Origin of the sequence: Xanthobacter sp. (assembly GCF_041911315.1) — a bacterium.
GTDB classification, from domain to species: domain Bacteria; phylum Pseudomonadota; class Alphaproteobacteria; order Rhizobiales; family Xanthobacteraceae; genus Xanthobacter; species Xanthobacter aminoxidans.
The window spans coordinates 1-55,813 of record NZ_JAYRPE010000010.1 but is presented as its reverse complement, the minus strand read 5'-3'; the positions used below and the strand labels follow the sequence as shown (position 1 = coordinate 55,813).

52 protein-coding genes are annotated in these 55,813 nt (G+C 67.9%); 34 read left to right on the top strand and 18 right to left on the bottom strand.

Annotated elements, in window-relative coordinates; genetic code table 11:
* Nucleotides 1–35 precede the first annotated feature (35 nt).
* Nucleotides 36–815: a 3-oxoacyl-ACP reductase FabG gene (fabG, locus tag ACE3QW_RS04040; RefSeq protein ID WP_374250542.1), complete on the bottom strand. Its 780-nt coding sequence runs from the start codon at nt 813–815 to the stop codon at nt 36–38.
* A 180-nt stretch (nt 816–995) separates the two neighbouring features.
* Nucleotides 996–2,642, bottom strand: a complete 1,647-nt coding sequence (locus ACE3QW_RS04035) for a class I adenylate-forming enzyme family protein (RefSeq protein WP_374250541.1) — start codon at nt 2,640–2,642, stop codon at nt 996–998.
* A 260-nt stretch (nt 2,643–2,902) separates the two neighbouring features.
* Between ACE3QW_RS04035 and ACE3QW_RS04030 the strand changes: the two genes are divergently transcribed.
* A complete protein-coding gene (locus tag ACE3QW_RS04030) occupies nt 2,903–4,306 on the top strand; it encodes a PLP-dependent aminotransferase family protein (protein ID WP_374250540.1) in 1,404 nt (467 codons plus the stop codon).
* Nucleotides 4,307–4,356: 50 nt separating this feature from the next.
* Here ACE3QW_RS04030 and ACE3QW_RS04025 read toward each other — a convergent pair whose 3' ends face one another.
* Genes ACE3QW_RS04025 through ACE3QW_RS04015 form a run of 3 tightly spaced genes read right to left on the bottom strand, consistent with a single transcriptional unit; the run spans nt 4,357 to nt 7,604 of the window.
* Nucleotides 4,357–5,979 (bottom strand): rhodanese-like domain-containing protein, encoded by a 1,623-nt coding sequence (locus ACE3QW_RS04025; protein ID WP_374250539.1) that lies wholly within the window; start codon nt 5,977–5,979, stop codon nt 4,357–4,359.
* Nucleotides 5,980–5,982: 3 nt separating this feature from the next.
* The gene (locus ACE3QW_RS04020) at nt 5,983–6,438 is read right to left on the bottom strand and encodes a MaoC family dehydratase N-terminal domain-containing protein (RefSeq protein WP_250166858.1); all 456 of its coding nucleotides are present in this window, start codon (nt 6,436–6,438) and stop codon (nt 5,983–5,985) included.
* Nucleotides 6,439–6,449: 11 nt separating this feature from the next.
* Nucleotides 6,450–7,604, bottom strand: coding sequence for an acyl-CoA dehydrogenase family protein (locus tag ACE3QW_RS04015; RefSeq protein ID WP_374250538.1), 1,155 nt, complete (start codon nt 7,602–7,604; stop codon nt 6,450–6,452).
* A gap of 165 nt (nt 7,605–7,769) precedes the next feature.
* On the opposite strand from ACE3QW_RS04015, the gene ACE3QW_RS04010 reads away from it, so the two are divergent.
* On the top strand, nt 7,770–8,273 hold the full coding sequence (locus tag ACE3QW_RS04010) for a flavin reductase (protein ID WP_374250536.1): 504 nt from the start codon (nt 7,770–7,772) through the stop codon (nt 8,271–8,273).
* Between the two features lie 6 nt (nt 8,274–8,279).
* Here ACE3QW_RS04010 and ACE3QW_RS04005 read toward each other — a convergent pair whose 3' ends face one another.
* The gene (locus ACE3QW_RS04005) at nt 8,280–8,501 is read right to left on the bottom strand and encodes an acetyl-CoA carboxylase biotin carboxyl carrier protein subunit (RefSeq protein ID WP_374250535.1); all 222 of its coding nucleotides are present in this window, start codon (nt 8,499–8,501) and stop codon (nt 8,280–8,282) included.
* A 173-nt stretch (nt 8,502–8,674) separates the two neighbouring features.
* Between ACE3QW_RS04005 and ACE3QW_RS04000 the strand changes: the two genes are divergently transcribed.
* From ACE3QW_RS04000 to ACE3QW_RS03970, 7 genes are all read left to right on the top strand, one after another.
* Nucleotides 8,675–10,213 carry an acyl-CoA carboxylase subunit beta gene (locus ACE3QW_RS04000; protein WP_374250534.1) on the top strand — a complete coding sequence of 513 codons (1,539 nt, stop codon included), beginning with the start codon at nt 8,675–8,677 and terminating at the stop codon, nt 10,211–10,213.
* 11 nt (nt 10,214–10,224) lie between these two features.
* Nucleotides 10,225–11,832, top strand: a complete 1,608-nt coding sequence (locus ACE3QW_RS03995; protein WP_374250533.1) for an FAD-dependent oxidoreductase — start codon at nt 10,225–10,227, stop codon at nt 11,830–11,832.
* A gap of 449 nt (nt 11,833–12,281) precedes the next feature.
* On the top strand, nt 12,282–13,586 hold the full coding sequence (locus tag ACE3QW_RS03990; RefSeq protein WP_374250532.1) for an MFS transporter: 1,305 nt from the start codon (nt 12,282–12,284) through the stop codon (nt 13,584–13,586).
* 50 nt (nt 13,587–13,636) lie between these two features.
* Nucleotides 13,637–14,605 carry a VOC family protein gene (locus ACE3QW_RS03985; RefSeq protein ID WP_374250566.1) on the top strand — a complete coding sequence of 323 codons (969 nt, stop codon included), beginning with the start codon at nt 13,637–13,639 and terminating at the stop codon, nt 14,603–14,605.
* A gap of 158 nt (nt 14,606–14,763) precedes the next feature.
* Complete coding sequence (locus ACE3QW_RS03980; protein ID WP_374250531.1) at nt 14,764–16,293, top strand: bifunctional 3-(3-hydroxy-phenyl)propionate/3-hydroxycinnamic acid hydroxylase; 1,530 nt, start codon at nt 14,764–14,766, stop codon at nt 16,291–16,293.
* A 44-nt stretch (nt 16,294–16,337) separates the two neighbouring features.
* A complete protein-coding gene (locus tag ACE3QW_RS03975; protein WP_374250530.1) occupies nt 16,338–17,183 on the top strand; it encodes a fumarylacetoacetate hydrolase family protein in 846 nt (281 codons plus the stop codon).
* A gap of 118 nt (nt 17,184–17,301) precedes the next feature.
* The gene (locus ACE3QW_RS03970) at nt 17,302–18,126 is read left to right on the top strand and encodes a DNA-binding transcriptional regulator (protein ID WP_374250529.1); all 825 of its coding nucleotides are present in this window, start codon (nt 17,302–17,304) and stop codon (nt 18,124–18,126) included.
* 257 nt (nt 18,127–18,383) lie between these two features.
* On the opposite strand, the gene ACE3QW_RS03965 is transcribed toward ACE3QW_RS03970, so the two are convergent.
* Complete coding sequence (locus ACE3QW_RS03965; protein ID WP_374250528.1) at nt 18,384–18,779, bottom strand: Rid family hydrolase; 396 nt, start codon at nt 18,777–18,779, stop codon at nt 18,384–18,386.
* Between the two features lie 10 nt (nt 18,780–18,789).
* Nucleotides 18,790–20,139, bottom strand: coding sequence for an NAD(P)/FAD-dependent oxidoreductase (locus ACE3QW_RS03960; protein ID WP_374250527.1), 1,350 nt, complete (start codon nt 20,137–20,139; stop codon nt 18,790–18,792).
* Between the two features lie 201 nt (nt 20,140–20,340).
* On the opposite strand from ACE3QW_RS03960, the gene glnT reads away from it, so the two are divergent.
* Genes glnT through ACE3QW_RS03940 form a run of 4 tightly spaced genes read left to right on the top strand, consistent with a single transcriptional unit; the run spans nt 20,341 to nt 24,679 of the window.
* Nucleotides 20,341–21,726, top strand: a complete 1,386-nt coding sequence (glnT, locus tag ACE3QW_RS03955) for a type III glutamate--ammonia ligase (protein WP_374250526.1) — start codon at nt 20,341–20,343, stop codon at nt 21,724–21,726.
* 37 nt (nt 21,727–21,763) lie between these two features.
* On the top strand, nt 21,764–22,660 hold the full coding sequence (locus ACE3QW_RS03950; protein WP_374250525.1) for a glutamine amidotransferase family protein: 897 nt from the start codon (nt 21,764–21,766) through the stop codon (nt 22,658–22,660).
* Nucleotide 22,661: 1 nt separating this feature from the next.
* Nucleotides 22,662–23,351, top strand: coding sequence for a protein glxC (locus tag ACE3QW_RS03945; RefSeq protein WP_029557484.1), 690 nt, complete (start codon nt 22,662–22,664; stop codon nt 23,349–23,351).
* The gene (locus ACE3QW_RS03940; protein ID WP_374250523.1) at nt 23,351–24,679 is read left to right on the top strand and encodes an FMN-binding glutamate synthase family protein; all 1,329 of its coding nucleotides are present in this window, start codon (nt 23,351–23,353) and stop codon (nt 24,677–24,679) included. Before ACE3QW_RS03945 ends, ACE3QW_RS03940 begins: the two co-directional genes overlap by 1 nt.
* A 53-nt stretch (nt 24,680–24,732) precedes the next feature.
* Here ACE3QW_RS03940 and ACE3QW_RS03935 read toward each other — a convergent pair whose 3' ends face one another.
* Nucleotides 24,733–25,476 carry a helix-turn-helix domain-containing protein gene (locus ACE3QW_RS03935; protein WP_374250522.1) on the bottom strand — a complete coding sequence of 248 codons (744 nt, stop codon included), beginning with the start codon at nt 25,474–25,476 and terminating at the stop codon, nt 24,733–24,735.
* Nucleotides 25,477–25,687: 211 nt separating this feature from the next.
* Between ACE3QW_RS03935 and ACE3QW_RS03930 the strand changes: the two genes are divergently transcribed.
* The 16 genes from ACE3QW_RS03930 (at nt 25,688) to ACE3QW_RS03855 (ending at nt 42,573) form a co-directional block, all read left to right on the top strand.
* The gene (locus ACE3QW_RS03930; protein WP_374250520.1) at nt 25,688–27,436 is read left to right on the top strand and encodes an APC family permease; all 1,749 of its coding nucleotides are present in this window, start codon (nt 25,688–25,690) and stop codon (nt 27,434–27,436) included.
* A gap of 375 nt (nt 27,437–27,811) precedes the next feature.
* Nucleotides 27,812–28,300, top strand: coding sequence for a fluoride efflux transporter CrcB (gene crcB / locus ACE3QW_RS03925; RefSeq protein WP_374250519.1), 489 nt, complete (start codon nt 27,812–27,814; stop codon nt 28,298–28,300).
* 186 nt (nt 28,301–28,486) lie between these two features.
* The gene (locus ACE3QW_RS03920) at nt 28,487–29,680 is read left to right on the top strand and encodes a cupin domain-containing protein (RefSeq protein WP_374250518.1); all 1,194 of its coding nucleotides are present in this window, start codon (nt 28,487–28,489) and stop codon (nt 29,678–29,680) included.
* Nucleotides 29,681–29,891: 211 nt separating this feature from the next.
* On the top strand, nt 29,892–30,542 hold the full coding sequence (locus ACE3QW_RS03915) for a DUF1275 family protein (RefSeq protein ID WP_374250517.1): 651 nt from the start codon (nt 29,892–29,894) through the stop codon (nt 30,540–30,542).
* Between the two features lie 156 nt (nt 30,543–30,698).
* Nucleotides 30,699–31,925: an ABC transporter substrate-binding protein gene (locus ACE3QW_RS03910; protein WP_374250516.1), complete on the top strand. Its 1,227-nt coding sequence runs from the start codon at nt 30,699–30,701 to the stop codon at nt 31,923–31,925.
* 50 nt (nt 31,926–31,975) lie between these two features.
* Nucleotides 31,976–32,959 (top strand): amidohydrolase family protein, encoded by a 984-nt coding sequence (locus ACE3QW_RS03905; RefSeq protein ID WP_374250515.1) that lies wholly within the window; start codon nt 31,976–31,978, stop codon nt 32,957–32,959.
* A gap of 30 nt (nt 32,960–32,989) precedes the next feature.
* The gene (locus tag ACE3QW_RS03900; RefSeq protein ID WP_250166880.1) at nt 32,990–34,531 is read left to right on the top strand and encodes an aldehyde dehydrogenase; all 1,542 of its coding nucleotides are present in this window, start codon (nt 32,990–32,992) and stop codon (nt 34,529–34,531) included.
* Nucleotides 34,532–34,570: 39 nt separating this feature from the next.
* The gene (locus tag ACE3QW_RS03895; RefSeq protein WP_250166881.1) at nt 34,571–35,422 is read left to right on the top strand and encodes a branched-chain amino acid ABC transporter permease; all 852 of its coding nucleotides are present in this window, start codon (nt 34,571–34,573) and stop codon (nt 35,420–35,422) included.
* Nucleotides 35,419–36,408 carry a branched-chain amino acid ABC transporter permease gene (locus ACE3QW_RS03890; protein WP_374250514.1) on the top strand — a complete coding sequence of 330 codons (990 nt, stop codon included), beginning with the start codon at nt 35,419–35,421 and terminating at the stop codon, nt 36,406–36,408. The genes ACE3QW_RS03895 and ACE3QW_RS03890 overlap by 4 nt, the downstream gene beginning before the upstream one ends.
* Nucleotides 36,405–37,142 carry an ABC transporter ATP-binding protein gene (locus tag ACE3QW_RS03885; protein WP_374250513.1) on the top strand — a complete coding sequence of 246 codons (738 nt, stop codon included), beginning with the start codon at nt 36,405–36,407 and terminating at the stop codon, nt 37,140–37,142. Before ACE3QW_RS03890 ends, ACE3QW_RS03885 begins: the two co-directional genes overlap by 4 nt.
* On the top strand, nt 37,132–37,854 hold the full coding sequence (locus tag ACE3QW_RS03880; RefSeq protein ID WP_374250512.1) for an ABC transporter ATP-binding protein: 723 nt from the start codon (nt 37,132–37,134) through the stop codon (nt 37,852–37,854). Before ACE3QW_RS03885 ends, ACE3QW_RS03880 begins: the two co-directional genes overlap by 11 nt.
* Before the next feature lie 177 nt (nt 37,855–38,031).
* Entirely contained in the window at nt 38,032–38,649 is a 618-nt protein-coding gene (locus ACE3QW_RS03875) for a TetR/AcrR family transcriptional regulator (protein ID WP_348550882.1), read from the top strand.
* Nucleotides 38,650–38,888: 239 nt separating this feature from the next.
* Complete coding sequence (locus tag ACE3QW_RS03870) at nt 38,889–40,121, top strand: FAD binding domain-containing protein (protein WP_029557469.1); 1,233 nt, start codon at nt 38,889–38,891, stop codon at nt 40,119–40,121.
* Nucleotides 40,118–40,474, top strand: a complete 357-nt coding sequence (locus ACE3QW_RS03865) for a DUF485 domain-containing protein (protein ID WP_374250511.1) — start codon at nt 40,118–40,120, stop codon at nt 40,472–40,474. Before ACE3QW_RS03870 ends, ACE3QW_RS03865 begins: the two co-directional genes overlap by 4 nt.
* Nucleotides 40,471–42,129: a cation/acetate symporter ActP gene (gene actP / locus ACE3QW_RS03860; protein WP_374250510.1), complete on the top strand. Its 1,659-nt coding sequence runs from the start codon at nt 40,471–40,473 to the stop codon at nt 42,127–42,129. The genes ACE3QW_RS03865 and actP overlap by 4 nt, the downstream gene beginning before the upstream one ends.
* Nucleotides 42,130–42,156: 27 nt before the next feature.
* On the top strand, nt 42,157–42,573 hold the full coding sequence (locus tag ACE3QW_RS03855) for a hypothetical protein (RefSeq protein WP_374250508.1): 417 nt from the start codon (nt 42,157–42,159) through the stop codon (nt 42,571–42,573).
* 98 nt (nt 42,574–42,671) lie between these two features.
* Here the strand turns inward: ACE3QW_RS03855 and ACE3QW_RS03850 are convergent, their stop codons facing one another.
* Nucleotides 42,672–42,959, bottom strand: a complete 288-nt coding sequence (locus ACE3QW_RS03850) for a hypothetical protein (protein WP_250166888.1) — start codon at nt 42,957–42,959, stop codon at nt 42,672–42,674.
* Between the two features lie 254 nt (nt 42,960–43,213).
* A complete protein-coding gene (locus tag ACE3QW_RS03845) occupies nt 43,214–43,945 on the bottom strand; it encodes a helix-turn-helix domain-containing protein (protein ID WP_374250507.1) in 732 nt (243 codons plus the stop codon).
* 272 nt (nt 43,946–44,217) lie between these two features.
* On the opposite strand from ACE3QW_RS03845, the gene ACE3QW_RS03840 reads away from it, so the two are divergent.
* The 4 genes from ACE3QW_RS03840 to ACE3QW_RS03825 all read left to right on the top strand — a co-directional run bounded on the left by ACE3QW_RS03840 (nt 44,218) and on the right by ACE3QW_RS03825 (nt 47,633).
* Nucleotides 44,218–45,696 (top strand): sensor histidine kinase, encoded by a 1,479-nt coding sequence (locus ACE3QW_RS03840; protein ID WP_374250506.1) that lies wholly within the window; start codon nt 44,218–44,220, stop codon nt 45,694–45,696.
* A gap of 11 nt (nt 45,697–45,707) precedes the next feature.
* The gene (locus ACE3QW_RS03835; protein WP_374250565.1) at nt 45,708–46,346 is read left to right on the top strand and encodes a response regulator transcription factor; all 639 of its coding nucleotides are present in this window, start codon (nt 45,708–45,710) and stop codon (nt 46,344–46,346) included.
* Between the two features lie 84 nt (nt 46,347–46,430).
* A complete protein-coding gene (locus tag ACE3QW_RS03830) occupies nt 46,431–46,832 on the top strand; it encodes a response regulator transcription factor (protein ID WP_210257914.1) in 402 nt (133 codons plus the stop codon).
* 285 nt (nt 46,833–47,117) lie between these two features.
* Nucleotides 47,118–47,633 carry a Dps family protein gene (locus tag ACE3QW_RS03825; RefSeq protein ID WP_374250505.1) on the top strand — a complete coding sequence of 172 codons (516 nt, stop codon included), beginning with the start codon at nt 47,118–47,120 and terminating at the stop codon, nt 47,631–47,633.
* A 178-nt stretch (nt 47,634–47,811) separates the two neighbouring features.
* On the opposite strand, the gene ACE3QW_RS03820 is transcribed toward ACE3QW_RS03825, so the two are convergent.
* The 7 genes from ACE3QW_RS03820 to ACE3QW_RS03790 form a co-directional block, all read right to left on the bottom strand.
* A complete protein-coding gene (locus ACE3QW_RS03820) occupies nt 47,812–48,099 on the bottom strand; it encodes a hypothetical protein (protein WP_374250503.1) in 288 nt (95 codons plus the stop codon).
* 133 nt (nt 48,100–48,232) lie between these two features.
* Nucleotides 48,233–49,873 (bottom strand): Na+/H+ antiporter, encoded by a 1,641-nt coding sequence (locus ACE3QW_RS03815; protein ID WP_374250502.1) that lies wholly within the window; start codon nt 49,871–49,873, stop codon nt 48,233–48,235.
* Between the two features lie 153 nt (nt 49,874–50,026).
* The gene (locus tag ACE3QW_RS03810; RefSeq protein ID WP_374250501.1) at nt 50,027–50,863 is read right to left on the bottom strand and encodes an alpha/beta fold hydrolase; all 837 of its coding nucleotides are present in this window, start codon (nt 50,861–50,863) and stop codon (nt 50,027–50,029) included.
* A 189-nt stretch (nt 50,864–51,052) separates the two neighbouring features.
* The gene (locus ACE3QW_RS03805) at nt 51,053–52,225 is read right to left on the bottom strand and encodes a lipase family protein (RefSeq protein ID WP_374250500.1); all 1,173 of its coding nucleotides are present in this window, start codon (nt 52,223–52,225) and stop codon (nt 51,053–51,055) included.
* Nucleotides 52,226–52,264: 39 nt separating this feature from the next.
* Nucleotides 52,265–53,500 (bottom strand): MFS transporter, encoded by a 1,236-nt coding sequence (locus tag ACE3QW_RS03800; protein WP_374250499.1) that lies wholly within the window; start codon nt 53,498–53,500, stop codon nt 52,265–52,267.
* 30 nt (nt 53,501–53,530) lie between these two features.
* On the bottom strand, nt 53,531–54,076 hold the full coding sequence (locus ACE3QW_RS03795) for a DsbA family protein (RefSeq protein WP_374250498.1): 546 nt from the start codon (nt 54,074–54,076) through the stop codon (nt 53,531–53,533).
* Nucleotides 54,073–54,636, bottom strand: coding sequence for a peroxiredoxin (locus ACE3QW_RS03790; RefSeq protein WP_374250497.1), 564 nt, complete (start codon nt 54,634–54,636; stop codon nt 54,073–54,075). Before ACE3QW_RS03790 ends, ACE3QW_RS03795 begins: the two co-directional genes overlap by 4 nt.
* A gap of 191 nt (nt 54,637–54,827) precedes the next feature.
* On the opposite strand from ACE3QW_RS03790, the gene ACE3QW_RS03785 reads away from it, so the two are divergent.
* Nucleotides 54,828–55,813 (top strand): cytochrome c (locus ACE3QW_RS03785; RefSeq protein WP_374250496.1); only part of this gene is annotated, 986 nt, incomplete at its 3' end.

The window sequence follows — 55,813 nt, the reverse complement described above, 5'->3', positions numbered from 1 at the left end:
CCGATTATTCTTGAGAGAGTGGCACCGCCCGGCGATCAGCCGCGCCGCGTCTCCGGGCCGCCGCTCGCATAGACGACTTGCCCATTCACGAATCCTGCCTCGTCGGAGCACAGGAAGCAGACGAGGTTCGCCACGTCGCGCGGTACGCCAACCCGGCCAATGGCGATGGTCTTCGCACGCATCTGGCGGTAGGCCTCAGGCTCGTGGCCAAGCCGGCGGGCCGTGAGCTGCGTCATCTCGGTATCGATGAAGCCGGGCGCCACTGCGTTCACATTGATGTTGAAGCGCCCCAATTCGAGCGCGAGGCTGCGGGTGAAACCTTGCAGCCCGGCCTTGGCGGTCGAATAGTTGACCTGCCCGCGATTTCCGAGCGCGGAGGTGGAAGAGATGTTGCAGATCTTGCCGTAGTTCTGGCGCACCATGTGCCGTTGGGCGGCGCGCGTACACAGGAATGCGCCACGCAGATGGACCCCCATCACGAGATCCCAATCCTCATCTTCCATCTTGTGAATGAGGTTGTCTCTGGTGACGCCGGCATTGTTGACGAGCACATCGATCCCGCCGAGCCGCTGCGCCACCTCTTCGGCCATCGCTTCGACGCTCTCACGCACGGAGACGTCGCAGGCGATGCCCACCGCCTGGGTTTCGTAGGTCGCAGCGATTTCCTCTGCCGTAGCCGCGGCGGTGGCGGCATCGAGATCGACCACCGCCACTGCGGCGCCGTCCTCCGCAAACCTCTCCGCCGTTGCCCGGCCGATACCTCGGGCAGAGCCAGTGACGACCACCCGCCGGCCGGAAAAGCGCTTCTCCTCCATCGCGTCTCTCTCCCATCGGGTCCCTCGCCGCATCTGCCGATACCGGGCGGGACTCCTATTGTTGGATCATTCTGAGCACGTCCAAATCAGATTGTCACCATTTATATGGTAATAATACATGCCATTGATGCGATGAAATGATCACAATCTGCAGCTTCAGCGGCTGCGGGGCCGTCTTGATCACGGAGAAGCCGGGCGCCCCGGCTCCGGAGGCACGAGACCGAGGCGTTGCAGCGCCTCGGCGCGAAGCTTGAATTTCTGGACCTTCCCAGTGCCTGAGGTCAGCGGCAGCGCTTCGATGAAAAACACGCGGGCCGGCATCTTGTAGGCGGCGATCTTCGGCTTCAGGTAGCCGAGCAATTCCGCCTCCTGCGCCCCCTCCCCCGTAGCGGGAACCACGAAGGCGATGCCCACCTCGCCATACCGATCGTCGGGCACACCGACGACGGCGCACACCTCCACGCGCGGGTGGCGATCCAGCACCGCTTCCACCTCCGCCGGAGAGACGTTGAAGCCGCGCGACTTATAGGTGTCGCCAAGGCGGCCGAGCAGCGTGACACGGCCGGTCTCGTCCTGCCGTCCCCAGTCACCGGTGCGCAGCCAGCCGTCAGGGTTGATGGCGCGGGCCGTCTCCTCCGGCTTCTTGTAGTAGCCAAGCATGATGGAATAGCCGCGCACCCAGATCTCGCCCGGCTCGCCGGCGGGCATGGGCGCGAGCGTCGCGGGGTCGATGATCGACACTTCGAGGTCCGGCAGCGGCCAGCCCTGGGTGGCGTGGCGCACCTCGCGCGGGTCATCCCAGCGGTTGCGGGTCACCACGGTGGTGGTCTCGGTCATGCCGTAGCCGGTGATGGTGCCGGGCACGCCCAGTTCATCCTCCACCTGGGCGAGGATTTCGGGGTCAATGCTCAGCGTATAGGCGAGGCGCAGGGACGACGTGTCGGTCCTGCGGAAGTCCGCGTGGGCGAGGAGCTGGCGCAGGATCGGCGGCAGCACGTGCATGCCCGTGACGTTCTCGCGCGCGATCGCCGCAAGGCAGGCACCGGCATCGAACTGCTCGCCCAGCACGACCTTGGCCCCACGCACCCAATAGGGTGCGATGCCGTTCATCGTGGCCATGGAGCCGAACATGGGAATGGCGAGATACAGGCAATCGTCCGCGGTCAGATCCACGCGGATGCCGATGTCCCACGCCTTGCGCCACAGGCAATGGGAAATCATCGCCCCCTTCGGCAGGGCCGTGGTGCCGGAGCTGTATGAGATAATGGCCGGGGACGCGGGATCGTCCGCCATGTCCGGCATCGCACCCGAGGGACTGTCGAGCCCGGCCCAGGTGAGAGCCCCGGAATAGCCGCGGTTCGTGTCCTCGCAGATAATCACAAAATCGAGCTGCGGCAAGGCCTCGCCAGCTATTGCGCCCGGCGCGCCGTCGCGGAGGCCGGGACACAGCTCCGCGAGCGCGACGAGGAAATCGGGACCCTCGCCGGAATCGGTCACGATCACCGCCCGGCAGTCGGACTGGCCGAGCTGGTAGGCAATTTCGTCGCGCCGGAGACGGGTGTTCAGCATCACGCAGACCAGTCCCATCTGCGCGGCGCCGAGCCACGACCAGATGAATTCCGGCCGGTTCGGCATCAGAATTCCGACCTTGTCGCCGGGCTTCAGCCCCAGCGCCGCGAACCGCCGGGACGCGGCGTCGGCCTCGCGGCGGAGATCGGCGAAGGAGAAGCGCTGATCGCGGAACACCAGGGCGTCTCGCTCCCCATGACGCGCGGCAAGCATCGCCAGGGCCTGCGCGTAGGTCGCATTGCGGAACGGATTGCTCATTGTTGTTTCCCTTCCCTCCCGGCGCTCGCCCCGCCCTAGGCGAAGGCGCGCCAGTTGATCGTTTCCGGAGAACGCGCCGCGGCGTGGGGCTGGCGACCCGAAGGTCCGACATGCGACGGCTCAGTCCGCCGGGACGCGGGAGGAATTGTCCGGCGGCCTCGGCGAGGCCGGCCGCCTCCGTAACATCCCTGTATCAATGTAGCCGTCAGATAAGTTACATTATGCCGGACATTGATCTTCGGCCGGAGAACCCGAACGCCATGACTGACGCCGCCGGCGCGGGGGTATGGACACCCGACATTTCGAAGTTTGAAGGCCCGCGTTACCTCGCGCTCGCGGGCGCCATCGCGGAGGCCATCGACAGCGGCGAGCTGCCGCTCGGCGCGCAATTGCCCCCGCAGCGCGATCTGGCCGAACAGCTCGGCGTCACCGTCGGGACTGTCGGACGCGCGTACAACATCATGAAGAAGCGCCAGCTGGTCTCCGGCGAGGTCGGGCGTGGCACCTTCGTCTGTCGTGGGATCGAGGCGACCATCCCGAACTACCTGCCCGAGCGCATGCCCGGCACCATCGATTTCGCCTGCTACCGTTCGCCCGTGGCCGGCCTTTCCGAGGAACTCGGGAAGGCCATGACGCTCGCCGCGGCACGCGCCGCCCTCATGCCGGTGCACAAGTATCCGCCCGCCGAAGGCCTGCTGAGCCACCGCACCGCCGGTGCCCAGTGGATCCGCCGCTCCGGCCTCCAGGTGACGCCCGACCGGGTGATCGCCTGCGGAGGCGGCCAACAGGCGCTGCTGGTGGCCATCAGCGGCACCGTCGGCCCCGGCGAAACCCTCTTGTCCGAAGCGCTCACCTATTCCGGCGTCAATTCCCTCGGCGCGCTGCTCGGGCGCCGTCTGGCGCCTGTGGCCATCGACAGCGAAGGCATCATTCCCGAGGCCCTGGAGGAGGCGGTTGCCACCACCGGCGGGCGCTGCCTCTATCTTCAGCCCACGGTTCACAATCCCACCGCGGCAATGATGTCCGAGAAGCGTCGCCAGCGCATCGCCGACCTTGCGCGCCGCCATGATCTGATCCTCATCGAGGACGACGCGGCCATCAGCGGCATGACGGAGCGCCCTCTGCCCATCGCGCACTTCGCGCCGGAGCGGACGATCTATCTCAGCTCGTTCGGCAAGAGCGTCACCCCGGCTCTGCGCGTCGCCTACATGGCGAGCCCTCCGACGCTCTGCGAACGCCTCGTCCACACGCTCCATGCGCTGATGCTTGCCAACGCGCCGCTGCCGCTGGAGATCGCCGGGACGATGATCGCCGACGGTTCCGCCGACGCCATCGCCCGCCACAATCTGGCCGAGCTGCGTGCCCGCCACGAAGCGGCTCTCAAGCTGCTGGTGGGCTGGAAGGTCTCCAGTCACCCGGCCGCATTCTTCCAGTGGCTGCATCTCCCGGATCACTGGAACGCGGCGGAGTTCTGCGAGGCAGCCTATCGGGAGGGTGTCTCGGTCGTGCCGTCGGACAATTTCACCATCGGCGGGTCGAGGCCGCCGCGCGCGTTCCGCATCTCGGTCAATCCGGCGCAGAAGGCGAGTGTTCTCGCCAAAGGCATCGACATCCTCACCCGACTTGCCCGCGAGCGCCCGCAGCCGCGCATGACTGTGGTGTAGGGCTAGAGCGCGGCCCCCCGGCCGGAACGCCGGCCCTCGGAGCTGGCGGCTCATGCGCCGCCCTCCGGCGTCGGCGACTGGCCGTGCAGCGCGATCTCCCACTCGAGATAAGACCGCATTCCGGTCAGCCCACGCCGATAGGGCGGATCCACGATGTCGTCGGCGCCCGCTCCATCAGGCAGGCCTTCCGCGAGCGAAAATCCCGCGGCGCGCCAGGCGGCGATGCCGCCCTCAAGGACATAGACCTCCTCGCGGCCGAGGCGTGCCAGCGCGCGCGCGGCGAGAATGGATTGAGCCTCCTCCGCCGATGCGAGCACCACCGTCCGGCCCGGCGGGAGCTCCGCCGCCCGAAGCTCCAGCGCGCCGCGCGGCAGCCAGAGCGCACCCGGTATGTGGCCCGACGCAAGATCGCGGCTCGAACCCACGTCGACCACCAGCGGCCGCGTCTCAGACGGCGCGTCCAGGCGGCGGGAGAGGTTCGCCGCGTCCAGGAAGGCGCAAGCGGAGGTCGCGGCGGCAAGGCCCAGCGGCGTGGCGCGGGCGTGGCCCTGCACGACCCTGCGGCCCGAGTCGCGCCAGGCCGGCACGCCCCCTGCGAGCACATGGACACGCTGGAAACCCATGCGCCGATACCAATAGGCGGCAAGCAAGGCGCGCGCGTCTCCTTCGTCCACAAACACCACGTCGGCACCGGGTACGGCGATGAAATCGTCGGCCCGCTGCACAGCCTGTCCGCCCGGAGCGAATACGGCGCCAGCGATGTGCCCGGCGTCGAAGGCATCTTTCGTCCGAACGTCTATGAGGCGCACATCGGCGGATGGGCGGGCTAGGAGCGCTGAGAGGTCTCGGGGAGAAAGGAAACCAACCCCGTGGGTTCGCGCCAAGCTTTCGGCGCGGGCAACGGCGTGCGCCCAGCTGCCGGACGAAGGAGGCGGCGAGCCTGCCTCCCCGCGCTCCAGCGCGCGGCCATCCAGCTGCCAGCCCATGGTGCCATTCTCGAGCGCAAAGACCGATCGCACGCCGAGCAGCGCCAGAGTGGCGGTACCGATGATAGAGCGCGTGCGGCCGGCGCAATTCACCACCACCGTGTCGCACTCCGCCTCCAGATCCATGAGCCGAAGCGCCAGCTCGAAGCCGGGTGCAGATCGGGCCGTCGGAATGTGCGCGTCAGCGAACTCCTCCGCGGTGCGGACATCCCGGATCGCGACGCGTACGCCGGCAGCACGGAGGGCGTCGAGCCCCGCCGCATCGATATGGCTCACCCGGTCCTCGGCGAGAACCCGCTCGCCAAAGGTCTTGCACGGCACGTTCACGCCCGTCGCCGGCCGGCCACCACGCGCGCGCCAGCCGGCGAGGCCGTGGGCGAGCACGCTGACACGACTATAGCCGTACCCGCGAAGATCGTCCGCCGCGAGCACGGCGCGACGATCGTCCCCGCCGTCGTCGTACAGCACCACCGGGGTCGCGCGAGCGGGCACCAGTTCCTCCACGCGATACTCGAGCCGGCGACGCGGCAGCGATGTGGCGCCGGGGATATGGCCTCGCTCGTAAGCGCCGTGCTCGCGGACATCGAGCAGCGCCCATTCACGGCTCGGCCAGGCGTGCCGTGGGTCGGCAAGCGCCGCAGCAAAGGCGTCCGCCGTCATCAGGGGGGTGGCGGCGATGGCATCCATCGCTCAGATCGCCGGGGCGGCGCGATAGACCATGACGCGCCGGTGGCGGTAGACCGGCGCGCCGGCCGCATCTCGGCCCTCGATCTCCTGAACCAAAAGCTCCATGGCGCCGGAGCGCGCCTGCTTCTCCTCCACCCCGACAAAGGTGATGCAGCAGGTGAGGATGTCTCCCACCACGATCGGCCTCGCATAGTGAAAGCCCTGCTCGCCGGCGAGCACGCGCCGCCGGTCGAGGTTGCGGGTCCACTCGGGCTCTTCGGGGCAGTGAAAGGAAACCGGGAAGGTGGGCGGCGCAATGATGCCGGCATAGCCCTGCGCCCGCGCCGCCTCCATGTCGCGGTACACGGGATTGGGGTCGCCGATGGCGTCGGCGAAGCGCCGCACGGCCCCCTTCTCCACCTCGACGATGTAGGGGGCGCTGCGTCTGCCGATCAGCGAGCGGTCGATCTCGACGGTCACGGCGGCCTCCCTCAGGCCTTCTTCCACTGGCTGTTCTCACGCTCGAGGATGGCAGCCGCGATCATGTTCTTGTGGATCTGCATGGTGCCGCCATAGATCGAGCCGCCACGCACCTCGGCATAGCGGTGAACGAGGGGATATTCCTTGGTGTAGCCGTTGGCGCCGAGCACCTGGATGGCGTCGTCACAGATCTCCTTCGCCGCTTTGGCGGTGAACACCTTGGCAATGGAGGTCTCAAGCGGCGCGGGCAGGCCCGTGACCTGGGCCGTCGATGCCGCGCGCATGACGAGCAGGTGGGCCGCATCGAGCTTCACGCGCATGTCGGCCAGCATCCACTGGATGCCTTGAAAATCGCAGATCTCGCGACCGAACTGCCGCCTCTCCTTGGAATAAGCGAGCGCGAATTCATAGGCCGCGCGCGCGGAACCCAACATTCGCGCCATGCTTCCGAGGCGCTCGGCATTGTAGACGCTGATGAGCTTTCCGAATGCCCCTCCATCAAGGAGAATATTCTCCTTCGGCACCCGGCAATCGTCGAAATAAAGCTCGAACAGAAGCTCGTCGGCCATATTGAGCGTGCCGTTCGAATGGCGAAAGCCCGGCGCATCATGCGGGACGATGACGGCACCGATGTCCGACGCCTTCCCCGACGTGCCAAACCGGCAATAGACCAGCGTGAACTCGTTGATGTTCACGAAGCTGACGAACTGCTTGGAACCGTTGAGCACCACGTGGTCGCCATCGATCCGGGCGCGGGTCTTCAATGCGGTGGCGGCCGAGCCGGCGTCAGGCTCGGTAATGCCGATGGAGATGCCGATCTCTCCGCGGCACAGGGGCTCGACGAAGCGGGCGCGCTGCTCGGGCGTGCCGTATTCCACAACGGCACCAACGGCGCCCGTGGAGGTGCGGTGGCTCAAGCCACCGACGATGGGCGCGCAGGCCTGGAGGGTCTGGATCACCAGCAGCGTATCGAGAAGCGGAAGACCGAGGCCGCCGTGCTCGGGAGGCAGATTGAGCCCAAGACGCCCCTGCTCCGCCATGGCGCGGCGCACGCGGCGCACGCCGGCGACGCTGGAATCGGCCACCAGCGGAGCAAGCTTGCGCTCGTACGCACCCTTCGCCGCCTCGATCAGCTCCTTCTGACGATCGGTCAGTTGAAAATCCATCCGGATGTCTTCCTGCCCTGCAGGTGCAGCCGTGGGAGCGGCACCACAATGTATCTATTTTTATAGCTACATTGTGTCTTGAACGTTACCCTATATCAAGGCAATTTTGTACGGATTGCGGGATTGTACCCGCCGCATCCGGTCCACAAACAGAGGAAATGCCCCATGCCGCGCTTTGACGCCGTGTCGGAGGATGACTTCAAGCGCGGCATGCGCCGTCTGGCGGCCGCCGTGAACGTGGTCTCGACCCTTGATCAGGGACGCCCGGCCGGGCTCATCGCCACCGCGGTGTGTTCGGTCAGCGCCGGGCCGCCCAGCATTCTGGTGTGCGTCAACCGCGGCACGCGCACCCACGGCCTCATCATCGAGGCGGGCGTGTTCTGCGTGAATGTGCTCGCTGCGGACCAGATGCCCTTCGCCCGCCAGTTCCTCTCGCGCGACCCGGCCGAACGGTTCTCCAGCTGTCGCTGGTCGACCCTGGCTACAGGCTCGCCCGCGCTCGACGAGGCGATGACCAATTTCGACTGCGAGGTGTCGTCCCAGTTCAGCTCGGGAACCCACGACATCCTGGTGGGCCAAGTGGTGGCGATGCGGCAGCGCGAGAGCACCAATCCCCTGCTCTATTTCGAGGGAGACTACAGGCACATCGCCCATGGCGAGACGGCCTGAGCGCAGTCACTCCTCAATGATCGCCACCGGCTGGCCTTCGTCCACGCCGTCGCCAGCGGCGACCAGGATGCGCGCGATGCGGCCGGCGCTCGGGGCGGCAACCGGAATCTCCATCTTCATCGATTCGACCACCAGAAGGGTGTCGCCGGCTGCCACCAGGCCGCCTTCCGCCACCGCCACCTCGAACACCACGCCGGTGACGCTCGACACCACCTCATGCTGCGCCATGAACATTATCCCCCTGCCTGTGTGGATTGCGCCTGCCCGATGAATATCGACGTGCAATGGTGACAATATGCTGCAAATGCATTTACATGGGAAGAAACAATCTACAACGTCCTCACAAGAGACGACGCGGCCGTGATGGACCGCCGAGCGATACGGGAGCGAAGCCGGGCCCTATGGACGAGGACACGCTGAAGGAACTCGAATCGCGTCGCACATCCGCTCGCGCCATGGGGGGCGCGGCCGCGCTCGCCAAGCTCAAGGCCGCGGGCAAACTCGACGCACGGGAGCGGATCGAGCGGCTGCTCGATCCCGGCTCATTCCGGGAAATCGGGCTTCTCGCCCGCAGCCAGCACGGTGCGCTCAAGGCACGCACGCCGGCCGACGGCCTCGTCGCAGGATGGGGCACCATTGACGGGCGGGAGGTCTATGTGGCCTCCGAGGATGCCTCGGTGATCGCCGGAACGCGCGGCCGCGTGGCTGAAGCGAAGAGCCAGCGTGTGCGCGACCTTGCCTTGCGCCATCGCCGTCCCTTCATCGCGCTGATGGAGGCGGGTGCCGGCCGATTTCAGGAGAATAACGGCGCCATCGCCGCCGGTCTCGGGGCCCGCTTCAAGGAGCATTTCATGCTCTCCGGCCGGGTTCCGCAGGTGGCGGCGGTCATGGGCGCATGCTTCGGCGGCCCCTCCTTCACCGCGCTTCAATCCGACTTTGTCACCATCGTCGCCGGCTCCGGATACATGGGCATGTCCGGGCCGCCCGTTGTGAAGGTGGGTATCGGCAAGGTGGTCTCCGCCGAGGACATCGGCGGGGCCGAGAAGAGCGCCACAATCACCGGCCAGGCGGATATGCTGACCCGGAGTGATGTGGAGGCGCTTGCGGCGATCCGCGCGTTTCTCTCCTTCCTGCCCTCAAATTGCGATGAACTTCCACCGACCGTGGCGCCGCGCCCGGCCGCCTGCGACACCCCGGAGGGCGCGCTGCGGCTCACGCAGATCGTCTCCGACAACCATCGCCGCGCCTACGACATGGAGGAGCTGATCCGGCTGATCGTCGACGGCGGCGAGCTGTTCCATTACCGGCAGACCTACGGGCCGAGCCTCATCACCGCCTTTGCCCGCATGGACGGCCAGTCGGTGGGCATTCTCGCGAATAACCCCATGAAGATGGCCGGGGCGATCGACGAGAAGGGCATCCAGAAGGCGCGAAAGTTCGTCGACACCTGCAACGCCTTTCATATCCCCCTGGTGTTCCTTGTGGATTGCCCCGGCTTCATGGTGGGTCCGGAGATCGAGAACCAGCGGATGGTCTCGCTCGCCTCGCGCTTCCTGAACAGCGTCATCGGCGCGAGCGTGCCGAAGGCGACCATCGTCCTGCGCAAGGCGGTGGGCCTCGCCTATCTCGCCATGGGTGGGCGCGTGATGGCGCCGGACGCCATCGTCGCCTGGCCGACCGCGCAGTTCGACGTGATGGGCCCCGCAGCCGGGGTCGAACTCACCTACGGCAAGGAGATCGCCAAGGCAGCAGACCCGGCCGCCCGGCGCCGCGAGCTGCTGGCGAGCGCGGAGGCGCAGGCCTCCGCCTATCTCGCCGCCGAGATGGCCCTGATCGACGACGTCATCGCGCCGGCCGAGACCCGCGCCGTGATCCTTGACGTGCTCGCCCGCACCCGCCCGGGGCGCGAGCCCTCATTCAAGCACCGCATCGATCCATGAAAGCGCACGCGATGAGGCCGCAAACCCCGAGGCAGCCGCTGCCTACATCCTGGGACATTGAAACCGACGTGCTGGTCGTGGGCTTTGGCGCGGCCGGCGCCGTCGCCGCCATCGAGGCGTCTGATTGCGGGGCCCGCACGCTACTGATCGAGAAGATGGACTTCCCCGGCGGGCTGTCCGTGGTGTCGGCCGGCGGGATCCGCGTGAGCAGCGACCGCGCGGCGGCGCTCTCCTATCTCGAAGCCACCTGCGGAGGGCGGACGCCGCAGATCCTGCTGGAGGCGCTGGCCGACGGGATGGTGGAGGTGGAAGGCTATATGCGCGGCCTCGCCCGTCTCAGCGACGCCAAGGTTCGCGTTACGTCGGCGCTCGGCAACTATCCCCTGCCGGGATACGAGGCGCTCGGCTATTGCGAAGTCGAATCGGTGCCGGCGCTGGAGGACGGCACCTGCTTTCCCCAGGCGGGGCCGGTGAAGAACGGCACGCGCCTCTTCAAGGTACTTGCCGACAATGTCGCGGCACGCGCGGTCAAAGTTCTTATGTCGACCCCGGCGCGTCGGCTCCTGACGGACGCGGACGGTGCGGTGATTGGCCTTCTGGCCGAGCACGACGGGCGTCCGCTGGCGATCCGGGCGCATGGCGGCGTGGTCCTCGCCTGCGGTGGGTTCGAGGCAGACGCGGAGATGCAGCGTCAGTACTTCCAGAAGGGGGCCGTGCTGACAGGATCCTTCCGCGGCAACACCGGTGACGGCATCCGCATGGCCCAGGCTGTGGGCGCCGACCTCTGGCACATGTGGCACTATCACGGCCCCTACGGCCTCGTGCATCCCGACCCGGACTACCCGTTCGGCCTCTATCTCAAGGCAGTGCCCATGTGGACGCCGGCCCCCAGCGGGACGCAGACACTGGGCGCCGCGACCCTCGGCACCGATCCCGCGCCGGGAAGAGCCTCCGAGAAGGTCCTGCCTCGCCTCGCCTGGATCCTTGTCGACCAGGCCGGCCGGCGTTTCATGGACGAGTATCCGCCCTATCCCGGCGATACCGGCGTGCGCCCGTTCGATGCCTTCGACCCGAAGCGCCAGGGGTTCCCGCGCGATCCGGCGTTCCTCGTGTTCGACGATGCCGGCCGGCGCATGTATCCGCTGGGGCGCTCGGTTCACAACGACCCGCAGCCGCACCTCGGTTGGAGCGCAGACAATGCGCGCGAGATCGAGGCTGGCATCTTCCACCGCGCCGATACCCTTGAAGAGCTTGCGGCGCTGATGGACGTACCGGGGCCTGAGCTGCGTGCCACGGTCGAGGCCTGGAACGCCGCCGTCGCGGCGGGTCGCGACGCGGCCTTCGGCCGGCTGCCGGAGACCATGGCGCCGATCAGCGAGCCCCCCTTCTATTTCGGGCGGGTTCGCCCTGTCGTCATCAACACCCAGGGTGGTCCGCGCCACGATGTGCACCAGCGCGTGCTGGACCCCTTCGGTGCGCCGATCCCCGGCCTTTATGCGGCAGGCGAGCTCGGCAGCCTGTTCGGCCACATCTATATGAGCGGCGGCAACCTCGCCGAATGCGTCATCGGAGGTCGCACCGCCGGCCGGCAGGCGGCCGAGGCGCGATTTCCCGCCTGACCTCGTCCAGCGGAGACCAAGGAAGGCGCCCGCCACGTTCGATCGACGGTGCTTCCCCGTCTCGCATGTGGTCCGCCGGCACGGCGGCTCTTGTCCCGCCGCAAGAAGAATACGCTACGGACGGCACCGCAATGCAGCATGTCCACCACGTGGACAGCCACGACAATTCGCTGTCGGAAGGCCCTCGCTCATCCTACCCCTCAGGCAAGAATAATATCCGGGAGGATGACATGACTGACGGCGCCCCTGCCCCACCGCGTGCCGAGCATTCCTTTGCGCTTTCCATCTCGGAACGGCCCAGGACAATCAACCTTCATCAGTAAATCAAGACGCTGGCATCTTGGCGTCGCCGCGACTTTGCCCGCTTGCGCGCGCGTCGCGGGCGGCCCCGGCACGCCTGTATCTGCTTTCAAGAACACAGCCAATAAACAGAGAGGCCCCGAGGATCCATGACACACGCCACTTATCCCCTTTCAGGACAAGCCGCGCCGAGTCTCAACAAGGGACAGTGGCGGATCATCTTTCTCGCGAGCCTCGGCGGGTCGCTCGAATTCTACGATTTCATCATCTACGGTATCTTCGTCCAGTATATCTCCGCGCAGTTCTTCCCGACAGATGATCCCTACGTCTCGCTGATCCTCTCCTTCTCGGTCCTGGCCCTCGGCTTCCTGGCCCGGCCGTTCGGTGGGGCAGTGCTGGGCATTCTGGGCGACCGCTATGGCCGCCGGCCGGTCTTCATCGGCTCGCTGGGCCTCACCACGCTCGCCACCATCGCCATCGGCCTTTTGCCGAACTACCAGTCCTGGGGCATTGCGGCGCCGCTGCTGCTGGTGGCCTTCCGCCTCGTGCAGGGCATCTGCCTCGGCGGCGAGCTGCCGGGCGCGGTGACCTATGCGGTGGAGGCGGCCCCCGCCCGCGCGGGTCTCGCCTGTGGCTTCATCATCTTCTGCGTCAATGTGGGCGTCCTCATCGCGACCCTGGTCAATCTCGGCATCCAGTACACGCTGCCGCCGCAGGATGTGGCGGACTACGGCTGGCGCATCGCCTTCCTCCTCGGTGGTGTCATCGGTCTCGTCAGCTTCGCGCTGCGCCGCAAGCTCGAAGAGTCGCCGGAGTTCGTGAACCTCCACGGCAAGGCCACGCGGCATCCCCTGCGCGAACTGATGCGCCATCACGGCCGCTCGGTGCTGGTGGCGGCCGGCGTCGCCTCCATCATCGCCGGCTTCAACGGCATGCTCTACGGCTTCGTGCCCGCCTTCCTGGTGAAGACGCTGCATTATCCCGCCCCCGACGTGGCGCTGGCCATGACGGTGGCGTTGGTGGTCAGCTCCATCGGCCTGATCCTCGCCGGCTGGGCCGGGGACTTCGTGCCCGGGCGCCTCATCCTGCGGGCTGGCGCGCTGGGCATGGTGGTCGTGGTGGTCCCGCTGTTCGCGCTGATGGCGAACCACGGCGCCAGCATCGTCCTGATACTGAGCCTGCTGTCGCTGGTGTTCTCGCTGGCGAGCGGCATCTGGCCGAGCATCCTCGCCGGGCTTTTCCCGACGCAGGTGCGCTTCACCGGCATCGCCTTGTCCTACAATGTGAGCGTCACGCTGCTGTCCGGCTTCGCGCCGCTGGCCGCCACCGCGCTCATCGCACAGACCGGGATGAATGCGGCCCCCGCGCTCTACATCGCGGCGTCCGCGGCGCTGACCTTCTGGTGCAGCTTCCTCATCCCCGCCCGTTCGGCCTCGGCGCTGCCGCCGGCCTGAGGCTGGCCCCCACCGCCACCAAGACCCACCCCACCCGGAGGACCACCGTCATGGGCGTCATCGCGCTCGGTTATCTCGGCATCCGCTCGGACAGGATGGACGACTGGAACGCCTTCGCCTCGGGCCTCCTCGCCATGCAGGCGGTGGATGCGACGCGCGCCCAGACGACCTTCCGCATGGACGACCAGCGCCAGCGCCTGTTCGTGGTGAACGAGCCGGGCGCGGTGATCGCCGCCATCGGCTGGGAGGTGGAGGAGAAGGCGGACCTCGACCTTTTTGCCGCGCGCCTCGAGGCCGCCGGCGTCGCGGTGGCGCGGGGCACGCGGTCGCTCGCCGACCGGCGCTTCGTCGAGGACCTCATCACCTTCGCCGATCCCGACGGCAACAGTGTCGAACTGTTCTTCAACCCCATGCGGGCGAGCGACCCGTTCGTGCCCGGCCGCCCCATCTCGGGCTTTCGCACCGGCCCGTTCGGCATGGGGCACGCCGTGCTGCACGCGGTGCGGATCGACGCGCTCCTGCCCTTCTATCGCGACCTGCTCGACTTCCACATCAGCGACTACGGGCTCACCCCCTATCCGCTCTATTTCTTCCATGTGAACGGGCGCCACCACAGCCTCGCCATGGTGGGCTCGGGGCAGACCGGCTTTCATCACTTCATGATCGAGTTCAACAATCTCGACGACGTGGGCCAGGGCTACGACCTCGCCGAGCTGGACGAGGGGCGCCTCGCCTACACGCTGGGGCGCCACACCAACGATTTCATGACCTCCTTCTACGCCAACTCGCCCTCCGGCTTCTTCGTGGAGAACGGCTGGGGCGGGCGGGTGATCGATCCCGCCACATGGGAGCCGCACGAGACCTTCGCCGGGCCGAGCTTCTGGGGCCACGAGCGCCTCTATCTGCCCGAGGAGCCGCGCGCACGCCTGCGCAACATGCGCCTCGCGGCAGCCGCGAACGGCCTCAGGTCACCGGACGTGGTGGACTGCCCCTGGCTCTACAGCCGGCTGGCGGGCTGACCGCCGCCCTCCCGTTCCAAGCCCCCGCGGGACCGCGCTGCCGCCCGCCCGCAGACCCTCTTCATCGCGCCGATGTCCGCCAGGCGGACGCCGGGACCGGCATCATTGCCGGCTGAGACCCGCTCTGGGATCAGTCCGGCCCAAACACGGGGAAAACCATGCCCGAGGCAAACGGCAGCACGCCGGATCCTTTCGACGTCGTCATCATCGGCCTCGGCCCCGTTGGCGCGACCCTCGCCAACCTGCTGGGCCTTCAGGGCGTCTCCACCCTCGTGCTGGAACGCGAGACAGAGGCCTATCACCTGCCGCGCGCGGTACACTTCGATGACGAGGTGATGCGCGTGTTCCAGACCATCGGCCTCGCGGACGAGATCGTCCCGTCTCTGCGGGTCAATCCGGGCATGCGCTTCGTCGACGTGAACGGCGCGCTGCTGATGGACTGGCCACGCCCACCGGAGGTGAGCGAATTCGGCTGGCACGCCAGCTACCGCTTCCACCAGCCGGACCTGGAGCGGACCCTGCGTGACGGCCTCAGGCGCTTCGCCAGCGTCCGGGTGCGCACGCGCTGTGACGCCTTCGCCTTCGTTGAGGACGCCGAGGGGGTGACGGTCCGTTATGAAGACCTCTCCACCGGCCGCCTGCAGCAGGCCCGCGCCCGCTATGTGGTGGGCTGCGACGGCGCCCGCTCGCTGGTGCGCCGCTTCATCGGCTCCTCCATGGACGACCTCGGCTTCCACGAGCGCTGGCTGGTGGTGGACGCGGTGCTCCGGCGGCCAAAGCCCGAGCTGGGCGATCACACCATCCAGTATTGCGACCCCGCGCGCCCCGCCACCTATGTGCGCGGCCCCGGCGACCGCCGCCGCTGGGAGATCACCGTCCTGCCCGAGGAGGACGGCCGCGCCGTGGTGCATCCCGAGACCGTCTGGTCGCTGCTGGCGCCGTGGCTCCGGCCCGATGAGGCGGAGCTAGAGCGCGCGGCGGTCTATACCTTCCATTCGGCGGTTGCGCAGCGCTGGCGCGCCGGCCGGCTGCTGATGGCGGGCGACGCCGCGCACCAGACCCCGCCCTTCATGGGCCAGGGCATGTGCTCCGGCATCCGCGACGTGGCGAACCTCGCCTGGAAGCTCAAGGCGGTGGTGAAGGGGCAGGCGCAGGACAGCCTGCTCGACACCTACCAGAGCGAGCGGGCGCCCGACGCCCATGCCTATATCGAGACGGCGGTGCGGCTCGGCGGCCTCATCAACACCTGCGGCACCGAGGCGGCCCTCAACGCCGCCTTCCGCGACGCGGACGGCGTGGTGCGCCTGCGCAGCCGCGTGCCCCAGCTGGGACCGGGCGTCGCCATCGGCCGCGTGGACATCGCCGGCAGCCGCTTCGCCCAGCCCCGCCTCGCCGACGGGCGCCGGCTGGACGATGCCGTGGGCTTCGGCTTCGCCCTCCTGTGCCGCGATGCGCTTTGGCGCAGCGCCTCCGAGCGGGTGCGCCAGCGCTTCGAGGCGGCCGGCATCGCCGTCGTCACCGTGGCCGACTGCCCCAACCTCGGCCCGCTGCTGGACGCGGCCGGCGCGGCGGCGGTGCTCGTCCGCCCCGACCGCTACGTGGCCGGAAGCGCGGTCGACGAGACGGACCTAGCCGCCATGGCCGATGCGCTGGCCCCCGCCGCCCCCGCACAGGCCTCCGCCGCCTGATCTCGCTCACCCCCCCGAAACGCTCAAGGAAAAGGTTTGCCCCCATGAAGTTCGCGTCCTTCACCCATGCCGGCAAGGCCGGCTACGGCCTCGTGACCGATGGCGGGATCGTCGATCTCGCCCGCCGCTTTCCCGAGGCGCCGACGCTGCGCGCCTTCATCGCCGGCGGGCTTGACCGTGCCGCCGCTCTGGTCGGCGCGCCGGCGGATTTCGCCTTCGCCGACGTGACGCTGGCGCCGGTCATTCCCGACCCGGACAAGATCGTCTGCGTCGGCCTCAACTACCACGACCATGTGGTGGAGACGGGCCGCACCGTCACCCCCAATCCCATGCTGTTCGCGCGCTATGCGGGCAGCCAGGTGGGAGACGGCGAAGCGCTGGTGAAGCCGCTGGAATCCGACGAGTTCGACTATGAGGGCGAGCTTGCCGTCATCATCGGCAAGGGCGGCCGGCGCATCTCGGAGGCCGACGCGCTGTCCCATGTGGCGGGCTATGCCTGCTACAACGACGCAAGCGTGCGCGACTGGCAGCGCCACACCTCGCAGTTCATGCCTGGCAAGACGTTTGCCGCCACCGGCGGCTTCGGCCCATGGATGGTGAGCGCCGACGAGATCGGCGATCCGACCCGCCTCACCCTCGCCACCCGTCTCAACGGCACTGAGGTGCAGCGCACCACCGTGGACCTGATGATCACGCCCATACCCACGCTGATCGCCTACACCTCCGCCATCCTGCCCCTGTTGCCCGGCGACGTGATCGTCTCCGGCACGCCCGGCGGGGTCGGGGCGCGGCGCACCCCCAAGCTTTTCATGAAGGACGGCGACGTGGTGGAGGTGGAAGTGAGCGGCATCGGCGTGCTGCGCAACCCGGTCGTCGCCGAGAAGGCCTGAGGCCAGACCCGGCCAGCCCGGCGCCAACCGGGCCGGCCGGGCTGGGCACCGCCCTCCCATCGCGTGTAGCATGGCGGGAAGACCGGTTCGCCCGGCCGAGGGGGAGCGCCGCCGGACCATGGGACAACGACCGGCTGACGATGGCGCGGGGACGCAGGACCGCACCGACAGCGTGCGCGCGCTGCGCCGCGGGCTCGCCGTGCTGCGCCACATCAATGCGGTGGGCAGCACCAGTGCCGCCGCCATCGCCCGCGCCCTCGACATCCCGCGCCCAACCGTCTACCGCCTGCTGCAGACGCTGGAGGAGGAGGGCTATGTGGCCTTCTCGGCCTCCTCGTCGCAGGTGCGTGTCACGCGCCTCTCCGCCAGCCTCGGCGACGGCTATGCATCGCATTCCCGCGTGTGCCAGGCGGCAGGGCCGGTGTTCGGCGAGCATGGGCCGCGCCTCGTCTGGCCACTCGACCTGACGGTGTATGAGAACGCCGCCATGGTGATCCACGAGACCACCCACACGCGCAGCCCGCTTTCCATCGACAGGGGCATGATCGGCTATCGCCTGCCCATGCTGCGCACCTCCGCGGGCCGCGCCTATCTCGCCTTCTGCCGGGACGAGGAGCGGGCGATGATCCTCGATCATCTGCGTCGCATCCCCGACCCGGAGGATCGCCCCTTCCTCGAGGAGGCGTGGCTGAAGCGCATGATCGAGGAGACGCGCCGCCGCGCCATCGGAGTGCGCGATGGGGGCGAGTTCCGGCCGAAGACCTCCAGCATCGCCGCACCCGTTATGGTGGATGATCGGGTGGAGGCGGTGGTCTCGATGATCTGGATTCGCACCGCCCTGTCACTGGACGAGGCGATTTCTGCGCATTCGGACGCATTGCTGGGCATAGCGCGGGCCATCGCGCGAACGATCTCCGCGCAGCCGAACGGGGCAACTCCATAGATAGCCCCCGGGACGGAAGGAGCCCGGTCGCGCGACGCCATCGCGTGGCCTGGTGTTTTCCTCGGATCAGGGAGATCTGCCAGACCCGCGTTCTGACCACGGTTGTGAATCGGCGTGGAACAAGGCCCCTGTTTGAGGGGGGATCGGGTCCGAACGGGGCCCCTCTGACGGAGGGGGTCACAGATCGGCCATCGAATGCGGTCCCCTCCCCGGGGAACAACCTTGCGAAAGTGCCCCGCTCAGGGGCCGCGCGACCCCTATGCCACCACCTTGGCATAGGTCTCGATTTCCACCTTCTGCCAGGGCCGCAGCATCGAGGAGACCTGCACCAGGGTGCTGGCGGGACGGATGGCGTCGAAGCGCTCCAGATGGCCGCGGGCGACCCCGTCCGCGTCTGCCATGTCGCGCACATAGACCACCGTGCGCACCACGTCCGACATGCGGCCGCCCGCCTCGGCAATCGCCTTCTCGACAATGGCGAGGATGGCCCGGGTCTGGGTCTCGGCGTCGCTGTCCTCATGCCCCACGGGGGCGCAGGTGCCGGACACATGGATGTCGTCACCCACCCGCACCGCGCGGGAATAGCCGAACACGCTTTCATAGGCACCGCCCGATGAAATATTGCGGCGGGCGCTGGTCACACTTTGGCTCATCTTCGCTCCACTAGAAGTTATAGGTATCGCGCAGCCGGTACCAGGTTTCGAAGACCGACACGGCCCGCTTCGCCACGGGATGGACGGGAAAGGCGGGGAAGGCGAGGTCGTCGAAGGCGGTCTGTCCCTCCGGCGCCTCCAGAAGCTGCATGGCCACCTTGTGGCCGAAATAGGTGGCGCGGGAAACGCCGGTGCCGCAATAACCGAGGGCATAATGCACCCCCGCCCGCGTGCGCCCGAGATGGGGCACCTCGTCATAGGTATAGCCGATGAGGCCGTCCCACCCATGGGTCACGGGCACCTCGGACAGCGCAGGAAAAGTCTGGAGCAGATCCCGTGCGAGATGGGCATAGGCGGCCGGCGCGCGGGCGGAGGCCAGCCGGCCGACCCGTCCCCCCCAGACGATCCGCCGCGCGCCCGGCGCCGCGCGGAAATAGGAAAAGACGCGGTTCGTGTTGCCATAGACGCGGCCCCTCGGCATCAGCGCGTCGAACAGAGCGGACGGAATATCTCCCGTGGCGATGAGCCCTGAGCCCACCGGCACGATGCGCCGCCCCAGCTCCGGCAGCATGCCGTCTGTATAGCCGTTGGTGGCCACGATCACCGCCCGGCAGCGCACCTGTCCGCGCGCGGTGGCGAGGCTGAAACCGCCGGGCTCCGCGCGGATGCCCGTCACCCCCGCCCCGCCGATGACGGACCCGCCGGCGGCGGTGATCCGCGCCATCAGGCCCGCATGATACCGGCCGGGATGAAGGCTCGCGTCGCCCGGCAGAACCGAGCCGCCATGGAACAGGTCCGAGCCGATTTCCTGTTGCTGCTCGGCACGCGGCACCATGTAGCTTTCCACGCCCGCGAACGCGCGAAGGTCCTCCATATCGCGGGCCATCGCCTCGTAATGGGCGGGGCGAATGGCGCCGCGGAAGCGGCCGCAGCGAACGAAGTCGCAGGCGATCGCCTCGCGCTCCACCAGCTCCGCGATGTAATCGAGCATGGCCACGCCCTCACGCAGCATCGCCCGCGCCTTCTCCTCGCCGCGCAAGGCGATGAGATGCCTGACGCGGAACTTCTGGTTGCCGCTGCCGATCTGCCCGCCATTGCGCGTGGACGCGCCAAAACCCGGCACCTCCCGCTCCAGCACCAGCGGCACACGGCCATTGCGCATCAACGTCAGAGCGGCGGACAGGCCCGTGAAGCCGGAGCCGATGATGACCACGTCGGCCACCTCTGGCAGCGCCACCGCGTCGAGGTTCGGCCGCGGCGCGGCCTCCCACCAATAGGGCGCGAAGGACAGGCCCGCTCCCTCCGGCACATGGCCGCGTGACAGCTCCAGAAGCGTGGGATGCCGCCCCGTCCCGCTCATGCCAATGGCTCCCCTTCCTTGGACCGCACCCGAAGCGCTCCGGTCGATGCTTCATACAAATATGTTGCATCACATGCAAGTTCATTGTAGCCAGATTGAGCGCGGCATCGGCCGGTGCCAGCGCGCCACGGCCCGCAGGCGGGCCGCAAAAGCATAGATCCCGCATAAACTTACGACCTTCCAAGCAGGGAATGACGGCTCATGACCGAGCAATGGAGCTTTATGCCCGATGCCCTCGCCACGCCGGCGGGGCTGGACCTGGAGGCCGCGCGCGCCTTCCTCAAGGCGCACAAGGTGCGCTACGTGCTGGCCCAGTTCGTGGACATCTACGGAACCGCCAAGAGCAAGGCGGTGCCGGTGGATCACCTGGACGAACTGGTGGCCGAGGGCGTCGGCTTTGCCGGGGGCGGCGTGAACGGCCTGCGCCTCGCTCCGCACGAGGCCGAGTACATCGTGCGCGGCGACCTCGACACCCTGAAGCTCCTGCCCTGGGCGCCCGGGTATGCGCGCATGATGGGCACTGGAATCGTGGGCGGGCGCGAGCATCCCATCGACACCCGCAACATGCTGAAAGCGCAGGTGGCGCGGCTGGCGGAGCGGGGCTGGACCCTCAATACAGGCATCGAGCCGGAATTCTCGCTGCTGGAACGCACCGCCGACGGCTCCGTGCGGCCGTTCGACGGCACGGATACCTTGCGAAAACCCGCCTATGACTATCGCGGCCTGTCCCGCGTGCGGGTGTTCCTGGAGCGGGTGACGGAAAGTCTCAAGGCGCTGGGCATCGACGTCTACCAGATCGACCATGAGGACGCGAACGGCCAGTACGAGATCAATTTCCGCTACGCCGACGCGCTGACCTCGGCCGACACCGTGACCCTTTTCAAGATGGCAGCGGCGGAAGTGGCGCACGAACTGGGCGCGATCTGTTCCTTCATGCCGAAGCCGAAAAGCTCGTTCACCGGCAATGGCATGCACATCCATTGCTCGCTGGCGGACGCCTCCGGCCGGAACGTCTTCCACGATGCTGGCGATGCCAACGGGCTGGGGCTGTCCCCCCTCGCCTACGCCTTCACCGCCGGCATTCTGCGCCATGCGAAGGCGCTGACGGCGCTGCTGGCCCCCTCGGTGAACTCCTACAAGCGCCTGGTGGTGGGGCGCACGGCCTCCGGCACGACCTGGGCGCCGGTCTTCATCGCCTATGGCGACAACAACCGCACCGCCATGGTGCGCGTGCCCTATGGGCGGATCGAGATCCGGGTGGGGGATTCCGGCATGAACCCTTATCTGGCCCAGGCGGCCCTCATTGCCGCCGGGCTCGACGGGGTGGACCGCGCGCTCGATCCCGGCGCGCCGCACAACGTGAATTTCTACGCCCTCACCCCGGCGGAGGTGCGCGCCCGCGGCATCGAGACCTTGCCGCGCACCTTGTGCGAGGCCGTGGAGGAGCTGGAGGCGAGCGACCTCTTCCGCTCCGCGCTCGGTGCCGACTTCATCGACGAGTTCGTGACGCTGAAGCGCGAGGAATGGGGCGAATACCACCGCCACGTCTCCGACTGGGAGACCCAGCAATACCTCACCTTCTTCTGATCTTTCTCTCGACCTCTCCAGCAACAGGAACCCTTCCATGTGTGGAATAGCTGGTCTGTTCATCAAGGACCCGACGCTCCAACCTGACCTTGGGCGCCTCCTGGCGCGCATGACCTCCACCCTGCGCGGACGCGGGCCGGATTCGGCGGGCTTCGCCATCTATGCCGACGCCACGCCCGGCCTCGTGAAGCTCACCTTCGCCGCCCCGGAGGGCACAGACGCGGAGGCCCTCGCCACCCGTCTCCTGGCGGCGCTGGGCGTGGGCGGCATCGCCGCCGTGCGCCATACCCACGCCGTGGTGACGCTGCCCGCCGAGGACGTCGCCCGCGCGGAGGCCTGGCTTTCGGAGAATGCGCCGGAGGCCAGCGTCATGAGCACCGGCAACCGGCTTGAAATCTACAAGGACGTGGGCGATCCCGACGATGTGGCAGCCGCCTTCGCCATCTCCCGGATGGCTGGCAGCCATGGCATTTCCCACACCCGCATGGCCACCGAATCGGCGGTGACCACCAATGGCGCCCATCCCTTCTCCACCGGCGCGGACCAATGCCTGGTCCACAACGGCTCGCTCTCCAACCACGCCTCGCTGCGCCGGGCGCTGCGCCAGGATGGCATCCGCATCCGCACCGAAAACGACAGCGAGGTGGCCGCCGGCTATCTCACTCGCAAGATGCGCGACGGCGAGAGCCTGGACGAGGCGCTGACCTCCAGCCTGAAGGATCTGGATGGCTTCTTCACCTTCGTAGTGGGCACGGAGAACGGCTTCTCGGTGCTGCGCGATCCCATCGCCTGCAAGCCGGCGGTGATGGCCGAGACCGACCGCTACGTCGCCTTCGCCTCCGAGTTCAAGAGCCTCACCGTCCTGCCGGACATCGCGAGCGCCAAGGTGTGGGAGCCCAAGCCCGCGACCGTCTATTTCTGGGAGCATTCCTGACATGCCTGTCGTCGATCTCGCGAAATCCTCCCTCCGGGAGCTGAACGCGGCCCTGCAACAGCTCGGCCCCACCACAAACGAAACCGACTGGACGGTGCTGAACCCCTCCGGCGAGCACGCCATCGCAGCGGGGGTGGATGCCCCCGTCACCGTCACCATTGCCGGCCCTGTGGGCTATTTCTGCGGCGGCATGAACAAGCAGGCCACCCTGGTGGTGGAAGGCAGCGCCGGCCAGGGCGTCGGCGAGAACATGATGAGCGGCCTCATCCATGTGAAGGGCGATGCCAGCCAGTCGGCGGGCGCCACCGGTCGCGGCGGCCTGCTCATCGTGGAGGGCAACGCCTCCGCCCGCTGCGGCATCTCCATGAAGGGCATCGACATCGTGGTGAAGGGCGGCATCGGCCACCTCTCCGCCTTCATGGGCCAGAGCGGTCGCCTCGTGGTGTTCGGCGAGGCCGGGGAAGCGCTAGGCGACAGCCTCTATGAGGCCCGCCTCTATGTGCGCGGGCCCGTGGCAGGGCTCGGAGCGGACTGCATCGAAAAGGAGATGCGCGACGAGCACCGGCAGGAATTGTTCGATCTCATCAAGGCCGCCGGCGAAGCCGGAAAGGTGGATGTGGGCGAGTTCCGCCGCTACGGCTCGGCCCGCAAGCTCTACAACTTCAACATCGACAATGTGGATGCCTACTGATGAGCGAGCGAGACTGGCTTCCGACCACGCCGCGCAAGTCCGCGACTTTCGACGACTATGCGCTCTCCGAGATCCGCCGCGCGGCGGCCACCGGCATCTATGACATTCGCGGCGGCGGCAGCAAACGCCGCCTGCCCAATTTCGACGATCTCCTGCTGCTCGGCGCATCCATGACGCGCTATCCGCTGGAGGGCTATCGGGAGAAATGCGGCACCGAGGTCACGCTCGGCACGCGCTTCGCCAAGAAGCCCCTGAAGCTATCCATCCCCATCACCATTGCCGGCATGAGCTTCGGCTCGCTGTCGGCGCAGGCGAAGGAAGCGCTGGGGCGCGGGGCGAGCCTGGCGGGCACGTCCACCACGACAGGCGATGGCGGCATGACGCCGGAGGAGCGCGGCCAGTCCAGGCACCTGGTCTACCAGTACCTGCCGTCGCGCTATGGCATGAACCCCGACGATTTGCGGCGGGCGGACGCGATCGAGATCGTCATCGGCCAGGGCGCCAAGCCCGGCGGCGGCGGGATGCTGCTGGGCCAGAAGATCTCCGACCGGGTGGCGCAGATGCGCAACCTGCCCAAGGGCATCGACCAGCGCTCCGCCTGCCGCCATCCCGACTGGACCGGGGCCGACGATCTGGAGATCAAGATCCACGAATTGCGGGAGATCACCAATTGGGAGAAGCCCATCTACCTGAAGGTGGGCGCCTCGCGGCCCTATTACGACACGGCACTGGCGGTGAAGTCCGGTGCTGACGTGGTGGTGCTGGACGGCATGCAGGGCGGCACCGCGGCCACCCAGGAAGTGTTCATCGAGCATGTGGGCATCCCCCTGCTCTCGGCCATCCGCCCCGCCGTTCAGGCGCTCCAGGACCTCGGGATGCACCGCAAGGTGCAGCTCATCGTCTCCGGCGGCATTCGCAATGGTGCGGACGTGGCAAAAGCCCTGGCGCTCGGGGCGGACGCGGTGGCCATCGGCCCGGCGGCGTTGACGGCGCTGGGCGACAATGATCCCCAGTGGGAAGCCGAATACGAACGGCTCGGCACCACCGCCGGGGCCTATGACGACTGGCACGAGGGCAAGGATCCCGCCGGCATCACCACCCAGACGCCGGAACTGGCGGCGCGCCTCGATCCGGTGAAGGCGGGGCGCCGCCTTGCCAACTACCTGAAGGTGATGACGCTGGAGGCGCAGACGCTGGCGCGCGCCTGCGGCAAGAACCACCTGCACAATCTGGAGCCGGAGGACCTCGTCGCCCTCACCATCGAGGCTGCCGCCATGGCCCGCGTGCCGCTCGCCGGCACCGAGTGGATTCCCGGGCAGCGGTTCTGAGCACCCCGGATCGCGCGGCACCCGCCGGGCCGCCGCGCGATCCGCCTTGAGGTTCATTCATTGTAGATGATGATGGACAGGAACTTCGCCCGCTCATCCAGCAGCCGCTCGGGGCCATGAACCACATTGCCGGAGAAGGTGAAGGCGTCGCCCGGCTCCAGGATATAGGTCCGCTCACCGAAGCGGTACTCCATCCGCCCCTGCAACATGTAGATGAATTCCGTTCCGGGATGGGAGAAGCGCGGCCAGGACAGGCTCTTCTTGTCCATCTCGATGAAGAAGGGTTCAAAGATCTTGCGCGGCCCCCGGTCATAGGAGAGCAGCCTGTAGGTGTGGCCGTGCTTGGTGCCCACCCGGACCACTTCCATCTGGTCCGCTCGCTTGATGAGCTGGGCCATGCCGTTCTGCTGGTCGGTCTCCTGAAACAGCTCGGCCATGCCGATGCCCAGCGCCTCGCACACCCGTTCCAGGGAATCGAGGCTGGCGGCGGCCGCGCCGTTCTCGATGCGGCTGAGCATGGCGCTGGAGATGCCGGCGCCCGCGCTCACTTCCGCCAGCGTCAGATTGGCGGATGCGCGGCGGTTGCGCAGCACGTTGCCGATGCGCTTTTCCAGCGGCACGCGGGCGGCGGACTGCTCGGAAGGGCCGAGGGCAGCCTCGGCGGATCTGGCGCGGCCGGGGGATTTCGCCTTCGTCGCGGACTTCGTCGCCTCACCGGCCGCTGGCAACGCTGGGACCTTTTCCGTCGATCCGGCCTGCGCGGATGCGCGCGCCGGCGCCTTCGCCTTCATGGCCATCACCAAACTCCCAAGGCCGTTACGTCAAGGGGAAAGCATAGCCGCGTGACGGTCCATTTGTAAGACCTTCCGCTAAGGAAAGAACTTGCGAATGCTGAATTTGCCTGTTGTCAGGCTGCAAAAATTATGCATCAAATGCATGAAATATAATTGCATATAATGCAATCACAGACGGCTCCAACGTAGCCGAACCTTCCAACGGGGATTAGTCATGACACTTGTGTCCAATGCCGAGCGGAGCGGCCACGCCTCCGTCGAGGACGCGACTGGCCTGCATCGGGCCATCGACTGGAAAGGGGCGTTCTGGATCGCCAGCGGCGTTCCGGCCCTGGTGCTTATCTCCATTGGCGGCATGGGCGCCACGGCGGGCAAGCTCGCCTTCCTGGTCTGGGCGCTCTCCGTGCTGATGGGCTTTGTCCAGGCCTATAGCTATGCGGAGATTGCCGGCCTGTTCGCCAACAAGTCGGGCGGCGCGGCCGTCTACGGGGCGGCGGCGTGGCTGCGCTATTCCAAGCTCACGGCCCCCCTGTCGGTGTGGTGCAACTGGTATGCCTGGTCGCCGGTGCTCTCGCTGGGCTGCGCGGTGGCGGCCGGCTATATCCTGAACGCGGTCGCGCCCCTTCCCGTCTTCACGTCCGAATCGCCCGAGGTGATCGCCTGGCTGAAGATGGCGGCGCATGCGGCGGCCATTGACGGCAAGAGCGCAGAGGAGGCCGCCAAGGTGGCCATCGCCGCCCTCACCGAGGCCGGCACCCCGGCGCTGCGCGCGTTCAAGCTGGTCAGCTTCTCCTTCTTCGGCCTCGCCAATATCGAGATCGGCGCCACCTTCTTCATCGGCGCGGTACTCATGCTGGTGGCCTTCGCCATCCAGCATCGCGGCATTCTGGGCACCGCGCGGGTGCAGATGTGGATCGGGCTCCTGGTGGTGGTGCCCATGCTGATCGTGGGCGTGGTGCCCTTCCTCAACGGCTCGGTCCACGCCGCGAACTTTTCGCCTTTGCTGCCGCCCGCCGGCAGCTGGAGCAACGGTGGCTGGACGCAATTCTTCGGCGCCCTCTTCATCGCCGGCTGGTCCACCTACGCCTTCGAAACCGCGGTCTGCTACACGCGGGAGTTCAAGAACCCCGGCAGCGACACCAAGAAATCCATCATCTCCGCCGGCCTGCTGTGCGTGGTGCTCTACGCGTTGGTGGCCGCCACGTTCCAGGGCTATCTCGGGCTCGACGGCATGACCGCCCCCGACATCGTGGACGGCACCGGCGTTGCCGCCGCCATGGGCAACATGGTCGGCTCCGGCTCGCCCATCATCACCCACCTGCTGGAGATGATGATGATCCTGGCGCTGATCCTCGCCATCATGATGGCCATGGCCGGCTCCTCCCGCACCCTTTACCAGGGCGGCGTCGACGGCTGGCTGCCCAAGTTCCTCGCCCACACCAACGCGCATGGCGCCCCGACCCGCGCCATGTGGACCGACCTCGTCTTCAACCTGGGCCTGCTCACCTTCGCGGCGTCGGATGCGACCGCGTATTACCTCATCCTGTCCATTTCCAACGTCGGCTACATGCTGTTCATCTTCCTGAACCTGCAGGCCACCTGGATTCATCGCATCGACAGCCCGGACATTCCCCGCCCCTACCGGGCGCCCAACTGGCTGGTGGCCTTCAATGCGCTGCTCGGCTTCTTCAACCTGCTGCTCATGGGGGCGGGCGCCAAGGTGTGGGGCAATCCCAACGCGCTCTGGTACGGGCTCGCCTTCGCCCTGGTGATCATTCCGGTCTTCCTCTTCCGACACTATGTGCAGGACAAGGGGCGCTTCCCCGACCACATGCTGGTCGATCTCGACCTGAAGGGACAGGACCTCGGCGCCCGGCGGGCGGGCCTCCTGCCCTATCTCACCTTGGCGGCCGGTGCGGCGGTGGTGCTGTTCGGGCACTTCTACTTCCAGCTGCCCGGCTGAAGGCCCAAAAGGCCCACAGGCTCCCGCGCCTACCGCGCGGGAGCCTTCCGACCTCGTAGAACGCAAGAGAACCGTGGGAGCAGAGACCTGTGGGAGCCAAGGGCGCCAAGCCGCCCATCTCATCCCCGGTCGAATGTTGGATAAGACGGCATTCGTGTGCAGGTTGGAACCGCTTACGAAGCTGACGGGCGGGTCCGAACGCCGCCCAGGATTTGACGGCCATCTCCCGCGCCCAGCACCACCCTCCGATCCTCGCTCACGTGCTCAGCGTCGCCAGCCAGGCCCTCTCCCACGCGACCTCATAGTCCGCCCCAGTACGCATACACTTGGGTTGTCCCACCAGTCGATGGTTCAGGCGCCGGACACGGATGTAGAATGTCCGCCTTCGCCCGCCCGTGGAATGCTTTCCACATCGATCGCGCCGGCAACGCGCAGATCAGCTTCCCGGCGAGGTGGACGATGCGTCTTTATACTTACGTTGCACTTGGCGGCGCGATCGGGTCCATCCTGCGCTTCGGGTTGAACCGCTGGTTCACCCTCCTGTTCGGCAGCGCCCTGCCGTGGGGGACCATTCTCATCAACATCGCCGGCTCATTCATCATCGGCGCACTCGCGGCGACCTTCCAGGGCGCCGGGTCGTCCGCGCCGATCGAAGTCCGCCAGTTCCTGCTGGCCGGCCTATGCGGCGGCTTCACCACGTTCTCGTCCTTCAGCCTCCAGACGCTCGACCTGCTCCAGGCAGGCGAGCCCGGGCGCGCGGCGCTCAATGTGGGCCTATCGGTGACGCTCGGCCTGACCGCGGTGGCACTGGGCTTCATGCTTCCGGGCGCCGTCGCCACAGTCTCGCGAAGCGTCGGTGCGTGAAGATCCCGGTGGCGGGCTCCCATACCAGCATATCACCTCGCCATACCAAGTCCGCACCGCAACTTCCCCACGTCTTATGGCGAACTCAGCGCATCAGACGACAGTCTACAGCGACATTCGACGGCACGCTTCGAGGTGCGAAGCAACGCCGCGCGTTTTTCTCAGGCAAACCATAAAGGAGCAGTCATGACCGCGTCCGACAACTCGCCCACCGGGTTCTACAGTGCCCTCGCCCAGGAAACCGCCACTGCCGAGCGCAATGTCTCGGCGAGCAATCCCGGGCCGAAGAACCACGCCCTGATGGCGATCAACCCCAATTCGGATACGCCCCCGCCCACCGATCATGGCGTGGTCGAGCCCTTCTGGTACTCCTTCGATCTCACCCATCGCCGCATCCAGGACGGCGGCTGGACCCATCAGGTCACTTCCCGCGAGCTTCCGGTCTCCAAGGACATCGCGGGCGTCAACATGCGGCTGACCCGTGGCAGCTTCCGCGAGCTTCACTGGCACCTCGCGGACGAGTGGGCGATCATGCTCTCCGGCCGGGCGCGCGTGACGGTGTTCACGCCGGACGGCGCCATGTTCGTGGACGACGTGGGCGAAGGCGACCTCTGGCTCTTCCCTGCCGGCGCGCCGCATTCGATCCAGGCGCTGGGCGACGACGGCTGCGAATTCCTGCTCGTCTTCAACCAGGGTGATTTTTCCGAAGAAAGCACCCTGCTTCTGTCCGACTGGCTCAAGCACACTCCGCCGGAGATACTGCAGAAAAACTTCGGCCTTGATGCCGAGGCGATCGCCCGCCTGCCCAAGGGCGAGCCCCTCTATATCTTCTCCGCCAAGGAACCGACCAACACGCTCGCGCAGGACATTGCCGAAGTGGCGCGCCACGCCGAAACGCCGAAGGTGTCCTACACCTTCAAGGCGAGCACCATGACGCCCACGCGGGAGAGCGCTTCGGGCACCGTGAAGGTGATCGATTCCCGCAACTTCCCGGCCTCGCAGAAGATCGCATCCGCCATCGTCACTGTGAAACCGGGCTGCATGCGCGAGCTGCACTGGCACCCCAACGGCAGCGAATGGCAATACTGGATCAAGGGGCGCGGCCGCATGACGGTGTTCCCCGGACAGGAGGCCGCCCGCACGATGGATTTCAGCTCCAACGACGTGGGCTTTGTCCAGAACATGGCCGGCCATTACATCGAGAATACGGGTGACGAGGATCTCGTGTTCCTGGAACTGTTCGTGGCCCCGGAGTTCCGCGACATCTCGCTGAACCGATGGCTGCGCGCGCTGCCGGAGCAGGTGGTGATGGACCACACCCACCTCACGGCCGAGGACATCCGCAAGATTCCCACCGGCCACCACCCCCTCCTTCCGTGACCCGAAAGGATGACCGGCGGTCTTCGGACCGCCGGCCGCCCCGTGCCTTGGGGCCGCCGTGCACAGACGGGCGGCAGTAACGGCTCGATCCCACCAGATCTTCGGCCACCCGTCCGAATAAATCCGCGAGGACGCAATGACGCTTCCTGCTCATCCGCCATCCCCGTCAGTCAGGCCGTTTCCGGCGACTCCTGCGCTGCCGACGTCCGCAATGGCCGCTGCCGTGCCGCTCGATCTCGCCCATCCGGCGGCTTTCGGGGCGGCCCTCACGGCTATCGCCGGATTTCTCGACGTTGTCGCCTATGTGACATTCAGCCATCTCTACGTTTCTTTCATGAGCGGGAACAGCATTCATCTTGGAATGTCTCTCGCGACATTGCGCGTTTCTGATATCGCGGCCATCAGCGGGGTCGTCGCGGCATTCGTCTTTGGCGCGGCGGCCGGGACACGGCTTCAGGATCACGCGGGCCCGCGCCTCCTGCCGCTCGCACTGGGCATCGAAGCCGGCCTTCTCCTCATCGCCGCCGCCGCGTCCAGCGTCACGCACTCCACGCTCTGCCTTCTGCCGGTCGCGATGGCCATGGGCCTGCAGAACGTGCTGCACCAGATGTCGGGCAAGACTTCAGTCGGCAAGGGCTTCGTCAGCGGCGCGCTGGTGCACCTCGGCCAATCCATCGCCCGGTTGCGTTCGCGAGAGCCGGATCCGTCCGGCACGGCGACCCTTTTTGTGGGCTGGATGGCCTTCGTCGCCGGCGCGGCCGGCGGGGCGCTCCTGATCGCGCCGCTCGGCCTCGTCGCCTGTCTGCTGCTCGCGGCGGCTGTTCTGCTGGCGCTGCTGATCGCCGATTTCCTCATTCGTTGAAATCACTTGCACGTTCCACCGCGCCGCCTGCGGAGGACGCTCCACGCGGCGCCACGGCGCCGACGCGTCACATCCCGCCGCGAACCGCCTTGACGCAGATCACCTCCCATGCGAATAGTGATCGAACGATAAATAAAAATCGTCCGGGAGGATTACATGATCTCAAGGAGAGGATTCCTGGGAGCGACGGCTGCTGCCGTCTCCTATGGCGCGCTGCCCGCGATGGCCCAGCAACAGCCCATCCGCATCGGCATGCTCACGATCAAATCCGGCGCCCTGGCCGCCGGCGGCCGGCAGATGGAGGACGGCTTCCGCCTGTTCCTGCGGGAGCGTGGAGACCGCGTCGCCGGGCGGCCGGTGGAATTCATCGTGGCCGATACGGGCGGCCAGCCGGCGCTTGCCAAGACGCGAGCGCAGGAGCTGGTGCAGCGCTCGGGCGTGCAGGTGGTGGTGGGGCCGGTCGCGGCCTTCGAAGCGCTGGCGATCAACGATTACTTGCAGGAGGCGGAGATTCCCTTCCTGTGCTGCTCGGCTGCTGCGGAAGATCTCACCCAGCGCCGCCTGAACCCCTGGTTCGTGCGCACCTCCTCCACCTCCGCTCAGCCGTGCCATCCGCTTGGCGACTATGTGGCCCGGGAGCTGAAGTACAAGAAGATCGTCGCCATCGCCGATGATTTCGCCTTCGGCCAGGAGCAGACCTCAGGTTTCCAGAGGACGTTCGAGGCGGCCGGCGGCACCCTCGTGAAGAAATTGTGGGCGCCGCTGAATGTGGCGGACTACGGCTCCTACATTTCGCAGATCGGTGAGCCCGATGCCGTTTTCGCCGCCTTCGCCGGGGCGAACGGCCTGCGCTTCCTGCGGCAGTATTCGGAATATGGCCTGAAGGGAAAAATCCCGCTCATCGGCTCCATGACCACGGTGGATGAGGGCGTGCTGCACAGCATGGGTGATGAGGCCATCGGCATCATCTCCGCCGGCTGGTATTCCGCCGCTCTGCCCGGCGAAGCCAACGCGCGCTTCGTCGACGCGCTGCGCAAGCAGACGGGCGTCGATCCCGGCTTCTATTCCGAAGGCGCATACTCGGCCGGCCTCGCGCTGGAGGCCGCGCTGAAGGCGGTGGACGGGAAGATCGAGGACAAGCAGGCGTTTATGAATGCCCTGCGCAAGGTGGATATCAAGGACGATCCGCGCGGGCCGTGGCGGCTCGACAGCTACGGCAATCCCATCGAGAATATCTACATCCGCAAGACGGAACGTCGCGACGGACGGCTGATGAATACGGTCATCAAGACCTACGAGAACGTCTCGCAGTTCTGGACCTACAAGCCGGAAGCCTTCCTCGCCGCGCCGGTCTACTCGCGCAGCGAGCCCACCCGGCTCTGAGCGCGCGCCGCCCCGCGCCCCCCTGCCCACACCCTTGCGAGCACGGTTCCATGATCGTCGACGCCCATAACCACGTCATGCCGGAGGCCATCATCCGGCACCTCGAAAGCCGCGAGGATCTGTTCGGCGTCCGGGTCGACCGGGCGGAGGGCGCAGCGCGCCTCGCCCACCGCGAAGGCTTCGCCTATCCCCTGTTCGAGGAGTTTCTCACCCCCGAACGCAAGATCGAGGCGCTGAACCGTCGCGGCCTTGATGCCGCGATCATCTCGCCCTCGCCCACCCTGTTCTTCTACCGCGCTCCACCGCAGGCGGAGGCGGAGTTCGTGCGGCGCCTCAACGACGAGATCGCCGCCTTCGCCGCGGCGGCGCCGCAGCGGCTTAGGCCCATGGGCACCCTGCCCATGCAGTCGCCAGACGCCGCAGTCGCCGAGATCGAGCGCATCGTCTCCGACCTCGGCATGCGATCGGTAATGATCGGCTGCCACATCGACGGCGCCGCGCTCTCCGAGCCGAAGTTCAGGCCCGTGCTGCGGCGCGCGGCGGAGCTCGGCGTGCTCATCCTCACCCATCCCTATTACTTCGGAGCCAAGGCGGGTTTCGAGAAATACTATCTCACGAACCTTGCCGGAAATCCGCTCGACACCGCCATCATGGCGGCGGACCTGATTTTCGGCGGAGTGATGGAGGAGCTTCCCGACCTGAAGGTCGCGCTCTCCCACGGCGGCGGCTTCCTGCCCTACCAGATCGGCCGCCTCGTCCACGGCTGGAAGGTGCGGCGCGAGGCGCAGACCATCGCGACCTCGCCCAAGGAGCTGTTCCGGCGCTTCTATTTCGACACCATCACCCATGATGCCGGGGCGCTCGCCTATCTCATCGATCTCGTCGGGCCGGAGCATGTGCTGCTCGGCACCGATATTCCCTTCGACATGGCGGACGAGACCGCGCTGGACACACTCGATGCCGTGCCCGGCCTCTCCGGCGATGCGCGCGCCCGCATCGCCGGCCTCAACGCCTGGGCACTGACCGGCGGCTGACCGCCGCATCCCGACCCAACGGAGACACTCATGGCACTCACCCTGGAACCGGCTTCGGCCGGAACGCCCCGTCACGACCTCGTCAAGGGCCTGTTCATCGACGGCCGCAGCGTCGATCCCGGCCCGCGCGCGCTCATGAACATCACTGCCCCGCGCGACGGCACCACCATCGCGCAGGTCATCGAGGCGAGCGCGGAGGATGTGGACCGCGCGGTCGCCAGCGCCGATGCCGCGTTCCGCTCCAAGGAGTGGCGCGGAATGTCCGTGCGCACCCGGGCTCGGCTGGTGAACAAGCTCGCCGACGTGATGGAGGCCCATCTCGACGAGCTGTTCGAGCTGGAGACGCTGAACAACGGCCGGCCCGTGCGCGAGACGCGCGCCCAGCTTGCCCGCGTGCCGGACCTGTTCCGCTACAATGCCGGCCTCGCCATGGCGCGGCGCGACGATGTGATCCCGGTGGAGGGCGATTATCTCACCTATGCCCGCCGCCTGCCGGTGGGGGTGGTGGCCAATGTCACGCCCTTCAACCATCCTCTGCTCATTGCCTGCCGCAACCTCGCCCCCACCTTCGCGTCGGGCTGCACCACTGTGGTGAAGCCGTCCGAATACACGCCTCTGACGACGCTACGCCTCGCCGAGATCTTCTCGGAAGCCGGCCTGCCGCCGGGCGTGTTCAACGTGGTGACCGGCCCCGGCGCCGTCACCGGGCGGGCGCTGTCGGAGCATTCCGGCATCCGCAAGCTGGTGCTCACCGGCGGCACGGAAGCCGGACGCCGGGCGGGCGCGGCCGCCGCCAGCAATTTCGCGCGCCAGACGCTGGAGCTGGGCGGCAAGACGCCGGTGGTGGTGTTCGACGATTTCGACCTCGACCAGGCGGTGAACTATGCCGCCTTCGGCGCCTTCGTCGGCGCCGGGCAGACCTGCGTCTGCGCCGCACGGCACATCGTGCAGCGCTCCATCTACGATGCGTTTGTCGAGAAGCTCGCGGCCAAGGCGAAGGCCATCGCCGTCGGCGACCCCTTTGACGCCGCAACCCAGATGGGGCCGGTGATCTCCGAGCGGCAGCGCGCACGTGTGCTGGAATTCGCCCGCATCGGCATCGAGGAGGGCGCGCGGCTGGTGGCGGGCGGGCGCGTGCCGCCGGCCCTAGCCAACAGCCACGGCTTCTATGTGGAGCCCACCGTTTTCGCCGACGTGGACCCGCGCATGCGCATCTTCCAGGAAGAGGTGTTCGGCCCGTTCACGGTGGTGACACCGTTCGACACCGAGGACGATGCCGTGCGCATCGCCAACGACAGCCCCTACGGCCTCGCCGCCGCCGTCCGCACCCGCGACATCGCCCGCGCCCATCGCGTGGCCGACCGCATCGAGGCCGGCATCGTCTGGATCAACGACCACCACCGCGTGGACGCCGCCTCGCCCTGGGGCGGCTTCAAGCTCTCGGGCATCGGCCGCGAGTTCGGGAAGGAGGCGTTCGACGCCTATTTCGACGTGAAGGCGGTGATGGTCAACGTGGGCGACCAGCCATTCGACTGGTTCGACATGAGCGCCCCCACCCAACGGCTGAACTGAAACCGCCCGCCCCCGCGGCGGCCCCTGGAGATGGCCTCCATGTTCTGGATCAACGGTTTCCTGAACAGCTTCGCGTTCGGCGCGATCCTGTTCCTGCTGGCGGTCGGGTTTTCCCTGATCTTCGGCCTCATGCGGGTCGCGAACCTCGCCCACGGCGCCCTGTTCATGCTGGGAGGCTATATCGCCACCTCCGCGGTGGGGCTGGGCTTCGCGGGGGCGGTGCTGGTGGCCGGGGCGGCATGCGCCGTGTTCGGCGGCATCCTCGAGCGCACGCTCATCCGCCGGCTGGCAGGGCGCGAGCTGGCGCAGGTGCTGGGCACGCTCGGCCTCGCCTTCATCATCGCCGACCAGTGTCTCCTCGTGTGGTCGGGCGACCCCATCGCCCAGCCAGCGCCGGAGGCGCTGCGCGGCGCGGTCGGGTTCGGCGGCATCGTCTTCCCCGCCTACCGGCTGGCTCTGGTGGCGTTGGCGCTGGTGGCATTCGTCGGCATCTGGGCACTGGTGGAGCGCACCACGCTGGGCGCCCGCATCCGCGCGGCGGTGGATGACCGGGAGATGGCGCGGGCCATGGGCATTCCCGTCTCGCGCCTGTTCACCACCGTCTTCTGCCTCGGCGCCGGGCTCGCCGGCATCGGCGGGGCGCTCGCGGCGCCCATCATGTCGGTCTATCCGGGCCTTGATTCCGAAATGCTGCCGCTGGCGCTCCTCGTGGTCATCCTTGGCGGCATCGGCTCGCTCACCGGTGCGCTGGCGGGCAGCCTCGTCATCGGCCTCGTCTACACTTTCGGGCAGATGCTTCTGCCCGATCTCGCCTACGTCATTCTGTTCCTGCCCATGGTGGTGGTGCTCGCCGTGCGGCCCCAGGGCTTCTTCGGGAGGCAAGCCGCATGAAAAACCCTGGCCTCAAGACCCTCGGTATCCTCCTCATCTGCGCGGCGGCGGTTCCCCTCGTGCTGCCAGGGCCGTTCTATCTGTCCATCGCCACGCAGGTTCTGGTCTACGGCCTGTTCGCGGTGAGCGTGAACCTCATCGCGGGCTATTGCGGCATGGTCTCCCTGGGCCACGCCGCCTTCCTCGGCATCGCCGGCTATGCCTTCGCGCTGCTGACGACCAGCACCGGCTGGCCGCTCTGGGCGGCGATCCCGGCGGCGGTGGCGCTGTCGGTGGCGGCGGGCGCACTGTTCGGCCTCGTGGCGCTGCGCACCTCAGGCCTGAGCTTTCTCATGATCACGCTCGCGCTGGGCCAGATCGTGTGGGGCATCGCCTTCCGCTATGTGGATCTCACCAATGGCGAGAACGGCATCTCCATGCCCCGCTTCCAGGGGCTGCTGGCCAGCGGCACGGGGCTTTACTACCTGTGCCTCGCGGTGACGGCGGGCTGCCTCGCGCTCGTCACCATCCTCGCCGGCTCGCCGCTCGGCGCCTCCATGCAGGGCGTGCGCGACCAACCCCGGCGGATGAGCACGCTGGGCTACGACGTGTGGCGCATCCGCTATGCGGCCTATGTGCTCTCCGCCGGGATCGCGGGCATCGCCGGCGTGCTCTACATGCTGCTGTTCCGCTTCATCAGCCCGCACACGCTCTCGCTGACGGTCTCATCGGAAGCGGTGCTGATGGTGATCGCCGGTGGGCTCGGCACCACCTTCGGCCCCATCGTGGGCGCGGCGCTGGTGGTGCTGCTGAAGAATGTCGCCAGCGCCTATACTGATCGCTGGCCGACGCTGCTCGGCCTCATCTTCCTCTTCATCATTGTGGTGGTTCCCGAAGGCCTCCTGCCCGGCGCGCGGCGGCTGATGCGGACCTTTGGCAGCCGCCTGGCCACGCGGCGTGGTCCGACGCCCATTCCCGCCGCGCCCATCAAGGAGGCCCGCCCGTGACAGCACTCCGGATCGACGATCTGCACAAGAGCTTCGGCGGCCTGCACGTCATACAGGGCGTGAACTTCACCGTCGAGCCGGGCGAGCGGCGCCTCCTGCTTGGCCCGAACGGCGCGGGGAAGACCACGCTGTTCAACCTGATCGCCGGCGATCTCAGGCCCACCGCCGGGCAGATCCGCCTCGCCGACGAGGACGTGTCGGACCTGCCCACTTTCCGGCGCGCGGCGCGCGGCATCGGCCGCACGTTCCAGATCCTCACGTTGTTCTCGCGCGAGAGCGTGATCGGCAACGTCATCATGGCCCTGCTGGGTGGACGCCCGCAGCGCTGGAAGCCCTATGGCGCGGTGGCGAAGGACCCCGTCTTGCGGCGCGAGGCGCTCGATGTTCTGGCGCGGGTGCGGCTCGACACGCTGGCCGATCGGCCCGTGTCGGAGACTTCCTACGGCGAAAAGCGCCGGCTGGAGATCGCCATGGCACTGGCGCAGGCCCCTCGCATCCTGTTGCTGGACGAGCCGCTCGCCGGCCTGTCGAAGGAGGAGCGCGGGACGGTGAGCGCCCTTCTCGCCGAGCTGCCGCGCGACCTCACCATCCTGATGATCGAGCACGACATGGATGTCGCGCTCGCCTTCGCCGAGAAGATCGCCCTCCTGCACTATGGCCGCCTGATCGTGGACGGCACGCGCGAGGAGGTGATCGCGGACCCGAGGACCAGGGAGGCCTATCTTGCCCAGTGACGCCGCGCTCTCGCTCTCGGCCCTCAACGCCTTTTACGGCGACAGCCACATCCTGCACGACGTCTCGCTGGAGGTGGCACCCGGGCGCATCCTCGCTTTGCTCGGACGCAACGGCGCGGGCAAGACCACCTGCATGAACGCCCTCGCCGGCCTGCTTACCACCCGCACCGGGCGGATCCTGCTCAATGGACGGGATATCTCCGGCTTCTCCCCGGAGGCCATCTGTCGGGCGGGCCTCGCGCTGGTGCCGCAGGGGCGGCGCATCTTCCGCAGCCTCAGCGTGGAGGAGAACCTCGCCGTCGCCCGCTGCCCCCGGCCGCCGGACGGGCGGGTGGCGTGGACGGACGAGGACATCTACGGCCTCTTCCCCCGTCTTAGGGAGCGGCGGCGGCATCCGGCCGGGCTCATGTCCGGCGGCGAGCAGCAGATGCTGGCCATCGGCCGGGCGCTGGTGACCGCGCCGCGCGTGCTGCTGATGGACGAGCCGACAGAGGGCCTCGCCCCGCAGATCGTCGCCGAGGTGGGCGGCATCGTCGGCCGGCTGCGCGCCGCCGGGCTGTCGGTGATCCTGGTGGAGCAGCACATGGCCTTCGCGCTGAAGCTCGCCGACGAGGTGGTGGTGATCAGCACCGGGCGGGTGGTGGACAAGGCCCCGGCTTCGGCCTTCCAGGCCGATCCGGCGCGGCTGGAGGAGCATCTGGGGGTCCACTGAGGGACGCGAAGAATCGGCCCCCTGACCTTCCGGCATCTCGTCGCAGGGTGATGAATCGCACGCGAGCCGTGCTAGGATTGATCGTCCGATAAAGACCGGGTGCCCCCATTGCCGTCCTCAAAAGCCCCCTCCCCCCAGCGTCGTCGCCTTTCCCCTGCGGACCGGGAGCGGGATATCGTGGCGGGGGCCGTGGCCTTCTTCGCCGAATTCGGTTTCGACGGGGCGACACGGGATCTGGCGCAGCGGCTCGGCATCACCCAGCCGCTGCTCTACCGCTATTTTCCCGGCAAGGATGCACTACTCGATCGGGTCTACCAGGAGGTTTACCAGAGCCGCTGGCAGAGCGAATGGGAAACCGCCATCGCCGACCGCTCCATCCCCATCGAGGAGCGCCTGAAGCGCTTCTACCGGGCGTATGCCGCCGTCATCCAGACCTATGAATGGGTGCGGTTGTTCATGTTCGCCGGGCTCAAGGGCCTCGACTTCAACAGCCGCTATCTCGCCTTCCTGCGCGCCCGGTTGTTCGAGCGCATGGTCATCGAGATCCGCGCCTCCAGCGGCCTCGACGAGACCGCCCCCGTGAGCGAGGAAGAGATCGAGCTCATCTGGTCGCTGCACGCGGGAATCTTCTACATCGGCGTGCGCAAGTTCATCTACGGCATGCCCATTCCCGCCGACCCCGAAGCCGACATCGACGTGAAGGTCAACGCCTTCCTGAACGGCGCCCCAGCGGCCTTCGCCTCGGTCATCGGCCCGGCCAAGCCTGCGCGCAAGAAAGCGGCGGTGCGGAAATAATCAATTGATAAATTAATTTGACGGCGGTCAAATTCCGCGTCACTATCTATCATCCGATAAATAATCGGACGGCGTCGCCCAGCCCGGCACAGACCGGCCAACGGCGATCCGACGCGACCACACGCAGGCTCGCGCGGGCCGGCCCTCGCACAGGCGAGCGGCCTGCCGCCTTTCAGGAGCCGAGGGAGGACACCATGCCAACGAACACCCCCGCCGCAGGTCCGGCGGAGCGCCCCACCATGCGCGCCGCGAAGCCCAAGCGCGCCGTCATCATCGGCGGCTCCATCTGCGGCCTCTTCGCCGCGCTCCTGCTGCGCAAGGCCGGCTGGGATGTGGCCGTCTTCGAGCGCATCGGCAGCGAGCTCGCCGGACGCGGCGCCGGCATCGTCACCCATCCCGAGCTGTTCGACGTGATCGGCAAGACCGGCCTCGACGTCACGGAGGCGCGGGTGGGTGTGGGTGTCAGCGGGCGGCGCGTGTTCGGGCCGGACGGACGCATCACCGGCCAGCTCGACCTGCCGCAGGTACTCACCTCCTGGGGCCACCTCTACCGCCTGCTGCGCTCCGCTCTGCCGGACGACAGCTATCACCACGGCCGTAACCTCGTCAGCGTCGAGGACGGGGCCGAGCGCGTGCGCGCGCACTTCGCCGACGGTACCGTGGAGGAGGCGGACCTGCTGGTGGGCACGGACGGCCTGTTCTCCACCGTGCGCGCCGCTTTCCTGCCGGAGGCCAAGCCCACTTATGCGGGCTATGTGGCCTGGCGCGGACTGGTGGATGAGAGCACGCTCTCGCCGGAAACCCGCGCCGCGCTGTGCGGCCACTTCTCCTTCAGCCTGCCCCCCGGCGAGCAGATGCTCGGCTATCCGGTGGCGGGCGCGGATGAGCAGCTGGACGAAGGCCACCGCCGCTACAATTTCGTCTGGTACCGGCCCGCCGCCAGCGACGGCCAGCTGGCCGAGTTGCTGACCGACGTGGATGGCACCCGGCATCCCCTCTCCATTCCCCCGCACCTCATCCGGCCCGAGGTGGTCGCGGGAATGCGCGCCGATGCTCACCGGCTGCTCGCGCCGCAGTTCGCCGAGGTGGTGGAGCGCACGCAGCAGCCTTTCCTGCAGGCGATCCAGGATCTGGAAAGCCCGCGCCTGCGACTGTCGCCCCATGTGGTGATCCTGGGCGATGCCGCTTTCGTCGCACGCCCCCACGTGGGCATGGGCGTGACCAAGGCGGCCGCGGATGCCGCCGCTCTCGCCGCTGCCCTCGCCGACAGTACGGACGTGGAAGCGGCGCTGGCCGCCTTCGAGGCCAAGCGCCTCGCCTTCGGCCGCGCCGTGGTGCAGCGGGCACGGCATCTCGGGGCCTATATGCAAGCGCAGATTCTCGACGAGGAGCAGCGCGCCCGCGCCGAGCGGCACCGGCACCCCGACGCCGTGATGAGCGAAACCGCCGTCGCCACGGGGCTTGCCGCATGAAGCCCGACGGCGCCTTCCCCCCTCGCCCGCACGCGCGGCCCCGCGATGCGGCCGCCCGCATCGAGGCAATCCGGCAGAACCCCAACTTCCGCCGCCTCGCCGCCATCCGCGCCCGGCTCGGCCTCTCCATGGCCGCGCTGATGGCGACGCTCTATTTCGCCTACATCCTCACCGTGGCGCTGAAGCCCAGCGCCCTCGGCACGCCGGTGCTGCCGGATGCGGTCTCCACCTGGGGGATCGTCGCCGGGGTAGGCCTCCTCGGCCTCGGCTTCGTGCTGACGGCGATCTACGTCGCCGTCGCCAACCGCACCTTCGATCGCCTCACCCAGAACCTCAGGGAGGACGTGCAATGAGACTGTCTGCGCTCAACCGCGCGGCCCTCGCCGCCATCTTGACTGCCTGCGCCGCCAGCCCGGCCTGGGCCACCGGCGCCATCGAAGGCGGCGCCCGCCAGCCCATCAATCCCGTGGCGATCACCCTCTTCCTGATGTTCGTGGCGGTGAGCCTCGGCGTCACCTGGTGGGCGGCCCGCAAGGGCACAGGCGGCGCGCAGGATTATTACGCCGCCGGAGGCGGCCTCAGCGGTTTCAAGAACGGCCTCGCCATCGCCGGCGACTACACCTCCGCCGCGACCTTCCTCGGGGTGACGGCGCTGGTCTACACCTCCGGCTATGACGGCATGATCTATGCCATCGGGTTCCTCGTGGGCTTCCCGATGATCCTGTTCCTCATCGCCGAGCCGCTGCGCAATCTCGGGCGCTACACCTTCGCGGATGTGGCGGCTTACCGGCTGTCGGAAGTGCCGGTGCGGGTGGTGGCGGCCACCAACACGCTGGTGATCGTGCTGCTCTATCTCATCGCCCAGATGGTGGGGGCGGGCAAGCTCATCGAGCTGCTGTTCGGCCTGCCCTATTGGGTGGCGGTGGGCCTCGTGGGCCTGCTGATGATGGCCTATGTCACCTTCGGCGGCATGCTCGCCACCACCTGGGTGCAGATCATCAAGGCCGTGCTGCTGCTTACCGGCTCGGTGGTGATGTCCCTGCTCATCCTCGGCCATTTCGGCTTCAGCCTGGAGGCACTGTTCGCCCGCGCCGCCGCGCTGCACCCCAAGGGAATGGCCATCATGGCGCCGGGCGGGTTGGTGAAGGATCCCATCTCGGCCATTTCGCTGAGCGTCGCTTTGGTGTTCGGCACCGCCGGGCTACCGCACATCCTGATGCGCTTCTTCACCGTGGCGGATGCCCGGCAGGCGCGCACTTCCGTGCTGGTGGCGACGGGGTTCATCAGCGTCTTCTACACGCTGCTGTTCGTGCTGGGCTTTGGCGCCATCGCCTTCGTGATGTCGGATCCGAGCTTCAAGGACGCGACCGGCGCTGTGGTGGGCGGCACCAACATGGTGGCCCTGCACCTCGCCAACGCGCTCGGCGGCTCGGTGCTGCTCGGCTTCATCTCGGCCGTGGCCTTCGCCACCATCCTTGCGGTGGTGTCAGGCCTCACCATCGCCGGGGCGTCGGCGGCCAGCCACGATCTCTATGCCCGCGTCATCCGGCGCGGCAAGGCCTCAGAACAGGAGGAGGTGCGGGTCTCCAAGGCGGCGGCGGTGGTCATCAGCCTGCTCGCCATGGCCCTCGGGCTCCTGTTCGAGAACCAGAACATCGCCTTCATGGTGGGGCTCGTCTTCGCCATCGCGGCGAGCGCGAACTTCCCCGTCATCGTGCTGTCCGTGTCTTGGCCCGGCCTCACGACGCGGGGGGCGGTGACCGGCTCGGTGACCGGCCTCGTGGTCGCCCTCGTGCTCGTGGCCCTTAGCCCCAGCGTGTGGACGACAACGCTGAAACTCGGCCCCGCGCCCTTCCCCTATGACAATCCCGCGCTGTTTTCCGTGCCGCTCGCCTTCCTGGTCTCGATCGCCGTCTCGCTGGCAGATCGCAGCACGGCGGCCGGGCGCGTGCGGGCTGCCTTCGCCGCGCAGAACGTGCGAGCGCAGACCGGCTTCGCGGTGGACTGAATCGCCGAAAATGCAGGGAGACACCTAATGAACATCAACACCAACGCCACCTACGCTAATATCGAGGCGCCCCTTGCATGGCCCGAGGCCCTGCGGGCGGATCTGCATGCCAGCCGCGGCAACGGCCGCGTCGGCAGCCGCCTCGTCTCGCAGAGCGACCGCGTGCGGGTGTGGCATCTCGCGCTGAAGCCCGGCGAGCGCATCGGCTTCCACACCCATGTGCTCGACTATTTCTGGACAGCGGTGACCGGCGGTCGCGCCCGATCCCATTATGCGGACGGGCGGGTGGCCGAAGTGACCTATGAGGCCGGCGACACCAAGCACCACCATTTCGGTCCGGGCGAGTTCATGATGCACGACCTCACCAACATCGGGGACACCGAACTGGTGTTCACCACCGTCGAGTTCCTGGACAGCGACAACCCGCCGCTCAAGGTCGACTGAATCGCGGGCTGGTCGCTGACCGCAGCGGGAAAGACCCGGACAAATAGAAAAGGGGCCGCCGAAGCGGCCCCTTTTTTTCGCATGGCGGACGGCCCGCGTCAGTTGTCGTCGGCGTCGTGGGCGGGGCCGGACTGGGCGTTGCCGATCTCGAAGGGGCGCTCGGAGACGTAGTAGGGGCCGGGGGTGCCGAAGGCGCTGGGACGCTCGAGGCGACGCTCCTCGCGGGCCACGGCCGCCGGGGAGGTCGGGAACAGGCTCCCCTGCGCGGAGACCGCATACTGCTCCACGTTCTCCTTCTGGATGGTCGGGTCAGCGAAGGCCGAACCCACGGACGAGACGAGCACCACGGCGACACCGGCGGCGAGGACAGTAGACTTGATGGACATGGCAAGCACTCCGTTGTTGATGAAATGAATTTAGAAGATGCTGCCGAGCACGAATATTATCCCGTAATTTAATCTTCTCATATGCTTCGATAGATCCGTATACGTGGGTATGACCTCCGATCTCCGAAACGAGAGCCGCACCGGACTGCGCCCGTCGCCGGAGCGCCAATGGCCAGAGGCCAGCGCGTTGCCGCACCGGCCTCTGGCCATTCGGATCGAAAGGAGACGAGCGCGCGTCGCGCCTGCGCGCAATGCTAGGCCTGATGTGCCGAGCCGAGGGCACGCGCAGGCGCCGCGCCGCTAAGTGGCGCGCGGGCCATCTGTTCCGACCTCCAGCGATGCGGGGTCGTGGCGGCGAAACGCCGGAAGACGGTGGTGAAGTGGGCCTGGGTCTGGAAGCCGACGCTGAAGGCGACCTGCGCCAGCGGCTCATCGCTTTCCATCATGAGCTTCTGGGCGCGCTCCACGCGCAGCCGCAGCAGGTATTCGTGCGGCTTGGCGCCCGTCGAGATGCGGAACTGCGCGGCGAAATGCATCCGGCTGAGTCCCGCAACGCGGGCCATCTCGGCGAGCGTTAAGGCTTCCCAATAGTGCTCCTCCATGAAGGACAGCACCCGCTTGAGGCGCCATGCCACCAGTCCGGACCGGGCGCGCGCCGGCTTCGGAGCCTGCATCGGCGTGGCGTGCTCATCGGGAGCGGTGTGCGGGGCGAGCAGCCCGAGACGCCGGACCTCGGCATTGAGGTCCGCATGGGCCTGCGCCGGGAGTACGGCGGCGGCGGATGGCGCGGCATGGAACGACATGCTGGAGACCCCGAATGCTGAAGGGCGGTTCGGCGCAGTTCCTCCGTGCAGCCCGGACCGGCACCGGCGCACGAGCTGCTGCGCCGAGCCGTTCCGGCGGAAAGACTTGCGCTTCGCCGATTGGAGACCCAGCATCCGCGACCGGCGTCTTTTGCTCCATTCTACTTGGGGTTCGGCGCTCATATGATCGGGTGCGCGCGGGCATACCTTGGTATAGGCGGCTAGACTTTGCGTTTAGCGGGCTTGAGCCGACCGCCCGTTTTTGCTGCACTACTGCCTCGCGAGCCGGCAAACGCGCCGTTCAAACTGGCAAGATCGAGGTATATGTCGGTGATACCGAAGCACGATGCCGGACAGCCGGCAGCCGCACAACAGACGTCCGACCGCTGCGCTCCGGCACATCGCCAGGCGCAAACCACACTCTCGAGGGCATGATGTCGGGTCTGGCCGGTCCCTTGTCCAGCAACAGTGCGGATGCCCCCGCCCGGGGGTGGACCGGCTGGGTCCTTGTCCCACTGCTGTGTCTCTCGATCTTCCTGGTAGATACGCTCTCGCCGCTCGATATGGCCATTGCCGTGCTCTACGTGGTCGTTGTGCTCTTGAGCGCGGGCCTGTTCGGGCGCACGGGGCTGCTGGTCGTCGCCGGTGCCTGCGTCATGCTGACGATGTTGAGCTTCGTCATCATGCACGCCGCGGACTACAACATCTCCTCCACCATGCGGTGCTTCGTCAGCGTCGCCGCCATCACAGTCACCACCGTTCTCTCGCTGCGCAACCAGCAGGCCACGGGCGCGCTGAGGGAACAGGCCGCGCTGCTCGATCTCTCCCACGATGCCATCTTCGTGCGGAACCTCGCCGACACGATCGTCTACTGGAACCACGGCGCCGAGCGGCTTTACGGCTGGACCCGGGCCGAGGCCCTGGGGCAGCAGGCCGGCGCGCTGCTGAAGACCGTCTTTCCCTCCTCCCGCGCGGACATCATGGGCATCCTGCTCAAGACCGGGCAATGGGAGGGCGAGATCGTCCAGACCACCCGCGACGGGCGCAAGCTGGTCTGCACGAGCCGCTGGTCGCTCCAGCGCGATGTGCGCGCGCGGCCCATGGGCACCATGGAGACCAACCACGACATCACCGAGCGGCAGAAGGCCGAGCAGGAGCTGAATCAGGTCCGCAGCGACCTTGCCCATGTCACCCGCGTCAGCACCATGGGCGAACTCACCGCCTCCATCGCCCACGAGGTCAACCAGCCGCTTGCGGCGGTGGTGACCAATGGCGAGGCCTGCCTGCGGTGGCTTCGCCGCCCGGTGGCCGACCTCGGCGAGGCGGAGGCCTCCGTCACCCGCATGATCGCGAACGCCCGCCGCGCCAGCGAGGTGGTCGAGCGGCTGCGCGCCTTCGCCCGGCGCGGAGAACCGCTGCGCGACGCGCTCGACAGCGCCGAGCTGGTGGAGGATTGCGTGCTGCTGCTGGAGCGGGAACTGTCGAACCACCGCGTCAGGCTCGAACTCGCCCTCACTCCCGATTTGCCGCGCATCGAAGGCGACCGCATCCAACTGCAGCAGGTGCTCATCAATCTGGTCCTCAACGCCATCCAGGCCATGGACGAGGTGCCCGAGGGCCAGCGTGTCCTGAACATCCGCAACGCGATCGAAACACCGCCGTGGTCGATGGACGGCGCTGCGGAGCTGACCATTTCCGTGCACGATACCGGACCAGGGATTTCGCCGGACGTGTTCGCCTCCCTGTTCTCGCCCTTCGTTTCCACGAAGCAGGACGGGATGGGCCTCGGCCTCTCCGTCTCCCGCTCGATCGCGCAGGCCCATGGCGGCCGGATCGACGCCACGCCTCATCCCGAGGGGGGAATGTGCTTCACCCTCACCATGCCCCTTGCGAGCACGCCCCCCTCTTCCAACACCAGGGACACCCGCCCGTGACCAGTCGACCGCTGACCCGCCCGGCGCCGCCCCCGAGCGCTCCCGTCGTGATCGTCGTGGACGATGACGCCAGCCTGCGCGACGCGCTGTCCAGCCTGTTCCGCTCCATCGGCCTCGAGGTGGCGCTCTTCGCCTCCGCCGCCGAGCTTCTGGCCGCCAAGCTGCCGGATGCGCCACGCTGCCTGGTGCTGGATATCCGCCTGCCGGGCGTGAGCGGGCTCGACTTCCAGGCGCAGCTGGCACGCTCGGACATGGAGCTGCCCATCATCTTCATGACCGGGCATGGCGACATTCCCATGAGCGTGCGCGCCATGAAGGCGGGCGCGGTGGACTTCCTCACCAAGCCGTTCCGCGATCAGGACATGCTGGATGCGGTCTCCGCCGCCATCGAGATCGACCGGGGCCGCCGCGCCGAGCGCGCCTCCTCCTCGAAGCTGCGCGCGCTTTACGACACATTGACCGAGCGCGAGCGGCAAATCATGGCGCTGGTGACCTCCGGCCTCATGAACAAGCAGGTCGCCGCCGAGGTGGGGCTGAGCGAAATTACCGTGAAGATTCATCGCGGTAATGTCATGCGCAAGATGGAGGCCCACTCCCTCGCGGATCTGGTCCGGATGGCGGAGGCCCTGGGGCTCAGTGCGAAAAACTAGAGTTGCAAACGTCTGTATGATTACGGGTTGGGCAGGCGGCAGGCTATATAGGGTCAGACCGGCGCGTCATCGCGTGCCGAATGATTGCACGTCGAGGTGCCCCGAGTGTCACGCGCGCCAACCATAACGATTATCGATGACGACGAATCCGTTCGCGTCGCTACGGAAAGTCTCGTCCGCTCCCTTGGGTTCGGCGCGCGATCCTTCGCGTCCGCCGAGGACTTCCTCGGCTCCACGGAGCGCAGCAGGACCGCGTGCGTCATCACCGACGTCCAGATGCCGGGCATGAGCGGCGTCGAGCTTCAGAGCCGGCTGCGCGCCGAAGGCGACCCGGTGCCGCTGATCTTCATCACCGCCTTTCCCGAGGATCGCATCCGCCGGCAGGTGGACGCGGCCGGCGCCTTCGGCTTCCTGGCCAAGCCGTTCGACGGGAACGAAATGATCGATTGCATCGATCGCGCGCTGCAGGCCTCCCCGCGCCGCTGAAGCGCCGACGCGCTCGCGGCCTTTCGCGCCCTGCCCCCTCTGCCCCTGGATCTGCGCTGCGGCGACCCTCACGGGTTCGCGCGCACGCGCCTGCGCGCCTTCGATGCCGGAGCGCCGGCACCGCCGCTGCCCCATACCCTCGTATGATCCAGGCAAACGAGCGCCCAATTCTCTCGTCCGGGCCCCGGTCCTATGGTGACCACCGTGACATTCACAGAGCGGTCGCCGCGGCATCTCAGCCACCTCCCGACCGCCCCCTACAGCTTTTCCATAAGGACGACACCCATGGACAAGACCATTGCGAAACTGCGCCAGCAGGCGCCCCTGCGGACCCCTACCGATCTCGGCGAAGACGCCACCCGCGACATCGCCGGCGCCCTCACCGTTCTTCTCGCCGACATGTTCGCGCTTTATCTGAAGACCAAGAACTTCCACTGGCACATGTCCGGCCCGCACTTCCGCGACTACCATCTTCTGCTGGACGAGCACGGCGACCAGATCTTCGCCACCACCGACGCCATCGCCGAACGGGCCCGCAAGGTGGGTGGCACGACGCTGCGGTCGGTGGGCCACATCGCGCGCCTCCAGCGTCTCCCCGACAATGACGCGGACTTCGTGACCGCCGAGGACATGCTGGCCGAGCTGGGCGAGGACAACAAACGCCTCATCACCTTCCTGCGGGAAGCCCATGTCGTCTGCGAGAATTACAACGACGTCGCCACCACCAGCCTCATCGAGGTCTGGATTGACGAGGCCGAACGTCGCGTGTGGTTCCTCTTCGAAGCCACCCGCTCGCACTGACCTCTCCCTCCCCTTCCTCCCCGCCTGAACCCGCCGGCCAAGCCCGGCGGGCTTTTTTGTGCGCGCCGCCCCAGATAGAGCGAAGAGCCGGTCTTCCAGCGCATCCGCCCGCACAAAGCGAGAAGGCCGGCGCCCTCAGGGGACGCCGGCCTTTTCGTTGCAGCGCATGTCGGGTGGTTCATGCCCCCGGCGAAGTGGCATCCTGGGCCGGGCCCCAGTGGGAGTCGGGCTGGGCCGGCTGGCCGATGAACGGGCGGGCGGAATTCATGGCCCGCAGCTTGGCGGCGGAGGGCTGCTGGAAGATGTCGAACGGCTGGACCACGGCGCCCGACTGGGCATCGAAGAAAGTGGTCTCGCCGCGCGCTTCGGTGGGGAAGCTGGTGTCGGCGCGGGCGGTGCCCGCAACACCGGCCACCACGAAGGCGAGAGCACCGAACGCCATGATGAACTTAGAATTCGCAGTCATGAGAACCTCCTGTGTTTTCGATGATTTAGTTTTACATTCCGCGGCCTTCGCCGGTATCGAATTCAAATTCATTCCATGAATATCGATGTTTCGCCGGACTATACGTCGGTTTACTTTTCGTCATTCCGCCCCCTCAACCATCAGCCATGCCGGGCGCGACGGGCAGGGCGACCTCCTCGGCATCGGTCTCCCGCAGCAGCTTGTGCGCCAGATCGATGGGGATGCGCCGGCGCTGGACGAGGCCGACGATGGATCGGCGCTCAGCCTGGATGGCGAGGAGATGCATCCGCCGCTCTTCCGGCCAGGCGGCCGTTCCGCCATCGACGCCCTCGGCCTGAAGCTGGTCGAGGCGATGCCGGTAATAGTCGGCGACGAGGACCGCCACGGTCGGCGTGTCGGCACCCGCCGTCTGCGTCTCGTCCGTCTCCGCGAGCGCGGCCAGGGCGGCCTGCAGCGCCTCGGCGCGGGCCTCGCGCTCCTGCGCCGCATCGGCCACGTCTGGGGGCACATCGATGCCCCGCAGAAGGATGGGCAGCGCAACGTTGGCAAGCGCCAGTGACACGAGAATAACAGCGGCGGCGATGAACACGGCGAGATCCCGCGCGGGAAAAGTCACGCCGCCCGTCAAGACCAGCGGCAGGCTGAGCGCGGCGGCGAGCGTGACCGCGCCGCGCACCCCGCCGAACGCCATCACCGCCACCAGGCGCCATCGGGGAATAGGGCGCGGCGCGCCGCTTTGCCTCCAGCCGACCGGCCAGCAGCAGAGGGCGGCGAGCACCCACGCGAAGCGCAAGGCTGCGAGCGCGAGAACGGTTGCCGCCACATAGAGCCCGAGCCACCCCACAGCGTGGTGTCCGCCCTCCGCGATGCTGCGCGCCGCGCCGCTGAGGATGCCCGGCATCTGCTCGCCCAGCAGCAGGAACATGACGCCGTTGAGGGTGAACTGGAGCGTCTCCCACACCGCGCCGCGCCGAAGACGCGTGAGGGGCAGCGCGCGGCCGGACACCTCGATGCGGCTCATCATCATGCCGGCGGCCACGGCGGCGAGCACGGCGGAGCTGCCCGCGGCTTCGGCCAGCAGATAGGCGCCGTAGGGAATGAGCAGGCTGATGAGAATCTGGCCGGAGGTGTCCTCGCCCACTCGGCGCACCATGAAGGCCTTGGCCGTGGCCACCATCCAGCTGAAGGCGATGCCGATGGCGATGCCGCCGCCAGCTGCCCAGACAAAGGCGGCGAGGGAATCGAGCACCGGCACCGTCCCCCTCACCACCGCAGCGATGGTGAGGCGCAGGCAGATCAGCGCGGCGGCATCGTTGAAAAGGGCTTCGCCCTCCAGCAGCCGCAGCACGCCGCGCGGAATGGGAATGTGCCGCGCCACCGCGCCGGCCGCCACCACATCGGTGGGGGACAGGACGGCGGCGAGCGCGAAACACACGGCCAGCGGCATCGCCGGAATGAGCCAATGGAGCATCAGGCCCACGCAGCCGACCGTGGCCACCACCAGCCCCAGCGCCATGGACAGAATGAGCGGAGCGTTCGCCGCAAGGTCCGTCTTGGACACGCGCCACCCGTCGAAGAACAAGAGCGGCGGCAGGAAGATGAGGAAGAACTGATCGGGCTTCAGCGGCGCGCCGAGGCTGGTGACGGAGCCGATGGCGGCGCCCACCGCAACCTGAATGAGAGGCAGCGCCACGCGATCGCCCAGCACGCGGCCCATCCAGTTGGTGAGGACGACGCCGGCAAGCAGCACGAGGATGTAGCGAATATCGGTCATGCGCACCACCGGCCTGTCTCGGCGCCGTGCGCACGCGGCGCGTGCGTGGGCGCGCTCACGTTTCAGATCTTGTCGAAAGTCTCGTCCGCCCCCGGGAGTGGACGGCAGCGCCGGTGCGGGCCCCCCGCAACCGGCGCTGCGCGCGTCAGCCCGTCAGGCCTTCACGAAGGCGAGCAGATCGGGATTGATGACGTCGGCGTGGACGGTCAGCATGCCGTGGGGATAGCCGGCATAGACCTTCAGCGTGCCGTTCTTCAGCAGCTTCACGCTCAGCCGGGCGGCATCATCGATGGGCACCACCTGGTCGGCATCGCCGTGCATGACGAGGGTCGGCACGGTGATGAGCTTGAGATCCTCGGTCTGGTCGGTCTCGGAGAAGGCCTTGATGCCGTCATAGTGCGCCTTCGCGCCGCCGGTCATGCCCTGGCGCCACCAATTCTGGATCACGCCCGGGACCGGCGTCGCGCCGGGCAGGTTGAAGCCGTAGAAGGGGCCGGACGCCACGTCCATGAAGAACTGGGAGCGGTTGGACGCGAGCGCGGAGCGGAAGCCGTCGAACACCTCGATGGGGGTGCCGCCGGGATTGGTGGAGGTCTTCACCATCAGCGGCGGCACGGCGCTCACCAGCACCGCCTTCGCCACGCGCCCCTGCGGCTGGCCGTGCCGCGCCACATAGCGCGCCACCTCGCCACCGCCGGTGGAATGGCCGATATGCACGGCGTTGCGCAGGTCAAGATGCTCCATCACTGCGGCGGCGTCAGCGGCGTAATGGTCCATGTCGTGGCCGTCACTCACCTGCGCCGAGCGGCCATGCCCGCGCCGGTCGTGAGCGACGACCCGGAAGCCGTACTGCAGGAAGAACAGGATCTGCGTATCCCAGTCGTCGGAGGAAAGCGGCCAGCCGTGATGGAAGACGATGGGCTGCGCCTCCTTCGGCCCCCAGTCCTTGTAGAAGATGTCGACGCCGTCTTTGGTGGTGACGTAAGGCATGGTCCTGTTCCTCTCGCTGTGTTCCAGGATGACTCTGTCCGTGGCGGCAGGCAGGGCACAGCCTGAGATCCAGCACCGACACAAGATCACTCTAGAATAGGGAGAGTAGAAATGAGCTTATACGCGGGTATATTGGATCGAACATCAATATAAATGGGCAGTTTTTCAGTATCCTCCATCCCGGCCAGCTCAGCGGCCGGCCCGCGAACAGCCGTTCGGTACGGGCGCGCCCGAAAGCCGTGCGAGAAGCCAGGACACGGCCATGGGCGCCACGGCCTTGACCACGCCGCCATGGGACGCCCACGGCACCTCCACATAAGTGACGGATGTCCCGGCCCGGCACAGGCGGCCCACATAGTCCCGCGTGGTGGCCGGCTCGACGAGGGCATCAAGGCTCCCCTGCGCGAAGAACACGGGCACACCCTTCGGGTCCGGATTTGAATTGCGCGCGATCAGCTGATCCCAGCCAGACTGCCGGTCGGCGGCGCCGCGCAGGAAGCCCGTCTGGGCATAGCCCAGCGCGGACAGGCCGAGCGCCACATCGCCGGCCGGGTCGAGGTTGCAATCGGCGGCGATCCCGTCCACGGTCCCGATCGCCTGCGGACGAACGATGCCGTCGAGCGGCAATCCATAGGCCTGTCCCCAGGACCACGCGGCGAAGGAGGCCACGACCTGCCCCGGCAGGGTGCCGACATCTTCGCGCAGCAGGCGACGCAGCTCCGTCGGCGCGGCCGCCGCGGCGACACCGGCGAGGTGCAGCTCCGGCGCGTAGGCTCGGGCGGTGGCGGCGGTGAACAGCGCGGCATGGCCGCCCTGCGAGAAGCCCCAGGCCGCGTAACGCTCTCCCGCATCGGCGCCGGGAAGGCGGCGCGCCGCGCGCACGGCGTCGATCATGGCATGCGCCTCGCTCGTGCCGAGCAGATAGGAATGCTGGCCTGCCTCGCCCAGCCCACCATAGTCGGTCGCCGCGACGATCACGCCCCGCGCCAGCAGATCGGCGAGGCCGCCGATGCGGGCGAAGGCCTGCGGTGGATTGCGGGAGGGCGCGCACCGCGTCGCTACCCCGCTCGTTCCGTGCCCCCACGCCACCAGCGGTCGCCCGCCGGCTGTGCGGCCGGCCGGCGGCAATGCGACGAGGCCGGAAATCGCCACCGGGCGGCCGGCGTGATTGCGCGAGCGATAGATGATGCGGTAGGCGGCGCCCGCGCCCGGCGGCGGCGGCACGGGCTCCGCCTTCAGGAGCGTGCCGGGCGGCCCCTGCCTCGCGCCATCCGGGATGGCGTAGAAGCTATCGGCGCAGAGGGCGCGCGCCGGCCACAGGGCGACGGCCAGAAGAAGGGCAAAACAGCGTGCCGTGCGCATGGCGGAGCCTCCTTGACCCTTCTTCCGGCCAACGGCCGATCAGTGTGAGGGATCGGCCCGGCGGCTGCGGGCCGCGAGCAGCTGGAGGCCGACGGCGAAGGCGGCGAACGCCGTCCCCAGCACCGTGACGAGGAACCAGCCGCCGGCCCCCCAGGCGAGCGTCGCGGTAGCCGAGCCGATGGAGCCGCCGAGGAACATGGCGCTCATCAGCACCGTGTTGATCCGCGCCCGCGCCTCCGGCCGCAGGGCAAAGACGATGTGCTGGTTGGAGACGAGGGCACTCTGCATGCCGAAATCCAGCAGCATCACGCCGACGATCAGCCCGACAAGCGATCCCCACGCGCCGAACACGACCCATGCGGCGAGCGTGACGATGGAGCCCACCATCACCGCCAGCCTCGGGCCGCGCTTGTCCGCGAACCGGCCGGCCAGCGGCGCGGCGAGAATGCCGACGGCGCCCACCAGGCCGAACAATCCCGCCACCTCGGCGCCGAGGCCGAAGCGCGGCTCGGCGAGCCGGAAGGCGAGGATGGTCCAGAACACGGTGAAGGCCGCAAACAGCGCCGCCTGCGTGATCGCCGCAAGCCGCAGCGCGGGAAAATCCAGCCACTGCTGCCACACGGAATGGAGCAGCCGGTGATAGCTCAGGCGCGAGTCCGGCTTGCTGCTGGGCAGCGTCACCGCCATCAGCACCGCGCCAGCGAGCGCCATGGGCGCCGCGAGCCACAGCATCTCGCGCCAGCCGCCGTGCGAGGCGACGAAGCCGGCAACGGTGCGGCTGAGGAGGATGCCCGTCAGCAGCCCGGCCATCACCGTGCCCACCGTCGCGCCCCTTTTCTCGGGCGCCGCGAAATGGGCGGCGAGGGGCACGATCTGCTGGGCGACCGTGGAGGCGAGCCCCACCGCCAGCGAGGCCGCCACGAGCAGCAGCGCCGTGGGCGCCACCGCGGCCAGCACCAGCGCCGCCGCCAGCAGCACGAACTGCACCACGATCAGGCGCCGGCGTTCCACGAGGTCGCCGAGCGGCACGAGGAGCACGAGGCCGATGGCGTAGCCGAGCTGGGTGGCGGTGGGAATGGCCCCGGTAAGGGCGCCCGGCAGATCCTGCTCGATCAGCGCGAGCATGGGCTGGTTGTAATAGATGTTCGCCACCGCGAGGCCGGCTGCCGTGGCCATGGCGAGCGTGGCGCCGAACCCCAGCGTGCCGGGCTCGGGCGTGGCGCCGGCGAGCGCGGGCGCGCCGGGACGCAGGGTTGAAGTCTGCTTGAAGATCATGGTTGCCTCCTCAGGCGGGTGCATCCGGGCTCAGGCCGGGACGTCGATCTCTGCGGCGGCGGCAGCGCGATCGAGCACCTCGATCAGGCTCTGCCTGTCCCTCGGCCCGTCGTAGCGGACACCGTTGATGAAGAGGCACGGCGTGCCGTTCACGCCAGCGCGCGCGCCGCCGACGAAGTCCTGCTGAATGATGGCGTCGTACCGACCCTGGAAGGCCGCCTGCAGCACGCGGCGCTCGATGCCAAGCTGCGCGCCATAGGACGTGAGGCTCGCCACATCGAGCGCGTCCTGGTGCTCGTAGAGCATGTCATGGGCGGCCCAGAACACCCCGGACGCGGCGGCGGCCTCGGCGAACTGCGCGGCGCGCAGCGCGTGGGCGTGCATCTCTGTCAGCGGGAAATTACGGAACACGAAGCGCAGCCGCGCGCCCATCGCCTCCTGCACGGCCTTGAGCGCCGGATAGGCCTCGCCGCAATAGGGGCATTCGTAATCGCCGTACTCGATCAGGGTCACCGGTGCATCGGCCGGCCCGGCCACCTTGTCGGTGGCGCTCACGGGAGGAAGACGTCGCGTCATGCCTGCGCTCCATGGATGTTCGAGGTGGGGGTGTTCGGGGCGGGGGTGTCCGAGGCCGGGGTCTTGGGGGTGGGAACGAGCGCGTCGAGCGCATCGAGAATGCCGTCCGCGCCGGGGTTCAGGCCAAGCGGCGAGAGATAGCTCCAGCGGATGACGCCCTCGGCATCGATCACGAACAGCGCCCGCTCGGCGACGCCATCCTGCGCGCGGTAGGCGCCGTAGCGCCGGGCGACCTCGCCCTTGGGCTCGAAATCCGCGAGCAGCGGGAAATGCAGCTTGCGCGCCTCCGCGAAGGCCGCGTGGCACCACACGCCGTCCGTGGAGATTCCCACGAGCTGGGCGCCGGAGCGGTGAAACTCCGGCAGCATCTCGTTGTAGAGGCCCATCTGGTCGCCGCACACCGGGCTCCAGTCGGCCGGATAGAAGGCGAGGATGACGGGCGCGCCCCTCAGGTCGGAGAGGGACAGCCTCTGGTCGGGCGTGGCCGGCAGGGTGAAGTCAGGCGCGGCCTGGCCCGGCTGCAGCAAGGCATGTGTGGAAGCGTTGTGCGGATCAGTCATGTGCGTGCCTCGTCTCGTTCTGCGTCGCAGGTGTCCAATGTCGGCTGCGAGAGTGTCGGGGGGACGGGCCGGGGGAAATCGGCCATTGGCGTGGCCTGCTCATACTTGGGTTTGGCGGGTGCCCCTTTAGTGCGTTTCGGAAAGATGAGGGCGCCGGGCAGCCGCATGGTGCACCCCCAGAAAGGGTGCGGATGATGATGAAGCGCGTGTTGCTCCTGTCCCTCGTTGCCGCCGGCTGCGGCGCGCTCGCCGCGCTGGCCTACGCCTGGCATGGCGAGATCGCCCCGGTTTCGCCCCCGCCCGCCGCCGCGTTCGAGCGTGCGCAGATCGAGCGGGGCGCGGCGCTCGCCCTCATCGGGGATTGCCGCACCTGCCACACCGCGCCGGGCGGGACGACCTTCGCCGGCGGCCTCGCCATGCCGACGCCGTTCGGCACGATCTATTCCACCAACATCACCCCAGATCCCGAAACCGGCATCGGGCGCTGGCCGCTCGCGGCCTTCGTGCGGGCCATGCGCGAGGGCGTGGACCGCGAAGGCCGACACCTCTATCCGGCCTTCCCCTACGACCATTTCAGCCTGACCACAGACGCAGACCTCGCTGCGCTCTACGCCTTCCTGATGACCCGCGCGCCGGTGGTTGCCACGGCACCGGCGAACCAGCTGCCCTTCCCCATCAACATCCGCCTCGTGCTCGCCGGCTGGAAGCTCCTGTTCTTCCATCCCGAGCCCTTCGCGAACGATCCCGCGCGCGATGCGTCATGGAACCGGGGCCGCTATCTGGTGGAGGGCCTCGCCCATTGCGGCGCGTGCCACACGCCGCGCAACCTCATGGGCGCGGAAATCCGCTCCGGCGCCTTCGCCGGCGGCGAGGCCGAGGGCTGGACCGCCTATCCCTTGGGCGCGCAGTCGCCCGCCCGCGTGCCGTGGACGAAGGCAGCCCTCGCCCAGTATCTGCGCGAGGGCTGGCAGGCGGACCACGGCGTCGCGCTCGGCCCCATGGGGCCGGTGACGGAGAACCTCGCCGAGGCCCCTGCGCAGGATATCGAGGCGATGGCGGACTATCTCGCCTCGCTCGGCACGCCCGCCAGCAAGACTGCCATGCCGAAGGCGCCCGCGCCCGATGCCTCCGGCCAGCGGCCGCAATCGGCGGGCTGGCAGGCGGCCGCCATGGCCCT

What these genes read in the sequence shown, in the direction of transcription:
- ACE3QW_RS03920 (WP_374250518.1), top strand. Translation starts at nt 28,487, where the DNA reads ATGACCGCGTCCGACAACTCGCCCACCGGGTTCTACAGTGCCCTCGCC.
- ACE3QW_RS03795 (WP_374250498.1), bottom strand. Translation starts at nt 54,076, where the DNA reads ATGACGCGACGTCTTCCTCCCGTGAGCGCCACCGACAAGGTGGCCGGG.
- ACE3QW_RS03965 (WP_374250528.1), bottom strand. Translation starts at nt 18,779, where the DNA reads ATGAGCCAAAGTGTGACCAGCGCCCGCCGCAATATTTCATCGGGCGGT.
- ACE3QW_RS03855 (WP_374250508.1), top strand. Translation starts at nt 42,157, where the DNA reads ATGAACATCAACACCAACGCCACCTACGCTAATATCGAGGCGCCCCTT.
- ACE3QW_RS03865 (WP_374250511.1), top strand. Translation starts at nt 40,118, where the DNA reads ATGAAGCCCGACGGCGCCTTCCCCCCTCGCCCGCACGCGCGGCCCCGC.
- ACE3QW_RS04005 (WP_374250535.1), bottom strand. Translation starts at nt 8,501, where the DNA reads ATGGCGCAGCATGAGGTGGTGTCGAGCGTCACCGGCGTGGTGTTCGAG.
- ACE3QW_RS03895 (WP_250166881.1), top strand. Translation starts at nt 34,571, where the DNA reads ATGTTCTGGATCAACGGTTTCCTGAACAGCTTCGCGTTCGGCGCGATC.
- ACE3QW_RS03960 (WP_374250527.1), bottom strand. Translation starts at nt 20,139, where the DNA reads ATGAGCGGGACGGGGCGGCATCCCACGCTTCTGGAGCTGTCACGCGGC.
- ACE3QW_RS03900 (WP_250166880.1), top strand. Translation starts at nt 32,990, where the DNA reads ATGGCACTCACCCTGGAACCGGCTTCGGCCGGAACGCCCCGTCACGAC.
- ACE3QW_RS03990 (WP_374250532.1), top strand. Translation starts at nt 12,282, where the DNA reads ATGACACACGCCACTTATCCCCTTTCAGGACAAGCCGCGCCGAGTCTC.
- ACE3QW_RS04015 (WP_374250538.1), bottom strand. Translation starts at nt 7,604, where the DNA reads ATGGATTTTCAACTGACCGATCGTCAGAAGGAGCTGATCGAGGCGGCG.
- ACE3QW_RS03945 (WP_029557484.1), top strand. Translation starts at nt 22,662, where the DNA reads ATGCCTGTCGTCGATCTCGCGAAATCCTCCCTCCGGGAGCTGAACGCG.
- glnT (WP_374250526.1), top strand. Translation starts at nt 20,341, where the DNA reads ATGACCGAGCAATGGAGCTTTATGCCCGATGCCCTCGCCACGCCGGCG.
- ACE3QW_RS03810 (WP_374250501.1), bottom strand. Translation starts at nt 50,863, where the DNA reads ATGCCTTACGTCACCACCAAAGACGGCGTCGACATCTTCTACAAGGAC.
- ACE3QW_RS04010 (WP_374250536.1), top strand. Translation starts at nt 7,770, where the DNA reads ATGCCGCGCTTTGACGCCGTGTCGGAGGATGACTTCAAGCGCGGCATG.
- ACE3QW_RS04030 (WP_374250540.1), top strand. Translation starts at nt 2,903, where the DNA reads ATGACTGACGCCGCCGGCGCGGGGGTATGGACACCCGACATTTCGAAG.
- ACE3QW_RS04000 (WP_374250534.1), top strand. Translation starts at nt 8,675, where the DNA reads ATGGACGAGGACACGCTGAAGGAACTCGAATCGCGTCGCACATCCGCT.
- crcB (WP_374250519.1), top strand. Translation starts at nt 27,812, where the DNA reads ATGTCCGCCTTCGCCCGCCCGTGGAATGCTTTCCACATCGATCGCGCC.
- ACE3QW_RS03825 (WP_374250505.1), top strand. Translation starts at nt 47,118, where the DNA reads ATGGACAAGACCATTGCGAAACTGCGCCAGCAGGCGCCCCTGCGGACC.
- ACE3QW_RS03845 (WP_374250507.1), bottom strand. Translation starts at nt 43,945, where the DNA reads ATGAGCGCCGAACCCCAAGTAGAATGGAGCAAAAGACGCCGGTCGCGG.
- fabG (WP_374250542.1), bottom strand. Translation starts at nt 815, where the DNA reads ATGGAGGAGAAGCGCTTTTCCGGCCGGCGGGTGGTCGTCACTGGCTCT.
- ACE3QW_RS03940 (WP_374250523.1), top strand. Translation starts at nt 23,351, where the DNA reads ATGAGCGAGCGAGACTGGCTTCCGACCACGCCGCGCAAGTCCGCGACT.
- ACE3QW_RS03800 (WP_374250499.1), bottom strand. Translation starts at nt 53,500, where the DNA reads ATGATCTTCAAGCAGACTTCAACCCTGCGTCCCGGCGCGCCCGCGCTC.
- ACE3QW_RS03805 (WP_374250500.1), bottom strand. Translation starts at nt 52,225, where the DNA reads ATGCGCACGGCACGCTGTTTTGCCCTTCTTCTGGCCGTCGCCCTGTGG.
- ACE3QW_RS03820 (WP_374250503.1), bottom strand. Translation starts at nt 48,099, where the DNA reads ATGACTGCGAATTCTAAGTTCATCATGGCGTTCGGTGCTCTCGCCTTC.
- ACE3QW_RS03790 (WP_374250497.1), bottom strand. Translation starts at nt 54,636, where the DNA reads ATGACTGATCCGCACAACGCTTCCACACATGCCTTGCTGCAGCCGGGC.
- ACE3QW_RS03850 (WP_250166888.1), bottom strand. Translation starts at nt 42,959, where the DNA reads ATGTCCATCAAGTCTACTGTCCTCGCCGCCGGTGTCGCCGTGGTGCTC.
- ACE3QW_RS03815 (WP_374250502.1), bottom strand. Translation starts at nt 49,873, where the DNA reads ATGACCGATATTCGCTACATCCTCGTGCTGCTTGCCGGCGTCGTCCTC.
- ACE3QW_RS03985 (WP_374250566.1), top strand. Translation starts at nt 13,637, where the DNA reads ATGGGCGTCATCGCGCTCGGTTATCTCGGCATCCGCTCGGACAGGATG.
- ACE3QW_RS03995 (WP_374250533.1), top strand. Translation starts at nt 10,225, where the DNA reads ATGAGGCCGCAAACCCCGAGGCAGCCGCTGCCTACATCCTGGGACATT.
- ACE3QW_RS04025 (WP_374250539.1), bottom strand. Translation starts at nt 5,979, where the DNA reads ATGGATGCCATCGCCGCCACCCCCCTGATGACGGCGGACGCCTTTGCT.
- ACE3QW_RS03980 (WP_374250531.1), top strand. Translation starts at nt 14,764, where the DNA reads ATGCCCGAGGCAAACGGCAGCACGCCGGATCCTTTCGACGTCGTCATC.
- ACE3QW_RS04035 (WP_374250541.1), bottom strand. Translation starts at nt 2,642, where the DNA reads ATGAGCAATCCGTTCCGCAATGCGACCTACGCGCAGGCCCTGGCGATG.
- ACE3QW_RS03970 (WP_374250529.1), top strand. Translation starts at nt 17,302, where the DNA reads ATGGGACAACGACCGGCTGACGATGGCGCGGGGACGCAGGACCGCACC.
- ACE3QW_RS03950 (WP_374250525.1), top strand. Translation starts at nt 21,764, where the DNA reads ATGTGTGGAATAGCTGGTCTGTTCATCAAGGACCCGACGCTCCAACCT.
- ACE3QW_RS03930 (WP_374250520.1), top strand. Translation starts at nt 25,688, where the DNA reads ATGACACTTGTGTCCAATGCCGAGCGGAGCGGCCACGCCTCCGTCGAG.
- ACE3QW_RS03910 (WP_374250516.1), top strand. Translation starts at nt 30,699, where the DNA reads ATGATCTCAAGGAGAGGATTCCTGGGAGCGACGGCTGCTGCCGTCTCC.
- ACE3QW_RS03890 (WP_374250514.1), top strand. Translation starts at nt 35,419, where the DNA reads ATGAAAAACCCTGGCCTCAAGACCCTCGGTATCCTCCTCATCTGCGCG.
- ACE3QW_RS03915 (WP_374250517.1), top strand. Translation starts at nt 29,892, where the DNA reads ATGGCCGCTGCCGTGCCGCTCGATCTCGCCCATCCGGCGGCTTTCGGG.
- ACE3QW_RS03935 (WP_374250522.1), bottom strand. Translation starts at nt 25,476, where the DNA reads ATGGCCATGAAGGCGAAGGCGCCGGCGCGCGCATCCGCGCAGGCCGGA.
- ACE3QW_RS03870 (WP_029557469.1), top strand. Translation starts at nt 38,889, where the DNA reads ATGCGCGCCGCGAAGCCCAAGCGCGCCGTCATCATCGGCGGCTCCATC.
- ACE3QW_RS03905 (WP_374250515.1), top strand. Translation starts at nt 31,976, where the DNA reads ATGATCGTCGACGCCCATAACCACGTCATGCCGGAGGCCATCATCCGG.
- actP (WP_374250510.1), top strand. Translation starts at nt 40,471, where the DNA reads ATGAGACTGTCTGCGCTCAACCGCGCGGCCCTCGCCGCCATCTTGACT.
- ACE3QW_RS03975 (WP_374250530.1), top strand. Translation starts at nt 16,338, where the DNA reads ATGAAGTTCGCGTCCTTCACCCATGCCGGCAAGGCCGGCTACGGCCTC.